This is a genomic window from Aeromonas cavernicola (assembly GCF_002795305.1).
Taxonomy (GTDB): Bacteria; Pseudomonadota; Gammaproteobacteria; order Enterobacterales; family Aeromonadaceae; genus Aeromonas; species Aeromonas cavernicola.
This window is the reverse complement of sequence record NZ_PGGC01000015.1, coordinates 1-53,309: the sequence shown is the minus strand read 5'-3', so window position 1 is coordinate 53,309 and position 53,309 is coordinate 1. Positions and strand designations below refer to the sequence as shown.

General features: G+C 53.2%; 48 protein-coding genes and 1 pseudogene. 28 read left to right on the top strand and 21 right to left on the bottom strand.

Translation table 11 applies throughout. The features are described 5' to 3' along the window. Positions 1-74: 74 nt before the first annotated feature. Positions 75-794 (top strand): annotated as a pseudogene (locus tag CUC53_RS02450) (fumarylacetoacetate hydrolase family protein); the annotation flags it as partial. A 75-nt stretch (positions 795-869) separates the two neighbouring features. Next, positions 870-1,505 (top strand): maleylacetoacetate isomerase, encoded by a 636-nt coding sequence (gene maiA / locus CUC53_RS02445; RefSeq protein WP_100292697.1) that lies wholly within the window; start codon positions 870-872, stop codon positions 1,503-1,505. A gap of 74 nt (positions 1,506-1,579) precedes the next feature. Here the strand turns inward: maiA and CUC53_RS02440 are convergent, their stop codons facing one another. Further along, positions 1,580-2,671: a M14 family metallopeptidase gene (locus tag CUC53_RS02440; protein WP_201796702.1), complete on the bottom strand. Its 1,092-nt coding sequence runs from the start codon at positions 2,669-2,671 to the stop codon at positions 1,580-1,582. A 400-nt stretch (positions 2,672-3,071) separates the two neighbouring features. On the opposite strand from CUC53_RS02440, the gene CUC53_RS02435 reads away from it, so the two are divergent. Further along, on the top strand, positions 3,072-4,667 hold the full coding sequence (locus CUC53_RS02435) for a BCCT family transporter (RefSeq protein ID WP_100292695.1): 1,596 nt from the start codon (positions 3,072-3,074) through the stop codon (positions 4,665-4,667). Between the two features lie 14 nt (positions 4,668-4,681). Then, entirely contained in the window at positions 4,682-5,704 is a 1,023-nt protein-coding gene (locus tag CUC53_RS02430) for an aldo/keto reductase (protein WP_100292694.1), read from the top strand. Positions 5,705-5,795: 91 nt separating this feature from the next. Here the strand turns inward: CUC53_RS02430 and CUC53_RS02425 are convergent, their stop codons facing one another. Next, a complete protein-coding gene (locus CUC53_RS02425) occupies positions 5,796-6,689 on the bottom strand; it encodes a LysR family transcriptional regulator (protein WP_100292693.1) in 894 nt (297 codons plus the stop codon). 300 nt (positions 6,690-6,989) lie between these two features. Continuing rightward, positions 6,990-7,730, bottom strand: coding sequence for a penicillin-insensitive murein endopeptidase (mepA, locus tag CUC53_RS02420; protein WP_167386663.1), 741 nt, complete (start codon positions 7,728-7,730; stop codon positions 6,990-6,992). A gap of 225 nt (positions 7,731-7,955) precedes the next feature. Here mepA and CUC53_RS02415 point away from each other — a divergent pair, with 225 nt between their 5' ends. Both CUC53_RS02415 and CUC53_RS02410 read left to right on the top strand, forming a co-directional pair. Then, positions 7,956-8,498 (top strand): hypothetical protein, encoded by a 543-nt coding sequence (locus CUC53_RS02415; protein ID WP_100292691.1) that lies wholly within the window; start codon positions 7,956-7,958, stop codon positions 8,496-8,498. A 215-nt stretch (positions 8,499-8,713) separates the two neighbouring features. After that, a complete protein-coding gene (locus tag CUC53_RS02410) occupies positions 8,714-8,995 on the top strand; it encodes an RNA recognition motif domain-containing protein (RefSeq protein ID WP_167386662.1) in 282 nt (93 codons plus the stop codon). 70 nt (positions 8,996-9,065) lie between these two features. On the opposite strand, the gene CUC53_RS02405 is transcribed toward CUC53_RS02410, so the two are convergent. Next, positions 9,066-9,965, bottom strand: a complete 900-nt coding sequence (locus tag CUC53_RS02405; protein ID WP_100292689.1) for an aldo/keto reductase — start codon at positions 9,963-9,965, stop codon at positions 9,066-9,068. Positions 9,966-10,224: 259 nt separating this feature from the next. On the opposite strand from CUC53_RS02405, the gene ltaE reads away from it, so the two are divergent. Next, positions 10,225-11,256 (top strand): low-specificity L-threonine aldolase, encoded by a 1,032-nt coding sequence (gene ltaE, locus CUC53_RS02400; RefSeq protein WP_100292688.1) that lies wholly within the window; start codon positions 10,225-10,227, stop codon positions 11,254-11,256. Positions 11,257-11,553: 297 nt separating this feature from the next. On the opposite strand, the gene CUC53_RS02395 is transcribed toward ltaE, so the two are convergent. Then, complete coding sequence (locus tag CUC53_RS02395) at positions 11,554-12,453, bottom strand: LysR family transcriptional regulator (protein ID WP_100292687.1); 900 nt, start codon at positions 12,451-12,453, stop codon at positions 11,554-11,556. Positions 12,454-13,108: 655 nt separating this feature from the next. Here CUC53_RS02395 and CUC53_RS02390 point away from each other — a divergent pair. From CUC53_RS02390 to CUC53_RS02370, 5 genes are all read left to right on the top strand, one after another. Next, positions 13,109-15,061 (top strand): putative bifunctional diguanylate cyclase/phosphodiesterase, encoded by a 1,953-nt coding sequence (locus tag CUC53_RS02390; RefSeq protein WP_100292700.1) that lies wholly within the window; start codon positions 13,109-13,111, stop codon positions 15,059-15,061. Positions 15,062-15,199: 138 nt separating this feature from the next. Continuing rightward, a complete protein-coding gene (locus CUC53_RS02385; protein ID WP_100292686.1) occupies positions 15,200-16,765 on the top strand; it encodes an AbgT family transporter in 1,566 nt (521 codons plus the stop codon). Positions 16,766-16,834: 69 nt separating this feature from the next. Next, the gene (gene nfsA, locus CUC53_RS02380) at positions 16,835-17,560 is read left to right on the top strand and encodes an oxygen-insensitive NADPH nitroreductase (RefSeq protein ID WP_100292685.1); all 726 of its coding nucleotides are present in this window, start codon (positions 16,835-16,837) and stop codon (positions 17,558-17,560) included. A gap of 181 nt (positions 17,561-17,741) precedes the next feature. Next, positions 17,742-18,506 (top strand): DNA repair protein, encoded by a 765-nt coding sequence (locus CUC53_RS02375; protein WP_100292684.1) that lies wholly within the window; start codon positions 17,742-17,744, stop codon positions 18,504-18,506. Further along, positions 18,500-19,075 (top strand): VOC family protein, encoded by a 576-nt coding sequence (locus CUC53_RS02370; protein ID WP_167386661.1) that lies wholly within the window; start codon positions 18,500-18,502, stop codon positions 19,073-19,075. Before CUC53_RS02375 ends, CUC53_RS02370 begins: the two co-directional genes overlap by 7 nt. Before the next feature lie 10 nt (positions 19,076-19,085). Here the strand turns inward: CUC53_RS02370 and CUC53_RS02365 are convergent, their stop codons facing one another. Together CUC53_RS02365 and CUC53_RS02360 are read right to left on the bottom strand one after the other, a co-directional pair. Beyond that, complete coding sequence (locus CUC53_RS02365) at positions 19,086-20,282, bottom strand: MFS transporter (protein WP_100292682.1); 1,197 nt, start codon at positions 20,280-20,282, stop codon at positions 19,086-19,088. Between the two features lie 166 nt (positions 20,283-20,448). Beyond that, complete coding sequence (locus CUC53_RS02360; protein WP_157798176.1) at positions 20,449-20,814, bottom strand: cell division inhibitor; 366 nt, start codon at positions 20,812-20,814, stop codon at positions 20,449-20,451. Between the two features lie 210 nt (positions 20,815-21,024). Between CUC53_RS02360 and CUC53_RS19430 the strand changes: the two genes are divergently transcribed. Further along, a complete protein-coding gene (locus CUC53_RS19430) occupies positions 21,025-21,147 on the top strand; it encodes a hypothetical protein (RefSeq protein ID WP_272896744.1) in 123 nt (40 codons plus the stop codon). A gap of 154 nt (positions 21,148-21,301) precedes the next feature. Here CUC53_RS19430 and CUC53_RS02355 read toward each other — a convergent pair whose 3' ends face one another. Beyond that, entirely contained in the window at positions 21,302-21,880 is a 579-nt protein-coding gene (locus CUC53_RS02355) for a PhnA domain-containing protein (protein ID WP_100292680.1), read from the bottom strand. 195 nt (positions 21,881-22,075) lie between these two features. Here CUC53_RS02355 and CUC53_RS02350 point away from each other — a divergent pair, with 195 nt between their 5' ends. Next, the gene (locus CUC53_RS02350) at positions 22,076-23,263 is read left to right on the top strand and encodes a methyltransferase (protein ID WP_100292679.1); all 1,188 of its coding nucleotides are present in this window, start codon (positions 22,076-22,078) and stop codon (positions 23,261-23,263) included. Positions 23,264-23,553: 290 nt separating this feature from the next. After that, positions 23,554-25,008 (top strand): chitinase, encoded by a 1,455-nt coding sequence (locus CUC53_RS02345; protein ID WP_100292678.1) that lies wholly within the window; start codon positions 23,554-23,556, stop codon positions 25,006-25,008. Between the two features lie 137 nt (positions 25,009-25,145). Here the strand turns inward: CUC53_RS02345 and smrB are convergent, their stop codons facing one another. Beyond that, entirely contained in the window at positions 25,146-25,670 is a 525-nt protein-coding gene (gene smrB / locus CUC53_RS02340) for an endonuclease SmrB (protein WP_100292677.1), read from the bottom strand. 81 nt (positions 25,671-25,751) lie between these two features. Here smrB and prmB point away from each other — a divergent pair, with 81 nt between their 5' ends. Beyond that, complete coding sequence (prmB, locus tag CUC53_RS02335; RefSeq protein WP_100292676.1) at positions 25,752-26,687, top strand: 50S ribosomal protein L3 N(5)-glutamine methyltransferase; 936 nt, start codon at positions 25,752-25,754, stop codon at positions 26,685-26,687. 9 nt (positions 26,688-26,696) lie between these two features. After that, positions 26,697-27,785 (top strand): chorismate synthase, encoded by a 1,089-nt coding sequence (aroC, locus tag CUC53_RS02330; protein ID WP_100292675.1) that lies wholly within the window; start codon positions 26,697-26,699, stop codon positions 27,783-27,785. A 241-nt stretch (positions 27,786-28,026) separates the two neighbouring features. On the opposite strand, the gene CUC53_RS02325 is transcribed toward aroC, so the two are convergent. After that, entirely contained in the window at positions 28,027-29,712 is a 1,686-nt protein-coding gene (locus tag CUC53_RS02325; RefSeq protein WP_100292674.1) for an aspartate:alanine antiporter, read from the bottom strand. A 1,000-nt stretch (positions 29,713-30,712) separates the two neighbouring features. On the opposite strand from CUC53_RS02325, the gene uvrB reads away from it, so the two are divergent. The 3 genes from uvrB to CUC53_RS02310 all read left to right on the top strand — a co-directional run bounded on the left by uvrB (position 30,713) and on the right by CUC53_RS02310 (position 33,807). Continuing rightward, positions 30,713-32,725, top strand: coding sequence for an excinuclease ABC subunit UvrB (uvrB, locus tag CUC53_RS02320; RefSeq protein ID WP_100292673.1), 2,013 nt, complete (start codon positions 30,713-30,715; stop codon positions 32,723-32,725). Beyond that, positions 32,722-32,970: a YkvA family protein gene (locus tag CUC53_RS02315; RefSeq protein WP_100292672.1), complete on the top strand. Its 249-nt coding sequence runs from the start codon at positions 32,722-32,724 to the stop codon at positions 32,968-32,970. The genes uvrB and CUC53_RS02315 overlap by 4 nt, the downstream gene beginning before the upstream one ends. Positions 32,971-33,156: 186 nt before the next feature. Next, positions 33,157-33,807: a DedA family protein gene (locus tag CUC53_RS02310; RefSeq protein ID WP_100292671.1), complete on the top strand. Its 651-nt coding sequence runs from the start codon at positions 33,157-33,159 to the stop codon at positions 33,805-33,807. A gap of 85 nt (positions 33,808-33,892) precedes the next feature. Here the strand turns inward: CUC53_RS02310 and dsbB are convergent, their stop codons facing one another. Further along, positions 33,893-34,414, bottom strand: coding sequence for a disulfide bond formation protein DsbB (gene dsbB, locus CUC53_RS02305; RefSeq protein ID WP_100292670.1), 522 nt, complete (start codon positions 34,412-34,414; stop codon positions 33,893-33,895). Positions 34,415-34,498: 84 nt separating this feature from the next. Next, complete coding sequence (gene nhaB / locus CUC53_RS02300) at positions 34,499-36,079, bottom strand: Na(+)/H(+) antiporter NhaB (RefSeq protein ID WP_100292669.1); 1,581 nt, start codon at positions 36,077-36,079, stop codon at positions 34,499-34,501. Positions 36,080-37,180: 1,101 nt separating this feature from the next. Here nhaB and fadR point away from each other — a divergent pair. Together fadR and CUC53_RS02290 are read left to right on the top strand one after the other, a co-directional pair. After that, positions 37,181-37,894 carry a fatty acid metabolism transcriptional regulator FadR gene (gene fadR, locus CUC53_RS02295; protein WP_100292668.1) on the top strand — a complete coding sequence of 238 codons (714 nt, stop codon included), beginning with the start codon at positions 37,181-37,183 and terminating at the stop codon, positions 37,892-37,894. Between the two features lie 259 nt (positions 37,895-38,153). After that, positions 38,154-38,306 (top strand): TIGR02808 family protein, encoded by a 153-nt coding sequence (locus CUC53_RS02290; RefSeq protein ID WP_100292667.1) that lies wholly within the window; start codon positions 38,154-38,156, stop codon positions 38,304-38,306. Between the two features lie 146 nt (positions 38,307-38,452). On the opposite strand, the gene fabB is transcribed toward CUC53_RS02290, so the two are convergent. The 3 genes from fabB to CUC53_RS02275 all read right to left on the bottom strand — a co-directional run bounded on the left by fabB (position 38,453) and on the right by CUC53_RS02275 (position 40,989). Further along, complete coding sequence (gene fabB / locus CUC53_RS02285) at positions 38,453-39,664, bottom strand: beta-ketoacyl-ACP synthase I (protein WP_100292666.1); 1,212 nt, start codon at positions 39,662-39,664, stop codon at positions 38,453-38,455. Positions 39,665-39,935: 271 nt separating this feature from the next. After that, positions 39,936-40,328: a hypothetical protein gene (locus CUC53_RS02280; protein ID WP_100292665.1), complete on the bottom strand. Its 393-nt coding sequence runs from the start codon at positions 40,326-40,328 to the stop codon at positions 39,936-39,938. 1 nt (position 40,329) lies between these two features. Continuing rightward, complete coding sequence (locus tag CUC53_RS02275; RefSeq protein WP_100292664.1) at positions 40,330-40,989, bottom strand: winged helix-turn-helix domain-containing protein; 660 nt, start codon at positions 40,987-40,989, stop codon at positions 40,330-40,332. A 419-nt stretch (positions 40,990-41,408) separates the two neighbouring features. On the opposite strand from CUC53_RS02275, the gene recR reads away from it, so the two are divergent. Further along, positions 41,409-42,011, top strand: a complete 603-nt coding sequence (gene recR / locus CUC53_RS02270; RefSeq protein ID WP_100292663.1) for a recombination mediator RecR — start codon at positions 41,409-41,411, stop codon at positions 42,009-42,011. A gap of 203 nt (positions 42,012-42,214) precedes the next feature. After that, positions 42,215-44,128 (top strand): molecular chaperone HtpG, encoded by a 1,914-nt coding sequence (gene htpG / locus CUC53_RS02265; RefSeq protein ID WP_100292662.1) that lies wholly within the window; start codon positions 42,215-42,217, stop codon positions 44,126-44,128. 103 nt (positions 44,129-44,231) lie between these two features. Here the strand turns inward: htpG and CUC53_RS02260 are convergent, their stop codons facing one another. From CUC53_RS02260 to pspF, 6 genes are all read right to left on the bottom strand, one after another. Then, entirely contained in the window at positions 44,232-45,056 is an 825-nt protein-coding gene (locus CUC53_RS02260) for a peptide ABC transporter ATP-binding protein (protein ID WP_100292661.1), read from the bottom strand. Beyond that, positions 45,053-46,051, bottom strand: a complete 999-nt coding sequence (locus CUC53_RS02255; RefSeq protein ID WP_100292660.1) for a peptide ABC transporter ATP-binding protein — start codon at positions 46,049-46,051, stop codon at positions 45,053-45,055. The genes CUC53_RS02260 and CUC53_RS02255 overlap by 4 nt, the downstream gene beginning before the upstream one ends. 118 nt (positions 46,052-46,169) lie before the next feature. Next, on the bottom strand, positions 46,170-47,063 hold the full coding sequence (locus tag CUC53_RS02250; RefSeq protein WP_100292659.1) for an ABC transporter permease subunit: 894 nt from the start codon (positions 47,061-47,063) through the stop codon (positions 46,170-46,172). Between the two features lie 35 nt (positions 47,064-47,098). Next, positions 47,099-48,058 (bottom strand): ABC transporter permease, encoded by a 960-nt coding sequence (locus CUC53_RS02245; protein ID WP_100292658.1) that lies wholly within the window; start codon positions 48,056-48,058, stop codon positions 47,099-47,101. Positions 48,059-48,060: 2 nt separating this feature from the next. Beyond that, positions 48,061-49,662, bottom strand: a complete 1,602-nt coding sequence (locus CUC53_RS02240; protein WP_167386660.1) for an ABC transporter substrate-binding protein — start codon at positions 49,660-49,662, stop codon at positions 48,061-48,063. An 89-nt stretch (positions 49,663-49,751) separates the two neighbouring features. After that, the gene (gene pspF, locus CUC53_RS02235) at positions 49,752-50,798 is read right to left on the bottom strand and encodes a phage shock protein operon transcriptional activator (protein WP_420808037.1); all 1,047 of its coding nucleotides are present in this window, start codon (positions 50,796-50,798) and stop codon (positions 49,752-49,754) included. Positions 50,799-50,991: 193 nt separating this feature from the next. Here pspF and pspA point away from each other — a divergent pair, with 193 nt between their 5' ends. The 4 genes from pspA to CUC53_RS02215 form a co-directional block, all read left to right on the top strand. Then, complete coding sequence (gene pspA / locus CUC53_RS02230; RefSeq protein WP_100292657.1) at positions 50,992-51,666, top strand: phage shock protein PspA; 675 nt, start codon at positions 50,992-50,994, stop codon at positions 51,664-51,666. Between the two features lie 3 nt (positions 51,667-51,669). Further along, positions 51,670-51,906, top strand: coding sequence for an envelope stress response membrane protein PspB (gene pspB, locus CUC53_RS02225; protein ID WP_100292656.1), 237 nt, complete (start codon positions 51,670-51,672; stop codon positions 51,904-51,906). After that, positions 51,903-52,307, top strand: coding sequence for an envelope stress response membrane protein PspC (gene pspC, locus CUC53_RS02220; protein ID WP_100292655.1), 405 nt, complete (start codon positions 51,903-51,905; stop codon positions 52,305-52,307). Before pspB ends, pspC begins: the two co-directional genes overlap by 4 nt. A gap of 100 nt (positions 52,308-52,407) precedes the next feature. Beyond that, positions 52,408-53,309, top strand: a 902-nt coding sequence (locus CUC53_RS02215; RefSeq protein WP_167386659.1) for a YcjX family protein, incomplete at its 3' end; no start/stop codon positions are given.

The following is a 53,309-nucleotide window of genomic DNA, read 5'->3' as shown; positions in this document are numbered from 1 at the left end:
GCATCTCGGCGCCGCGCGCCTTGCGCACCAACTCCACATGGTTGACGTAGGCGCTGCCATCGGCCCACTGGTAGGCGCGCGGCGCCGAGATGCCGGAGAGCTTCTGGCACGATCCGCTGATGTATCAGGGGGGCTCCGACAGTTTTCTCGCCCCCCGAGCCCCCATCGTGATGGGCTCGGAGGAGTGGGGTATCGATTTTGAATCGGAAATCGCCATCATCACCGATGACGTGCCGATGGGGGTGAGCCCGCAGGGGGCCGTTAGCCACGTCAAGCTGCTGATGCTGGTCAACGACGTAAGCTTGCGCAACCTCATTCCGGGGGAGCTCGCCAAGGGCTTTGGCTTCTTTCAGTCCAAGCCGTCCAGCGCCTTCTCGCCGGTGGCCATCACCCCCGACGAGCTCGGCGATGACTGGCACGATGGCAAGGTGCATCTGCCTCTGCGTACCCATCTGAACGGCACCCTGTTTGGCGCACCGGACGCCGGGGTGGACATGACCTTCAACTTCTTCGAGCTGATTGCCCATGCCGCCAAGACCAGACCGCTCGGAGCAGGCTGCATCATCGGTTCGGGCACCGTCTCCAACTACGATCGCCGTGTTGGATCATCCTGCCTTGCCGAGCGGCGGATGCTGGAAATTATCGAGTCTGGTCAAGCTGCTACACCCTATCTTCACTTTGGTGATAGAGTGTCCATCGCGATGCAGGATCGTAACGGAATGAGTCTGTTTGGTACCATTGAGCAGCACGTTATGCCGGATACGGGGCAGCAGGTGCCAGCGGTTGTCGACTAGCCCGATCACAAGAGAGCTGGCGGCGCCCCCTGTGGTCGCGGACGCAAGATCACGCAAGATAAAGAGGGACACATTATGTTGCAGTTGTTTGGCTATTGGCGCTCATCTGCCAGCTTTCGAGTACGGATCGTGTTGCAGCTCAAAGGACTCGATTATGAGCAGCACCCCGTCGATTTACGGCAAGGGGAGCAGCGCGAAAAGGCCTATCGCCGCATTAATCCGCAAGGGCTGGTGCCGTTTTTGATCGATGGTGATGTGCACATTGGTCAGTCGGTTGCGATCATGGAGTACCTCGATGAGACCTATCCTGCTTACTCCTTGATGCCCTCGGCACCGGAAGGGCGAGCGCAGGTGCGCCAGATCGTCAACATGATTGGCTGCGACACCCATCCGCTTAATAATTTGCGGGTACTGCATTATCTGGAAGAACACTTCAGGGCCAGTCACGATCAGCAGGTGAGCTGGTATCGTCACTGGATTGACGAGACCTTTACGGCGCTTGAGCAGCTGTTAATGACTACCGCCGGTGTCTACTGTGTGGGCAACGAGGTGACCTTGGCTGACTGTATGCTGGTGCCTCAGGTCTACAACGCGCGTCGCTATGAGATGTCATTAGAAGATTACCCAACGATCAACCGTATCGTGGCTAACTGCGAGCAGCTGCAAGCTTTCATCAGTGCAGCCCCAGCCCTGCAGCCCGGCGCGGCGTGATCGTCGCGGCGTAATCAGGCATAACGCGGTGTAGCGTTAAGGCGGCCCGAGTGGCCGCCTTGTGCTATCAGCAATCAGCAGCCGTTTTGACAACTTTGCGCAGGATTTTGGCCCAAGATCCGCACGAGCATGGCGCGGTGCTCACGGATCACATCCGTGCTCACGGCCAGCACCTTGCCATCGCGGTCAGCGGTGTATGTGGCTATCACATCGCCAAACGCATTGCGCTGCAGCGCAACCTGTTGACCCTGTTTTACCTCATCGCCAATCTTGACCAAGATCTCTGCAAAGCCGCCAGTGGTGGCTCTGACCGAGCTCATTTCGTTGCCGATATAGGTCTGTTCGGTCTTGGCGTTGGCCCCTATTTTTCCGTCGATAACTTGGTAATGGGTGAGCACATTCAAGGCACCTTGCAGACCTCGGTCGATCATGTCTTGCTGATAAATACGTGGCGCGCCCACTTCGACCGTGATGGCAGGGATGCCGTGCTCGACGAAAGTGGTTTCCATCGAGCCTGGCTCGCCGGGATCTTTCTTGATTTGGTCAGCCGGGAATAGCTCGGCAAGGGTTTTAACCTCGTCGTTACGGTAGTCCGCATAGATAAAGAGGGGGTAGGCGGTGCCACTGGTCTGGGTATGGTAATCGAGTGCCAACTCGACGTTCCCCTTGTACACCTTATTCCACATCAGCCAAGCCTGGCGCTCTGGGGGGTTGCCCTGCTCTTTCCCCGGATGAACGCGGTTATAGTCGACCAGCTCGGTGCCATCGTTGGCGATGGCCCAAGTGCGGGCGATCCGTTCTATACCGGAACGATTGGGGCCAATCACCGCCACCACACTGCCTTTCATCTTGGCCGGTTCAAGCTGTGCCATGGCTTGTTGGACGATCCGCACGCCATTCATCTCATCCCCATGAACGCCGGCTTGTAGCAGCACTTTTTTACCTGGTTTTGCCCCTTTTGCCACCATCAGCGGCACATACCAGTGTTGTCCTGTTGCAGTCTCAACGCCTTCAAACATAAAGCGGTGTTGGCCGGTGGGAAGATCAGCCACATCCAGCGCGGAAATCACTGGCATGCCTTGCACTTTATCCCCAGTGTACTCAGTGGCAGCCTGAGCCGTGGTGCCAAACATCGCCAATCCAACTGCAAACGCAATATAACGCATTATTATCTCCATTAATTCAATACTGCTAAGGGTCACTCATTAAATAGGGAGTTAAACCGCTAGACATCATACCGTTATTGCTTATGAAGACACGGCAGAAAATAAACGGATCATCCTGTTTAAATGAAAAAAAATGAGATCTGGGTCTCACTGTGATCTATTTTGTGCGCGATCATTATTATTTTTATTATCATCAAACAGTTTTAATGTCGAACTGTGATAAAGATCTCGGTTGCGTGGTCTCATGTATTATTTAGCTAGTTTCAATTGGGTTTTATATAAGGGTGTGGAGACTCGTTATCCTATTTCTCATTCCTTCATGAGAAATAATCATTCGCCTTGACGAGCAAATGTTGCAAAAGTGTCAACATTGTTAACCGTTGGTCAAGGATAGATGTTGATGAACAAACTCAGGTTGCTTACCTTTTACCCGGCATTTATCTGTATGCTGGTCACTGTTTATTTTACGGTACTCGATAAGACCTTTTTTATTGAAACAACGTCCGCTATCAATGACGTTATTATCAATGATATGTCTTGGTTATTTTCACTGACCGCAGTGCTCGCAGTATTGCTAGTCGGCTATGCGTTTTTCTCTCCTATTAGCCGAGTCAAAATTGGTGGTAACGACGCCGAACGTATTTATACGCCATTCAAGTGGTTCGCGGTGTCATTAACGACCGTGATTGCGATGGGTATTTTGTTCTGGTCAGTCGCAGAGCCAATTGTGCACTACTATAACCCACCAGAATATCTTGGGATCACGCCGCACTCCGCAGAAGCAGTCCGTTTTTCCATGTCGACCATTTTTGTGCACTGGACGATCACGCCTTACTGCATCTATACCGTCTCAAGCTTGGTGTTTGCCTTGGCATTACATAACTTGAAGATGAAGTTCTCGATTGGTTCAATGCTACGTCCCTTTGTTGGCCGTTTTATTGATGGCCCAATAGGAGACTTAGTCGATGGCTTGGCACTCTTTGCGGTCGTAATGGGCATGTCTGCTACCCTCACCTCAGGTCTATTAGTGATCAGTGAAGGATTAAAAAGTCACCTTGGTTTACCAGTCTCTCCGCTGTCGTATGCGTTGATTGCGGTGGTGATCATGGGCACGGCCTTATTATCTGCATCGACAGGCCTGCATCGCGGAATTCAGATTTTGTCGCGGATTAATACCTGGTTCTATGTCGCAGCGATTTTATTTATTTTTACCTTAGGCCCCAGCAGCTACATTCTGTCACTCGGTGTAGAAACATTTGGGATATATCTGTCTGAATTTTTCCAGCGTAATATGGTGACGGGGGCCTCAGGTCATTCTCAGTGGCCGGGCTGGTGGACCATTGCGTTTTTTGCCAGCTGGTTTGCCTGGGCACCGTTAACGTCACTGTTCTTAGGTAAAATTGCCCGTGGTTATACAGTGCGACAGTTTATTATCGTTAACGTTATGTTGCCTTGTTTATTTGGCTTCATTTGGTTTAGCACATTTAGCGGTACATCCATTTATTTAGATGACCTGTTAGATGGCGCCCTTTATCGTGCTTATCAAGAGACCGGTTTTGCCTCTGTTATTTATGTACTGTTTGACCAATTTCCGTTGTCATCCTTGATTAGTGTGCTGTTTATTTTAGTTTGCGTGATCAGTTTTATTACTGCCGCCGATTCAAATACTGATGCTATTGGTAATTTATGTACCGAAACTGAACAAGGTAAGGCGATTAGTAGCTCGCCGTTATGGATTAAGGCTTTTTGGGGTAGTGCCATTGCATTCATTGCCTGGATTAGCGCCAGCTATATTGGGATCGATGCCGTTAAAATGTTATTTAACTTGGCCGGATTACCGGGCATGTTGATTGTCATTGGTGCCGGTATTTCATTAATTAAATTCTTCGGCATGGTAAAAATAGTCGATAACCAAGCGGTGTTAGAGCCTGATTACCAAGAAGAGCATCCGCCCCATCCTATTGTCGAAGACAGTCTATCAATCGTTTCAAAATAAGTGAGGATATCGCAATGGAATATGTACAACTTGGTCAATCTGGTCTGCGTGTCTCACGCTTGTGTCTGGGCACCATGAATATGGGCTCGAAAGCGTGGAAACCGTGGATTTTCGATGAAAAAGAGAGCGAGCCTATTATCGCTCATGCGTTGGATAATGGCGTTAACTTCATCGATTTGGCTGATTTTTATTCCACCGGGGCCGGTGAAGAGGTGGTGTGTAATGTATTAAACCGCATTGCGCAGCGCGATCGTTTAATCATTACCACCAAAGTCGGCTATGCCATGAATGATGATGTCAATGGTTATGGCCACTCACGCAAGCATATTATGGATTCCATCAATGCATCGCTAAAACGCATGAAGAGCGACTATGTCGATATCTATATGTTGCACTATTTCGATACCGCCACGCCGGTGGAAGAGACGATGCAAGCGCTCAACGATATCGTGCGATCAGGTAAAGCCCGCTATATCGGGGTGTCGACCATGAATACCTGGCAGTTGGCGAAAATATTGCAGGTGTGTGATCGCAATGGTTGGGTGAAGCCGATTAATATGCAGCTGCAATTAAATTGTGCGTACCGAGAGGAAGAGCGTGAAATGATCCCATTTTGTGTCGATCAAGGGATCGGAGTATCGGTATTTAGCCCGCTTGCCCGCGGTATTTTAACCAGCGATCTGCAATCGACCAGAAATAAGACCGACTTTTTTACCGCCCAAATGTATAACGATCAGGCCTCTTTCGAGATTGCTCAATCGGTCGCTAAAGTGGCACAAGTGCGCGGTTGTTTACCGGCGCAAATTGCCCAAGCATGGGTACTGGGGAAATCAGAAATCTCCTCGATGCTGGTGGGTGCAGATACCAAACAGCAGTTTGATAGTGCATTAGCCGCGCTTGAGACGAAATTAACCGCGGAAGAGGTGTATGAGCTGGAGCGTAATTATACTCCGTGTGATCTGATTAATGATTACACGGCGGGTAAGCGGATACCGCGGGAACCCAGACCTGCTCAAGGTATTTATTTAGAGCTGTAATTAGCCAAATAGTCGCGGCGTCAGCCCTCGTGATGATGAGGGCTGACGCTTGCTAATACTAAGAGTGAGAGAATAAAGTCGCGTTGCCAGTTCAGGCATGGGGGCTGGCGTGCAGTTGCAGCCATGCACAGAAATCTTCCACTTTGCTGGTGCCTAATTTTAACGGCGCAATTTTGAGTAAATAACCAAAGCGGCTAGGGACCGACGTTGGATCAAATTGTTGTAACTCCCCGTTTTTCAGCAGCAGATCAACCATATTGCGATCCACCACCGCGTATCCCCCTCCCGCTACTGCGGCATTAATCACCTGCTCTTGAGTGCTCATGGTTAAACTTTTATGCAGCCCCATGGGTAAGGGAATATTGGCCGCGTGCAGCCACTCATCCCAGCTGGGAAGTTGGCTCCCTTTGTGACGAATATGCAGCATTCGATGGCTGTTATTGGCAAGCGAGCCCTGGATCAAGCTGGCCGCATCCTTTAGCAGGGCCTGACTACAGACCGCAATATACTCCTCCATCAGGATCACGCCTTCGTGTTGGCCAGCTTGGGAGACTTCATCAAAGCAAATTTCGATATCGACACTGACCCCTTCTTCTCGTTCGGTGTAAATCTGCAGATCATATTGGCCATATTGCTGAGTAAAAAGATGAATGCGCGGACAAAGCCAGCGTGAGCAAAAAGTAGGGGGAGCCAAAATAGCTAGCCGCTGTCGCAGGTTGGGCATCCTGATCTGGCCTATTTCTCGTTCAATCTCAGAAAATGAGTGCTGAATCACAGCAAGCAATGCTTGACCTTGTGCCGTTAATGCCAGTTTGCCTTTAGCGCGGCTAAACAGGGTGATCCCCAGATAATCCTCGAGTTGACTGATCTGGCGGCTCACCGCTCCTTGGGTCACGTTCAAGACCTTTGCTGCGAGGGTAAAATTCAAACACTCGCCAGCCGCTTCAAATACTTTCAATGAGTTAAGGGACGGAAGTACTCTCATGGTGACACTCTTATTCGTTTGAGGTTGCAGCGCAGTGACATCGATGTTTGCGCCTGCCGAAGCCAAGCGACCTGATGCAGGCAGTAGGATTGACGCTGCGCATCGCTTATGGGGGAGTGGGGCCTGCGCTGTCTCTTTGAACTGCTGTACGGGGCTCAGTCTATTGCCCTGCTGCGGCCAGCCTGCCCGTCGGGTAGGCAGAGTAGACGAAAACGGGACGAGGTGACGTCAGAAATTTCTGTTTTTCACCCTGGCGGACACATTTTGATCACTTACCCGCTCAGATCGATGATCACGCCATCATGGCTGCTGGCAACGAGCGGGTAGGGTGGGCACTTTATTGATCCCCGATACGTTGGGCAGTTGGGGTTTGTCTTTGAGCCAAGCATCGAGCTCTTCACCACAGCCGTTGCCAGCAGGGATCTCGGCTTGTGGCTCACACTGTGGGCTACCGATTGGACAATGCAGACGCACATGAAAGTGGCTGAAATGGCCGACCCAAGGCCGTAATTTGGCCACCCAAGGCTCGGTGCTGGCTTGTTTGCACACCTGTGCTTTAAGAACGGGGTTGATAAAGATGCGGGCTACCTCGGGTTTGCTGGCCGCCAGGCGTAACAGCGTCAATTGCTGGGGGCCGAAACGGCCGGGGTGGACCTGATAGCGGCGCTCGTTGATCAATGGCCACTCGGCGGGGCTATCTTGCTCCCCTTTACCGATTGGGCGATTGGCCATGCGAAACCAGATGTCGGCATCAAGGCCGGTCTGGTGGCTACGATGGCCGGTAGTAAAAGGGCCGCCACGTGCCATGGCAAGGTCGGCAATATAGAGATCCGGCAGGCCCGCCATCCGTGTTTGGTTCGCCAATGTTTGCAGATAGCTGATCAATGTCGGATGGCCATAATAGCGCAGCCGTTTGGTGCGGATCACCTGATAGCCTGGGCCCGTCAGTGGCAGTGCCACCCCATTTTGGAGACAGCCTGCGGCATAGCCGCCTATCGCTTCGGCATTGAGCAACGTGGCCAGTAACAGGTTAGTGAGCATCATCAAGATCCTTATCTGGGGTGACTAACACGGTGACATAGTGACGTCGGCTTCGCCAAAACGAAACGGCGGGCAACGCTTTTGCCATAGTTTACCCCGTCGTGGTAGCGCCTCCCAGCGGGGATCCTATTGATGTTGAAGGGGAATAACAAAATGAAACGCCCTTGCCAGCTACCATAGGCCTGTTCACAATGCCCAAGTTGCTATCTCGACTGGGAATGATAAATGCAGATCACCACACTATTAACGACACCAAGGGTGCGGCTGTTAATGCCGCCCGCACGCCTTTATCGCACCACCATCGCCTTACTCTGGTTGGTGAGCTGGGGCGTCGTGCTGAGCGGGTTATGGTATGGCCGAGAGGCGATGGGGTTACTTCATTGGGTTGGGGTGCTATTTGGCGGCGTTGTCGGGATCATGGTGTCACTTCCCCGTAGCTGGCAGCCTTGGCGACTGGCAGAAATCGGCTGGGACCATGAGCACATTTATCTGCTTAATGGACATAAGGGATTGGCCTTCGCGCTACCTCGTACTCAGTTGATAGTGCTCGAGCTGGTGCGGCGAGTAGGCCATGATGGGCAATGGCTTGATTTCAGTCTGGATCTGCAATTGAGCGAAAGTGCATTGGCCGAGGTCGTGCAGCTGCTGGACCTCAAGCAGGAGGCGGTGCATCAGGTTGGCCCCTCCATCTATCGCTTCGGGTTTAAGCGGGCGTGGCATAGCCGCCAGACATTGGCCAGTGAGTTGTCAGATCTGCAATCAGTCTGAGTTGACTATTTTCTCGACAACCATGACTAAAGCTCAGATACTGCCATTGATTCGAATTGATCTTATCTGCACGGTTTATCCAAGTGATCAATGACTTGGGACTGGGCAGGAAGGGCCACGGCATGATGCCATGGCAGCTCTGGCATAGGGGTTGTGCCCTTACCGTTATGCTGGAAATTGCATAGAGAAGGCACCTTGAATCGAGAGTGGATGGCATGAAGATTTACGTAGGTAATCTGTCGTACCGGATGACGGCCGACGAACTGAAGACCCTGTTTAGTCAGTTTGGCCAGGTTGACAAGGCTGATATCATCATCGATCGTGATAGCGGTCAGTCAAAGGGGTTTGGCTTTATTGAAATGTCGGTCGGTGCGGAGGCTGAAAAGGCCATCGCAGGACTGCATGGCACTGAGGTGGGTGGGCGAGCCCTCACCGTCAATCAGGCTAAACCGAAGACAGATGCGCCGCGTGGTCGACCTCAGCAGCGCCATCGCTAAGGTGCTTGGCAATGAAAAACGGCATGGGTTTCCCCCATGCCGTTTTTGTTGCTGGAGGTTTTCGCGGTTATTAGGGAACGTCGTAACCGAGCGCGGCTTTACGAATGCGAAACCACTGCTGACGATTGAGGGTAATGGACTGTGCCGCAACGGTTGCCGCGATCCGCTCCCGCTTGCCGGACCCAATCAGTGGTAATGGCTGGCTTGGCAGCATCATCACCCAGGCATACACCACCTGCTCAATGGTCTGGGCTCCCACCTCATGGCGGATCTGTTCTAACTCGGCGCGCAGTGGCTCATAGGTGTCATCGCTGAACAGTCGGCCGCCGCCGAGGCAGGACCACGCCATCGGTTTGATACCGAGCTGTTGGCATTGATCCAAGGTGCCATCGAGCGTCCCCGCTTGATGCAGCGGCGAAATCTCCAACTGGTTGGTGACCAGCGGGAAGGGGAGGCGCGATTGCAGCAGCTCGAACTGGCGGGCGGTGAAGTTGGATACCCCCGCGTGCTTGATCTTGCCAGCCTGTTTTAGGCTGATAAACGCGTCAGCTACCTCGTCGGCATTCATCAATGGGTCGGGGCGGTGGATCAGTAGCAGGTCGAGATAGTCGGTGGACAAGTGTTGCAGCGACTGCTCGGCACTGGCGATGATGTGCGCCTTGCTGGTGTTGTAGTGATTAAGGGCATGTTCGGGTTTTGCGGTCAGGGCGATGCCGCATTTGCTGACGATCTCCAGTCGGTGACGTAAGGCGGGTTCAAGGCGCAGCGCTTGGCCGAACGCGGCTTCACACTGATAGCCACCATAAATGTCGGCATGATCGATGGTGGTGATCCCCAGATCCAGATGATATTTCGTCAGATCGAGCAGGGCCGCTGGGGCAAGCTGCCACTCCATCAGGCGCCAGTAACCCATGATGAGGCGGGAAAAATGGGGGCCTTGGGGATGTAAGGCGATACGAGCTACAGACATAGATAACTCCTGAGCTAATGAGCAAATATGATGAAAAGGGATGACGACGCATCTTCGCCTCATGCGGGCGCTAACGCAATCATCACTGTGGATGTGATGAGTCGCGTGTGTGGTAGGAGAGGTCTACCTGAGCGGCGGGCCGCCCCCCAAATTTGGTCGTCTTGGTGCATGGGTTATCTTGTTCTCCGTCTGATAGATTAACTCCTTGCCAAGCTTGTGCGGCGCCGCTAACGTCATCCTCCTGTTTTAGGAGGGATTTATGCGTTACATCGATTTACGAAGTGATACGGTGACCCAGCCTACGGATGCCATGCGTCAAGCCATGCTCCATGCCGAGGTGGGGGATGATGTGTATGGTGAAGATCCTAGCATCAACGCCTTAGAAGCATATGGCGCTCAGCTACTCGACAAAGAGGCGGGGCTGTTTGTGCCCTCGGGCACTATGGCTAATTTGCTCGCCATGATGAGTCATTGCCAGCGTGGTGACGGGGCCATATTGGGGGCCGCTGCCCATATCTATCGCTATGAGGCGCAGGGCAGTGCGGTGCTTGGATCGGTGGCGTTGCAGCCACTGGCCATGCAGCCTGATGGCACCTTGGCGTGGTCGGATATCGAGGCGGCATTGGCACCCAATGATGCGCATTTTGTGCAGACGCGGTTGATTTGTCTTGAAAATACCCACAATGGCAAGGTGCTGCCGCTCTCTTATTTGCAGCAGATGGGGCAGTTTGCGGCGGAGCGGGGGTTAGCGTTACACCTCGATGGGGCTCGCCTGTTCAATGCGGCGGTGGCGAGCCAAACCACGGCGGCTGTCATTGCCGCGCCTTTTAATACGGTATCTGTCTGTCTCTCCAAAGGATTGGGGGCCCCAGTCGGCTCGTTGTTGGTCGGGGATGTAGCGGTGATTGCGCGAGCGCGGCGGCTACGCAAAATGTTGGGTGGTGGGATGCGGCAAGCGGGGAGTTTGGCCCAAGCGGGGCTGTTTGCACTGCAGCAGCATGTGACCCGTTTAGCCGATGATCATCGCCGGGCCAAGCGTCTGGCGGAAGGGCTAGCCGTCCTGCCCGGTATCTCCCTCGATCTGGCACAGGTCCAGAGCAATATGGTGTTTTTACGTCTAAGCCAAGCAGAGCCTGCCCCATTACTTGCCTTTATGAAGGCGCGAGGCATTCTCTTTTCCGGTTATGGAGAGATGCGCTTGGTGACCCATCTTCAGATCAATGATGACGATATTGCAGAGGTGATAGAGGCGTTCACCGAGTACCTAGGGGCATCCTCGCGCAGTAGTTAAACGGCTGGCTAGCGCAAGCAAGGTGGGCGCGATGGCGCCACCTTGCTGGGTGGCGTTCACTAAGCGAGTGCCCGACCCACTGGTGGTATGCGTTATTCCCCCCTACCTACTCCACCATGCACCATTCAAGCTGATTACTCTACTGGCTGACTCAGTGCCTATCCCTGCGGGCGTCTTGGCGCTGCCAGGGTGGATTTGCATCGCGTACAGAAACGGCAACGTACGTGTAACACATGAGGATGGCGAGCACGCAGCGGGACCAACATGGTTAGCTAACTGGCCCAATGGGATAGGTTTTTACTCTCCCCACGGCTGCTGGCGGTAGTGCGCAGCGTATTGTTCGACAAACTCGGCAAACACCTTCACTCGCAGCGGTGCAAACTGAGGTTGACACCGCAGCATGTAAAAAGGACGGCAGGCGCTTTGCCACTGGGGCAACACGGGGTGTAACTGGCCATCTTGCAAAAAGGGGTGCACGTAATGGCGCGGTGCATTAATGATCCCCAGATGCCGTTTGGCTGCCCTGACGGCAGCATGAGTTTGACTCACCACGAGCCGGGCATGATGGGGGAGTAGGATCTGTTCATCGTCACAGTTCAGTTGCCACTGCTGATGGGGCCAGCAGTAAATCAGGTCATGTTGGGCCAGCTGAGCAGGGTGTTGGGGGATACCCCGCTTTTCCAGATAGAGCTCTGAGGCAAACAGCCCGTATTCGATATGACCCAAGCAGGTGGCGTTGGGGGTACGTTGGGGGAGTTCACCATTGAAGAACACCAAGTCACGATCGTTATCAAACAGATGTTGATGGTCGTTGGTTTGGCTGACGTCAAACTGAATCTGTGGATGCAGTAAGCCAAAATCAGCCACCATATCCATCAAGAGGGTATTGGAGAGGGTGATCGGCGCAGCTAGCCTGATGAGGCCGCTCAGATCCGCCTTTGCACCTTGCATGTCGCCCGTTGCCAGCTCCATGTCTGCCAGCGGTGGGGCGAGCCGCTCATAGTACCTAAGCCCCTCATCAGTGAGGCTCACTTTGCGCGTGGAGCGATGCAGTAACGGGCTACCTAAGTGCTCTTCTAACTGGGTGATACGGCGACTGATCGTGGCGGTGGGGATACCCAGCACGGCAGCGGCGTGAGAGAACCCCCCCTCTTGCACCACTTTGACAAACAGATAGAACTCTTCGATGTGTTTCATAGGCGTGTGCTGAGGAATAGGACGGATTACCTTAAAAAGAGGATTTGCAATTGGCAAGTCTCATCAAGGATTTAATTGATCTGGATTAATAGGGTGAGCAAGTTTGCACCGTATGGTGGTGATTTCGCCACATTATATCTCATTAGGTATATGCCGATTTCATCACTTGGCATGAAGACATTCATTTGCATATTTACGCATCACGTTTCAGGGGGGAGACCTGCCTATTTGTTATTGCGCGTCACCATGGGATTAGTATGGAAACAAATATTATTTGACGCTCTAAGCGTCATTTTTTTGTTACAACGAAATATACCAATTTGATATGCCTTAATATCTAAGTGATCTAAAAGTTTGATCTTAGTGCTTGTTTTATTTAGGGAAAAAATATAAACATTGGAAGGAAAGAAGGACGTTGCTTATATGGTTTTTGGCTGAGTCCTTTTGGTCGGTAACGGGGTATATCGGTCGTTGTCTAATTACCTCGATGTGTGTTTTGTCACTCACGATTTATTTCAACAGGGGGCAGGGAAGTTGTTTACACCTTGGATACTGTTTATCGCTTTTTGCTTAACTATTTTCCGGTACGCCACTGCTCACCCAAAAAGAATGACGACATTAAATGAATATTATTGACGAACAACTATTAAATGCCATGAATGTTTTACATACACCTATTTGGGTATATGACATTCACTGCCATCATATTTTCTGGGCTAATCATGCAGCGGTATCATTATGGGAAGCCAATTCTCTGCACGAATTACAAGCCAGAGATTTCTCTGCCGACATGGCGGCGGCCATCGATCTATTACTCCAGCGTTACCTCGGTGATTTCCAGCAAGGTCGTAGCTACAACGAATGGTGGACCTTATCGCCTAAAGGCATCAAAAAGCAGCTCTACCTGCGGCTCTCTGGGGTGTACCTCTCTGGGCAAATGATGATGATGGCGGAGGCGGTGATTGATGCTGACACCCTCTACCAGGAGTCCTCACTGGCAACGGGCGATACGTTAGCTTGCCTGTTTGATCGCACAGGCATATTCGAAAGCGGTAATTATCATTTCACTGCCTGTTTTGGTGATGAAATCAGCCAGCTTTCCCAAGTGTTTTCGAAAAATGACGCGGTATTTTATCAAAAGCTGGCCCATCTGGATGAAGTGGTGACCGAAGGTGAGTGCCGTACGAATAAGGGAATGCGCTGGTTTCAATATCAGTTTCGCCATATCCAGCAAGGGGCTCGGATTTTACTCACCATGCGTGATATCACCGACCGCAAACTCGAAGAGCTGGAACATCGCCATCTGGCTTGGCATGACTCCCTGACAGGGCTGCTTAATCGCTATGGTTTGATGAAATCCCTTGAGCTTCATTGCGGCTTTGGCGAACGCTTTGCGCTGGTGTTCATGGATCTGGATAACTTCAAGCTGGTCAATGATAACTATGGTCATAAGGCCGGCGATCGTCTGTTAGAGCGGGTAGCAAGCAGGTTGAAAAATATCTGTCCCAAGGACGTAGAGTTGGCTCGTCTTGGGGGGGATGAATTTACCGCGCTGGTTCCGCTAGGCCAACAAGGAGAGCGGGCGCAGGAGATCGCCGAACAGATCTTAGCGCAAATGACGCACCCGCTCAGGCTCAATGGCCTACCAGAGGTAACGATCGGTGGCAGTATCGGCATTGCGATTTATCCCGATGATGCAGAGGATGGCGATAATCTGATCACCCGTGCCGATATGGCAATGTATCAGGCCAAGCAGATGGCACGGCCACGTTGGCAGCGTTTTACCCCCAGTATGCAGCAGACGCTCCACCGCAAGCTCACTCTCAAGCAACATCTGACGAAAGCCATCAGCCGCCAAGAGCTCAGTCTGCGTTATCAACCTCAGATCGATGTGAGCAAAGGGTGCTTGATCGGCTATGAGGTGCTATTGCGTTGGCATAATCCCGAACTGGGTCATGTTTCCCCTGCGGAGTTTATTCCGCTGGCTGAAGAGATGGGATTAATCCGAGAAATAGGCAATTGGGTGCTGGCCACAGCGCTATCGCAGATAGCGCTGTGGCAGGAGCAGTGGCATCAGCGAGTGCCGATATCGGTGAACTTGTCAGGGTTTCAATTAACTCCATGTTTACCTGAGGAGGTTGAGGTTCAACTGACCAAGTATGGTGTCGATGCTGCGCTGTTGACATTAGAGCTCACCGAAACGGTGCTGATGCTTGATATGCAGGGATCTATCGACATCCTTGATGCGTTAAGTGAACGGCAGATCAAAATTGCAATTGATGATTTTGGTACCGGTTACTCGTCGCTGGCTTATCTTAATCGGCTGCCGATTAACACCATCAAACTGGATCGCTCGTTTGTCGTCGGCCTCAATTTATCGGTTATCCGAGCCACGGCAGCGATGGCAACAAATCTGGGCCTCGACATCATGGCGGAAGGAGTAGAAGAGCCTCATGAACTGGCGGCCTTGCTGGCTCAAGGTTGCCACCGCTTCCAAGGCTATCTCTTTAGTACGCCATTGACCGCAGAGGAGGTGACCTTAAGCGGTTTTAAAGTGGTCAGTCCTGTGGGGTGTTTTGGTTTGCCATTAGTGATTAATGACAGATAAGCCTGATATTGATACTTTATACGGAGTAAAATACGGTTTTTTGCTACTAAGTATGATGTTTTTGCTTTGTATCATGTGGGCTGTTATTAGTGGCTGTTAGCATACGACCTCATTTTTTGGTAATGGAGTATCGCCATCATGAGGCATGCAACAGTGAGCGTCCGCTCGGACAGCCCGCCGACAGGCTGGATAAACCGCTTTCTTAATGGGGTCGAGAAAGCGGGTAATAAATTGCCTGATCCGGCTATGTTATTCCTCTATGCCCTGCTGATCGTCTGGGTTGGCTCTTGGGTGCTGTCACACTATCAGTTTGACTTAATCAATCCCCGAACCGGCGATGCAGTGGCGGTAAACAACTTGTTAACCGGTACTGGCCTTGCTGCATTTTTGGCGGGCATGGTAACGACCTTCACTGGGTTTGCTCCCCTTGGCATTGTGCTGGTTGCGATGCTGGGGGTCGGGGTGGCAGAGCAATCTGGGTTTATCAATACCGGACTTAAAAAGCTGCTCAATGTGACCCCTGCCCGTTTTTTGACCCCTATGTTGATCCTCGTGGCTATCGTCAGTCATACCGCTGCCGACGCGGGGTATGTGCTCGTGATCCCAATTGGCGGGATCATCTTTCATGCGGCAGGACGTCACCCTTTAGCGGGAATTGCCGCCGCCTTTGCGGGGGTATCTGGCGGGTTTGCCGCCAATTTTTTGCCATCAGGCGGCGATGCGCTGTTGCAGGGCTTTACCCAGTCTGCCGCCCAGCTGTTTGATCCCGATTATATGGTCAACACCCTATGTAACATTATGTTTACGGGGGCGTCATCCTTACTGATCATCTGTGTGGGCTGGTTTGTTACCGAACAGATCGTGGAACCTCGCTTGAAGCATGTTGCCCTCAATGAGGCGCTGGAAAGTGTCGACGAGATGGGGCGTTATACCCGACAAGAGAGCCGTGCGTTTCACTGGGCGGTGGCCGCCATGGGGGCCGCTATCATATTGCTGGGGCTTGCGTTGTCGCCAGTAGACTCTCCTCTACGTGCCGCAGATGGGTCAATGACTAGCTTTGCCGCACCCGTGATGCAATCGATCGTACCACTGATTTTTCTACTGTTTATTTTGCCCGGGATTGTCTACGGCTTTATCGCTGGTCGTTTCAAATCGGGTACAGATGTGATTGATGCCATGTCTGCCACCATGAATAAGATGGGCTCTTATATGGTCATGGCCTTCTTCTGTGCGCTTTTTATCAAGGCGTTTGGTGATTCCAACTTGGGGACGCTTTTTGCACTGGCTGGCGCAGAAATATTGCATACACTGGCTCTGCCGGGGGAGGTGACCATCGTTGGTATCATCTTGTTGACGGCGGTGGTGAACCTGGTAGTGGGGTCGGCCTCGGCCAAATGGGCTCTGATCAGCCCGATCTTGGTGCCAATGTTGATGGCGGTGGGGATCTCTCCTGAATTAACCCAAGCGGCTTATCGGGTCGGGGATTCAGCTTCTAACATCGTAACGCCGTTAATGGTGTTTTTCCCGTTAGTCGTGGTTTATTGCCAGCGCTATGTGAAAAGCACAGGGATCGGCACATTAGTTGCGATGATGCTGCCCTATTCGCTGGCTTTTTTGGTGAGCTGGACCCTGTTTCTCTTGCTCTATTGGACGCTAGGCTTCCCGCTGGGATTGCAAGCCCCTTATAGTTACCCTGCCCCTTAAGAGGGAGGAAGGAAACCTTGGGCTCCTCCATTTTTTTCGCTATGGTGGAGCCCTTATCTCGGAGGGGCTATGAATCCAGCAATTGACCTTATTCTTTCTCACCGTTCTATTCGGCAGTTTACCGCAGAACCGATTGAACCAACCCAGTTGGACGCGATTCTTGCCGCAGCGCAAGCCGCACCTAGCTCTAGTTTCTTACAGGCCACTAGCATCATCCGAGTCATGGCACCAGAGGCCCGTGAACAGTTAGCCGTGTTGTCTGGTCATCAGCCTTATGTTGCTCAAGCGGCTGAATTTCTTGTATTTTGTGCAGATTATCATCGTCATCGTCAGATCGTCCCTGATGCCAAGACGGGCTATGCCGAGCAGTTGCTCATCGGTGCTATTGATGGTGCCTTGATGGCACAGAATGCGTTGTTGGCCGCGCAATCCTTGGCGTTAGGTGGTGTTTATATCGGTGGTATTCGCAATAATCCTGCCGAGGTCAGTGATCTGTTGGGATTACCGCTGCACGTCATCCCGCTGTTTGGCCTCTGTTTAGGCCACCCCGCACAGGCACCGGAGCAGAAGCCTCGGTTGCCAAGAACGTTGGTCGTGCACCAAGAGTGTTACCAACATCAACTGGATCACGATCTGCTCGCGCAATATGATCAGCAGATGGAATCCTATTATCACACCCGTAGTGGTTATAATAAGCAGCAGAATTGGAGTGGTCAGGTCAGGGCTATTTTGGGCAAAGAGTCGCGTCCTTTTATGCTCGGCTTCTTACAGGCAAGAGGCTTTAACCTCAAGTAATGGGTGATGTGGGCGATATTATGGTGGAACTAGATAGGTTGCCTCATGCTGATTCTATTGGTTGATATAGCGCCTTTGGTGTCTTGTCGGGAGACCGGGTGAGACTGCATAAAGTTACTATCACTGTTCTTAAGTTATTGTAATAAAATGAAATTATACCTTTACAGGGGTGTCGGCACTTATGATTTTAACCTTGGTATTGCTGGCGATAGGCGCTCTCTTGTTTGTAGTGATCGCCTACAACGTAGTGCAGCAATATAAGCAGAAGGCCGAAGCTGACAAACGTCGGGCCGTGGCGCAGTACAAAGCGGTGGTTGATGAGACTGAAGAGGTACTGCTGCATGTTAACCTCGTCCCTTTTTCTAAGAATATGGTACTGATACTGCAAAATCGGGTGCTGGATGCCTACCGTGCTATCGCATCGGTATTGCCGAGTAATCAACTCAAGCAACGTATCGCCGACATTCAAACTCAGATTAAAAATGTTCAGGATAACTACAGCGCCCAAGACGAGGGCCACTTTAAAACACCGGAGTCTGATCGCCATGCTCTCCAGATGCTGCAACTGGTGAAGAGAATGCGTGCCGTGTTACGTGTTGAGCAGAATAAAGGTAAGATCGACCCGCAAGGTTTTGCGAAAGAAGATCGCCGCCTCGAGTTGATGCAGCTGAAAATCAATGTCGCTAATTTGCTAAAAAAGGCAGGTGAGGCGCAAGTTGATGGGCAGTTAGGTACTTGTCGGCAACTGTTAACTAAGGGATTGACAACCTTGTCCAGCCTTGCTGATAAGGATCCATACCTTCTTTCTAGGGAAGAAGAGTTCAGGTCTGGGCTTGCGTCACTCGATGCGCTGCAACAGCAAAATAATGCGCAAGATATACAAACTATGAAAGACAAAGAAGCCAATGATCTTGACCTCTTATTTCAACCGAAAAAGAAATGGTAGATATGAATCATCCACTCGATTCCACCTTGGGGCCACTGGCCCCATTTGTTTCTAATCTACTCACTGAATTAGCCGCATCAGGGGTTAACATGTCCCCTCCTCATATTGACCATCTTTGCTATCGAGCGGCCACATTGGGCGAGTATCGGCGCTTACGTCAGGTATTGGCTGCTCATGGTGAGTTACTCGTAGAGGGGATGATCGGCGGTCGCCCTATTGCCACGTATCAGCTGACTGAGCCAGTGACCTTTGACGGCTGTAGCGTGCCTTGTATCGAATTGGCCGCGCCCAAACCTGGTCGCCAGCATCGAGTGGGGTTGGAGCATATCGAATGGGTGGTTTGTTCATTAGCTGATCTCGTCGCGGATTATCCTGATGTGCCTTTCAAAACAGAAAATATGATGAAAGCCCGGAACCCAGATGTGGTCTTGGCGCTCCCATCTGGGCAAATCAAGTTTCACTTAACCTCGCTTGCTGCTGTGATTGCCGATGAGGTGTTACGTGGTGAGGTGGTGGTTGTGCCTGCTGATTATTACGCCATTCATGCTGAAGATGGTGAGGGCGTGTGACTTTCCTAAGCTAGCCAACTGGGTGGCGGCTGAGTTTCAAACGTGCTAGACCAATGCTCAACATTGCGGTTATACCGAGCACCAGCTCGATACCCAGTACCAGCCCCGTTACCCCACCTTGCTGCCAAAATGGGTGCAGATACATGCCCCCTAGGCTGGCACCGAGATAATACGCGACCAGATACAGTGATGAGGCGAGCGCCCGATGCTGAGCGACATGTTGTCCGACCCATCCACTGGCGCAAGCATGGGCAAGAAAGAAACCGAAGCTGGCGATCAGCAGAGCAATGAAAATGGCCAACAGTGAGCCATGTAGCAGCAGGAGTGTGCCGAGCGCCATCAAGATGATCCCACTTAGCAACATCCGCTCAGACCCAAAGCGATGGGTTGCACGTCCGCTTAAGCAGGAGGCGAGGGTACCGGCTAAGTAGGTGAGAAATAACATGCCAAGCCACTGGATCGGGAGCGAAAAGGGGGGGCTTGCCAGCAAAAAAGTCAGGTAGCTAAATTGATTGAGAAACACCATAAAGTTAAGCCCACCGATCAAGTAGGCGGCTACCAAGAGTGGATTTGTGAGGTGTTGGAACAAGGCTTGGGTAAATTGCCCGCGTTGGGATGAGACCGCGACGAAGTGGGTCTGACGAGGTAGCAGTCTGAAGACGATAGGGAGCAATAACAGGCTAAACAAGCCAATGCCAATAAATGCGTGTTGCCAGTCGCCGAACCAACCTGCGAGTAGGCCACTCAACACTCGGCCCGCAATGCCCCCCAGCGAGTTAGCGGCAATATATATCCCCACCGCTGAGATAAGGCCCCGTTGATCGAACTCTTCCCCCATGTACGCGATGGCGGTTGCGGGCAGCCCAGCAAGGAGCGCACCTTGCAAAAAACGCAGCAGCAACAGTAGATAAAACTCCCCCACCAGCGAAATCAATAAAGAGAGCAGAATAGCCAGCGTGAGGGTGACGAGCATGATTTGGCGTCGACCGTAGCGATCTGCCAACTTTGCGCAAAGCAACAACGCACTTGCGAGCCCTGCGGTACAGCCAGCTAGCGTCCAGCTAGCGGAGAGTGAGCTGACCGAGAATACCTGGGCGATGAGAGGTAGCAGAGGGTGCGTTTGGTAGAGGTTCAAAAACACCAAAAAAGAGCCCAAGCTCAAGGCAAGGGTGGCACGCACCCATTCACGACTACCCGCTTCAATCATATGGAGATCCAGAAAGTGTTTAGTAAAGAAAACACGATTAAGCTGGTTAACATCATATGTCGGTAAGGGGAATGGCCAAACTAGATTTCACACCGGCTAACTTGTTGGTGACCACATGGTGCCATCTTGCACAGAAGTTAGCCATTTGGTGACGTGAGTTATGGCGTCAATGGTTAAGATAGATATCTTGTTCGCCATATGACAGGTGTGGTGTGAGCGTGGCGACTTCACCCATGGGCACAGTGCCGAAAAAATAGGTGGGTACGCCTGCCTGATGACTGATCTGCTGTAATTTTGCTTTATCCAAGGCGATCTGATCTGGTAGCCAAGTGAAAACGGCTGCACAGTGGCCACTGCTTACACTTCTCTCAAGGGTTTGCTGCCAATTTTTAATTTTTCGGCTATGCACGATCAATACCCGTTTTGGATCAATACCTTGCTGTTGAAAAAGCGCCACAGCAGGGATGGTAGGTGGGGCGATCAACACTAACCAGCCGTTGCCTAATTGACTTGCATCGGTCAATGCCGTCATCAGATCGAACTCGTTACTATGCCGCTGGCGCACAGGCTCAGCGCTGTGGCCGCAATGTCTTATTGGCCAAGGCTTGCTCATGGCTAAGTGCTGCAGAGGCGTATCTAGAGGCTGGCGTTGGTTCATCTAATCACCTGTATAAATAATCAACCTGTATATATATACAGTAATCTTATCTTGTCGCAGTGACAAGACGTTTGAGTGTAAAGCGTGATCTTGGCCGTAAACGGCGCGCGCGAACATGGTGTGATCATGATGCAGTGGTGCATGGCCGCCTTTGTCCAGATCGCCGACAGCGCTTGGCAAGATGACGTGAGCGCTGATCTTCGCTAGGGTAGGCCGACAGCGCGCACAGGTGACTCGCGCATCATGAGGATCTGGCATGGTGAGAGAGGGAGGGTAAGGATGAGCAATGAGGGTGGCAAGTGGTGCCACCCAGATAGGGGCAGTGAGAGGAGAGGCCAGGGAGGAGTGACGTGGCCCTGACTTATGCCTTTTTCAAATAGGCTGCCACCAGCACAATTTGCATGCCATTGACCTTGCCCTCAATGTGGAGCGGGTTGTTGGTCAAGCGGATACCTTTGACCAAGGTTCCCCGCTTGGCCGTAAAGCCAGCCCCTTTGACGTCGAGGTCTTTGATCAGTGTCACGGCATCACCCTCTTGTAGCACCGCGCCATTCGAGTCGACGGTGACAACGCGATCATCCTCATCAGAGGCTAAACCGGCCTCGGCCCATGTTTTCACCTCTTCGTCCATGTACATCATATCAAGCAGGTCCTGAGCCCACACTTCACCGGCGCCAGCCAGTGCCTTGAGCTGGCGCCACGCCATCACTTGCACTGCAGGTACTTGGCTCCACATGCTGTCACTCAAACAACGCCAGTGGTTAACAACTAAGGTGTCAGGTTGTACTAGCTGGCCGTGGCAGGTGTCACACAGGGCGACGCTATGATCATCGTCACTGGCGGAGGAGTGGGGCACCACAAAAGCGGTCAGCGCCTGTTCGGCACCGCACAGTTCACACTTAGCGCCTGCCCGCGCCTGCAAAATCCCATTGATGCTCATATTCTCAGTCTCATTGAGTTAATTAAGAGGGATGACCCAGGCAGCATAGGCCTGCCTGCGGTAGCAAGAGGGGGCGCAGGTTAGCATACCCCCTTGGGATTGTCAGGTAGCGGTCGCATAGGGTGCGCTATTTGCGAGGTGCATTTATGGCGGCGATCGCTAGAATGAGCCTCTTTTTCATGACAGGGTGTTGCCGTGTTAGTCCAACGTTTTCAGCAACTTGATCGCTTGCTTACCCGCTATCGAACATGGTGGCAATATCAACCTTATCATCATCTTACCTTGGCGTTTGCCGAGACGGCGCCAGAGCTAGCGAGCCGTTTAGGTGCGCTCTCTCTTGAACAAATAGCCGCCCTTGATGGTGATACGACGGCACTGAGTCAATGGCTTACCCCGTGGATTGAGGAGGCGACAACCTTGCTGGCGCTCAGCGAGCTTGAGCCCTTTCAGCTTGAGCCGATCCATTGCACTAACGCCATGGCGTTACACATGCCCGGCCGTAAACAAGCACAGATAACGGCCTTTGCGGCCAGTTTACCCACTCGGCAAGGACCTTATTTAGAATGGTGTGCGGGTAAGGGGCACTTGGGGCGGCTGGTTTCGCTACATCATCACGCCCCTGTGGTGAGTTTGGAGCTGCAAGCGCCGCTGTGTGATGAGGGACGACAATTAGCGGCGCGGGATGGGGCAAACATGACCTTTCACTGTGGTGATGCGTTTAGCGCTGAGGCGTCGGCCTTGCTGGCCCCTCATCATCACGCCATGGCGCTGCATGCTTGTGGCGATCTGCATACTCATCTATTGCAGCTGGTGGCGCAGCAGCAGGCCCGTGGCGTGACGCTGTCCCCATGCTGCTATCACTTGATCCGCAGTGCAGAGTACCAGCCCTTGTCGCAGGTAGCGCAGGGGAGTGCCTTGCGCCTTGCTAAAGTGGATTTGAAATTGCCCTTGCAAGAGACCGTAACGGGGGGCGCGCGCATCAGCCGGTTACGGGAGCAAGAGGTGCTCTGGCGGTTAGCGTTTGACTGTTTGCAGCGCGAAGTACGCGGTGTGAATGAGTATCTGCCGGTGCCCAATGTGCAAAAGAGCCTGCTAACCGGTTCGTTTAAGGCATTTTGTGACTGGGCGGCTGAGCGGAAAGGACTTTGCCTGCCCAGCGGCCTTGATTATGACGGGTTTGTTGCGCAAGGTGAGCAGCGCGTTGGTGATGTGGCACGTATGGAGCTAGTTCGCCATCTGTTTCGTCGTCCGCTAGAGGTGTGGTTAGTGCTCGATCGAGCGCTTTTTTTACACGAGCAAGGGTATCAGGTGGAGGTGGGTACCTTCTGTGCCAAGCCCATGACACCACGTAATATCGTGATCCGTGCGGTGCGTCGATCCTAACAAACCGAGCAGACACGCTGCGGTGCGCTGGCTACAAGCCTTAAGCCTTAAGCCTCAGGGCTTAGGCGAATATCGCCCCCCTTGTTGCCACCAGCGCCTTTCCCTCGCCTCGTTGCTGAGCACGTGGTCGGGATTTTTTGCCCATGCCGAGGGAGTCGTCTAGCTTGATGGGTGCAAAGTGAGTCCGCTCACACTTTCTGACTAATTCTTAATTTTCGCTGTGAATTTAGTGGGGTAAGCCCCTATGCTCGGAGGGCCATTTTTTCAGGAACAAAATAAGGAGTGTTGTCATGCCAAGATGGACATATTGTGCCTGGTTAGTCGCCAGCGTTTGCGCCGTACCTGCTCACGCAGCCATGAATATTCAGCCTGATCCGCAAACCCCCGGTGGCTATGTGATTGCAAGAGCCGATGTGAAGGCGGTTGAGCAGCAAAAAACGGCAAGCCCTATGTATGGGATTTGGTCTAAGGCATTGGAAACTCGGCCTAATAAGGTGGTTGATGCCATTGAGCCTGGTTTAGCCACTAACCCTGTTAACGTGAAGCGGGTTGAGCGGGTCTTCCCCCAAGCAGAGTGGAATTTTCTGACCCAGATGGCGGCGCCTGAATATACCTATGTGCGTTTTTTACGGGCCATTGGTAAGTTTCCCGCTTTTTGTGGTGACTACAGTGATGGCCGCAATGCCGACGAGATCTGTAAAAAATCCATTGTGACCGCCTTTGCTCACTTCGCCCAAGAGACCGGTGGCCATATCGCCAAAGACAATATTTCTGATAATCCCCAAGGGTTGGAAGAGTGGCAGCAGGCGCTGGTGCATGTGCGGGAGATGGGATGGTCAGAAGGGCAGTTGGGTTACACCACCGGCTGCGGCCAAAATGATTGGCAGAACAAAAAGTGGCCCTGTGCCACGGGGCAGGGCTATTTCGGTCGTGGGGCGAAACAGCTCTCTTATCACTTTAACTACGGTGCATTTTCGGAGGCGATGTTTGACGGCGATGCCACCGTGCTGCTCAACAATCCCGGTTTAGTGGCTGACTCTTGGCTCAATCTTGCCTCTGCCATCTGGTTTTTCCTTACCCCCCAAGCGCCCAAGCCGGCCATGCTCCACGTCATAGATCGCACCTGGGTGCCATCAACGCGGGAGATCAACGCAGGGATTGGTTATGGCTTTGGCACCACGATCAATGTTATTAATGGGGGGATCGAGTGCGGCGAGCAAAACAAGGACAAGGGCCAGCCAGTCAACCGGATCCGCTACTGGGAGGGACTCTCTGAGCATTACCAGATCCCGCGCAAGAGCGATGAGAAAAATACCTGCTGGCAGCAGACGCCTTATGGCAGCCTCAACCTCAATGGCGCCACCGATGTGCTCTACACCAACTGGGATGGTAACTGGAAATACTACGCTGATCGCCCAGGCGGCTACTCCTTTGAGTGTGAATTAGTCGGGTTCCAGACGGCCTACTCTGCACTGGTGCCGGGGGATTATGAGAAGTGTGTCACCAACCGTTATGGCTCTCATGCCAGTTGGCCCAAGGTCCGCATTGTGGAGACATTGCCACCACCGGTTAATCCCAGTGAACCGCCGGTTGGCGGGGTGGCCGCGTGGGAGGCCAGTAAAGTGTATACAGCGGGGAATAAGGTGAGCCACAAAGGTGCACTCTATCAGGCCAAGTGGTGGACCCAAGGGGACGATCCCAGCAAGGGTGGGCCATGGGGCTTGGTGAGTAGCACGAAATCCTAACGGAATGACATGATTGCCGTGCAGATGAGGGGACCATAATGGTCCCCTCTTTATTGCTAGGCGATTGATAGGTGTCTGGACTTGCCCGATGACAGGTGCAAGCTACCCGTTAGGGCGTTAGGGCCGAATGTTCGGTGCTATTCGTCCACATCGAGCAACACCAAAATGGCGCTGTCTCCCCCCCATTCCCGAGGTGCCTGATGGAATGCTTGCACATGGGGGTGCTGAGCCAGCCAGCTCGGAATACGCTGCTTGAGTATGTGTTTGCCGATGCCGTGCATCACCGACGCAACGTGCAGATTTTCACGGCGGCACAGGCTGAGCAGGGCGGCTAGTTCCAGCTTGGCCTGTTGCTGATTCATGCCGTGAAGGTCCAGATAAATCTCAGGTGAATAACTCCCCCGCTTGAGCTTTTTTAACTCGAATGGCGAGATGTCTGCACGCACATAACGGGTGGGGCCATCTTGGTCGAGATAGGGCTGATACTCATCGCTGAAAAAGTGGTCAACCCCAAGCGTTTCGCGGCTTTCACGCAATAGGTGTTTCTGCTTGACCGGGCGTAACTCGGCCCTTATGGTATCTTGCTTTATTTTCCGGGTACCTTTTATCGCATCGCGAAACAGCTGGCTTTCCTCGACCGTCGGTGAAGGCGATTTTTTCATCAAAGACTCGTCTGTTAGGTATACATTTGCCCGCTATACAGTGGGTGCTTGGGCCGGATATTACTCGACTTGGAGGTGGATTTGGACAAGATATTTATCGATGAGGTGGTGGCTGAGATGCATACCATCCAGGACATGCTGCGCTGGGCCATGAGTCGTTTCAACGACGCCGGGATTTTTTACGGCCATGGTACTGACAATGCCTGGGATGAGGCTGTGCAACTGGTACTGCCCGCGTTACATCTGCCACCGGACGTGGACCCTGGAATGCGCCACTCCCGTCTGACCACCAGTGAACGTCACCGGGTCGCCGAACTGATTATTCGCCGGGTTCAAGAGCGGGTCCCAGCGCCTTACCTCACCAACAAGGCGTGGTATGCGGGGTGGGAATTTTATGTGGATGAACGGGTGCTGATCCCCCGCTCTCCCATCGCTGAGATGGTGGCCAATCGTTTTGCTCCTTTCCTTAATAACGAGCCAACTCGGATCATGGATTTATGCACGGGATCCGGTTGCATTGCCATCATCATGGCCCACGAGTTCCCCGGCGCGGAAGTGGATGCTATCGACATCAGCATCGATGCGCTGAACGTGGCCGAGCGCAATATCAACGATCATGGGTTGGAGCAGCAGGTTATCCCAATCCGATCCGATCTGTTCCGTGATCTACCAGCAGGTGATCAGTACGATCTCATCGTCTCCAATCCGCCATACGTTGATTCAGAAGATATGTCCGACCTGCCGGATGAGTTTCGTCACGAGCCGGAGCTGGCACTGGCATCAGGCTCCGATGGCCTAAAACTTACCAAGCGTTTACTCGCTCACGCCGCTGATTTTCTCAATGATGACGGCGTGTTGGTGGTCGAAGTGGGTAACAGCATGATCCACCTAGAGGCTCAGTTCCCCGAGATCCCCTTTACCTGGGTGGAGTTCGAGCATGGCGGTCACGGGGTCTTTGTGATGACCAAGGCTGAGCTGGTCGCCTATCAAGATCATTTCGCCATTTATAAGAACTAAGAGGTAACCATGGCAGGAAACAGTTTTGGCCAGCTTTTTCGGGTCACCACCTTCGGTGAGAGTCACGGCGTGGCGTTGGGTGCCATCGTTGATGGTTGCCCGCCGGGGCTTGAGATAAACGAGGCGGATTTACAGTGGGATTTGGATCGGCGCAAGCCCGGCACGTCCCGTTACACCACTCCGCGCCGCGAACCAGATGAGGTGAAGATCCTCTCTGGGGTGTTTGAAGGCAAGACCACCGGCACCTCCATTGGGCTGCTGATCGAGAATACGGATCAGCGCTCCAAAGATTACTCCGACATCAAGGACCTATTCCGGCCGGGCCATGCGGACTACACCTATCACCAGAAATATGGCCAGCGTGACTATCGCGGTGGTGGTCGTTCATCGGCGCGCGAGACCGCGATGCGGGTGGCAGCAGGGGCCATTGCCAAGAAGTACCTCAAACAGGTGCACGGCATCGAGATTATTGGCTTCCTCTCCCAGCTTGGCCCGATCAAGGCCGAGGCGTTCGACGCAGCGCAGATTGAGCAAAATCCCTTCTTCTTCCCCGATGCAGACAAGTTGGACGCGCTCGATCAATACATGCGCGATCTGAAAAAAGAGGGCAACAGCATCGGCGCCAAGGTCCAAGTCATTGCCCGCAATGTGCCGGTGGGTCTCGGCGAGCCGGTATTTGACCGGCTCGACGCTGACATTGCCCACGCCATGATGGGCATCAATGCGGTCAAAGGGGTGGAGATTGGCGATGGGTTTGCGGTAGTGGAGCAAAAAGGCTCCGAACACCGTGACCAGATGACGCCAACTGGCTTTACTAGCAATCATGCTGGCGGCATTTTGGGGGGGATCTCTTCTGGCCAAGAGATTGTGGTGAGCATGGCGCTGAAACCGACCTCCAGCATCACGGTGCCGGGCAAGACCATCAACACCGAAGGCGAGGCGATTGAGATGATCACTAAGGGACGTCACGATCCCTGTGTTGGTATTCGCGCCGTGCCCATCGCCGAAGCGATGCTTGCCCTGGTGCTCATGGATCACCTGTTGCGCCACCGAGCACAAAATCAGGGGGTCTCGACCCAGACCCCGCAGCTTCGTTAAGGGGCTGGTTAATCGTATGTTCGGCCGCCTGATGGCGGCCGTTTTTATGTGGGCCTCGGGCAAGACGTAGCGGATGACGTAACGTCCCTGCCATAAGGGCTAGGTCACTTGCCACGTAGGTCTTGCCCTCCCTACCATATCTATGCTGCAGTTCCTACCCGTCCTACCCGTCCTACCCGTCCTACCCGCGACCCTATTGATGGCGACAGGACTGGCCCTAAGAGGAAACGATCAGCGGCGCCTAGAACCAGAAGCCGATGATAAACGAGCCAGCGAGGGTCAGCATGACATTGGCTACCGCATAGGTGCCCGCATAACCCAGCGCAGGAATAGAGCTGTTAGCGGCTTCGTTGACCACATCCATGGCTGGCGCGCAGGTTCTGGCGCCAGTGATTGCCCCCAGCAGCAGGGCTGGGTTCATCTTCAGCACCCAGACCCCAAACAGATAACCCACCAGCACAGGCAGGGTGGTGACCAGCATGCCGGAGAACAGCACGATGGCACCGACTTCGCTCAGGTGATCAAGAATACCGCCGCCGGCTTTTAGACCGGTGCTGACCATAAAGACGGCTAGCCCTAAGTCTTTCGCCAGCCGCAGCGCCCCAGGCGGCACATAGCCGACCGTCGGGTGGTTGGCTCGCAGATAACCCATCAAAATACCCGCCAGCAGTAGGCCGACCGCATTGCCAAGACCAAACTCAATTTGACCAAATACCAGCGACACTGAGCCGATCAGCAGTCCCAGTACGAAGAAGGTGGTAAAGGCGACGAGGTCGGTGGTCTGGCTGTGGACACTGATAAAGCCGATCTTATTGGCCAAGAGTTTGACCCGCTGCTTTTCACCGCTGATCTGCAGTACATCGCCCTTTTGCAGCATGATGTTGCGATCAAAGGGCATCTCTATTTGTGAACGCACCACTCGATTGAGGAAGCAGCCTTTCTCAGTGAGATTGAGCTCCACCAGATGACGGCCAACCACCCCGTCATTTTTCACCACGATCTCTTCGGTGACGATTTGTAGATCCAGCAGATTGCGATCAAACACCTCTTTGCCGTTACGGTAGTTGACGTCGAGCTTTTCGTGGCTCTCGGGATAACCGACCAGGGCAATTTCGTCCCCTTCTTGAATGACGGCATCGCCATCGGGGCTGGCCAAAATACCGTTGCGGCGGATCCGCTCCACATAGCAGCCGGTATGGGGATAGATGCCGGTCTCACGTAAGGTGCGGCCACCGATCCAGGCCGCGAGTTCAGGGCCAACGCGATAGGCGCGGATGATCGGCAGATAGGTCTTGCGGCTCTCACTGTCTGAGAGTCCCCGCTCGCGGGCAATCTTCTGCGCCTCGGTATTGAGGTCGAGCCGTGCCAGCGAGGGGAGATAGCGTACCACCAGCATCAGGCCCACTAGACCCACCAGATAGGTCAGGGCATAGCCGATCCCCATATTATCGAGCACCGCTTGCATATCGGTTTGGTGAGGTAAATTAAGCAGGCCGCTGCGCAGGGCATCTTGCGAGCCCACTAACGCGGGGGTCGAAGTCAAGGAACCCGCCAAAATACCTGCCGCCATCCCCGGCCCAAGGTCAAAGAACTTGGCCAAGCCGACGGTCAGCAGTAGCGCCGTCAATAAAATCACCAGCGTTAAGGTGATGTAATGGATACCGTCACGTAAAAATACGCTAAAGAAGTGCGGACCTGCCTCAATGCCAACGCAGAAAATGAACAGCATAAAGCCGATATTTTCGGTGGTGACGGTAAATTCGAAGCCAATCTGCCCAAACAGCAGCGCTGTAAATAGCACGCCAATGGTATTACCAATTTGGAAGCTACCGAGCCGAACTTTGCCCAGCAGCAGGCCAAAGGCCAATACCACAAACAGCAGGAGCGAATCACTTTGATGAAGCAGTGTCACAAAATCGATGGTCATACCCGGAAAAACCGAGGAAAAAGTGGGGGCACTATTGTGCCGGAACTCGGCATCAGAGAGAAGTATGCGACATCGATTAATCGTGAGAGAGCGGCCACCTAAGTCATGGGTTCGGCAGCTGGAGGGACTGCTGCGACATTTTCAGCCGTAAAACAGGCTGTCAATTAGTGAAAGATACTATCAGCAAGGAAGTTGCCGCTCAGCCGTCACAGGCTTTATAAACTGCTGTTTAGGTGACGAAATATCACGAGTTTCAGCAGATTCAACCAGAGCGGACGGCAGGCTAGAAACAGCAAAAGCAAGGAGAGGGTAACCTTCTTATTGGGATTGTGCGCTCCATAAGGGATACAAAAGATGTCTTTAAAACGCCTCAAACATCACCCCAGTCTGGGGGAAATTGGGAGGAGGGCTAAAACAGCATAAAATCAGGTCAATGGTCAGTCACTCTGTTCAAATAGGGTAACGAGCGGCTATCCCTCATCCTGACTGGCTTGGCGCTAGTTACCCACAGAAATTGTGGATAACCCTGTTGATGAATCTTGAAAACCGGCTGGAAAGGCACGCCAGCTCTGGTGTGCAAGGGGTGTTTAAAAATTATCTCAAAAAATAACTTTTGATAAAAATCAAATAGTTATATTCGGTAGTCGAAAACACTGTCATGGGAAATCGGTGACTAATGGGGATCAGAGAGTGCGGCAGGGGAGGTTGTGCATTAAAACTGTAAGCGACAAGTAATAAAGTGGATAACTTGCACCGAAATGGTGAAAATTAAGTGTATCCAATATGAGGTGAGGCGCAAAATTAGGCTAGCTATCTGCTGCTTTACGCGACAGCGTGATGTACACCGTGCCGACTGAATGGTTAAAGCACGCTAGGCAGGGAGGGGGATAATACAGAAGCAACAAAAGGGGGTCAAGCCTTCCTGGTTATCCTTGGTGGTATCTCATCAGAAGGCACTCGGTTACACTGCACTTCTTGCTGTTTTGTGTCGGGAGTGTCCATGAGCAAACCGTTTAAACTTGCCAGTCAGTTCCAACCTGCTGGTGATCAACCTGCTGCGATCGCTCAGCTGCTCGATGGCATTGAGTCGGGGCTCGCTCATCAAACCCTGCTGGGCGTCACAGGGTCGGGCAAAACCTTCACCATGGCCAATGTTATTGCGACCCTCAATCGTCCGACCATGATCATGGCTCCTAACAAGACCCTTGCAGCCCAGCTCTATGGCGAGATGAAGGAGTTTTTCCCCGACAACGCGGTGGAGTATTTCGTCTCCTATTACGACTATTACCAGCCCGAAGCCTATGTGCCGACCACCGACACCTTTATCGAGAAGGATGCGTCCATCAACGATCACATCGAGCAGATGCGATTGTCGGCCACCAAGGCGCTGCTGGAGCGGCGCGATGTGGTGATCGTGGCTTCGGTGTCGGCCATCTATGGTCTGGGAGATCCGCAAGCCTACCTCAGCATGATGCTGCACCTGAAAGTGGGGGATGTGATTAACCAGCGGGATATCCTGCGCCGCCTCGCCGAACTGCAGTACACCCGCAACGACATGGCGTTCCAGCGCGGCACCTTCCGAGTGCGTGGTGAAGTGATCGACATCTACCCTGCCGAATCGGACAAGCTGGCGCTACGAGTCGAGCTGTTTGACGAGGAGGTGGAGCGGCTCTCCCAGTTTGATCCCCTGACCGGTGCCATCGAGCAGACGGTGGTGCGTTATACCATTTATCCCAAGACCCACTACGCCACCCCCCGCGAGACTATCCTCGGTGCCATCGAGCATATCAAGGCGGAGCTCAAAGGGCGGCGTGAGCAGCTGATGTCGCTGAACAAGCTGGTGGAGGAGCAGCGCATCAGCCAGCGCACTCAGTTCGACATCGAAATGATGCAGGAGCTGGGCTACTGCTCGGGCATCGAGAACTACAGTCGTTACCTCTCTGGCCGTGCGCCGGGGGAGCCGCCGCCCACCCTGTTTGACTACCTGCCGGGGGACGGCCTGCTCATCATCGATGAGTCCCACGTCACGGTGCCGCAGATCGGCGCCATGTTCAAAGGGGACCGCTCCCGCAAGGAGACCCTGGTGGAGTACGGCTTCCGGCTCCCCTCGGCGCTGGACAACCGCCCCCTCAAGTTTGACGAGTTCGAAGCGCTGATGCCGCAGACGGTGTTTGTCTCAGCGACCCCCGCCCCTTATGAGTTGGAGAAATCCGGTGGCGATGTGGTGCAGCAGGTGGTGCGCCCCACTGGTCTGCTCGATCCGGAGATCGAGGTGCGTCCGGTGACCACTCAGGTGGACGATCTGCTCTCCGAGATCCGGCTACGGGTCGCGGTGCAGGAGCGGGTGCTGGTCACCACCCTGACCAAGCGGATGGCGGAAGACTTGACCGAATATCTGGCGGAGCACGACGTCAAGGTGCGCTACCTTCACTCCGATATTGATACGGTCGAGCGGGTGGAGATCATCCGCGATCTGCGCCTCGGTAAGTTTGACGTGCTGGTGGGTATCAACCTGCTGCGGGAAGGGCTCGATATGCCGGAAGTGTCGCTGGTGGCCATTCTGGATGCGGATAAAGAGGGATTCCTGCGCTCCACCCGCTCGCTGATCCAGACTATCGGTCGGGCGGCCCGTAACCTCAACGGCAAGGTCATCCTCTACGGTGATACCATCACCAACTCGATGAAGGTGGCGATTGAGGAGACCGAGCGGCGCCGCAGCTTGCAGCATACTCATAACCTCGAACATGGCATTACCCCCCAAGGGCTCAACAAATCCATTGGTGATGTGATGGACATCGGGGGCAGCCGCAGCGCCGGTAAACTAGGTAAGGGGAGCCGTAAGGCCGCCGAGCCGCAAGGAGAGTACCATGCCCGCTCGGCCAGCGAGATTGCCAAAGAGATCAAACGCATGGAAGAGCAGATGTTCCAGCATGCCCGGGATCTGGAGTTCGAACAGGCAGCGGCATTGCGAGATCAGATCCAGCGGCTACGCGGTGAGTTGATCGAGTCATGAGCCGTAAACGCTGGCTGATCTGGCAACGACTGCGCCGTCTCTATCAGGGCTTTCGCCATCCAGCGACCCCTTGGTGGGCGAGGGGGCTGGTGATCCTTATCCTGCTTTATGGCATCAGTCCGGTGGATTTTATCCCCGACGTGATGCCCTTGCTGGGCTGGCTCGATGACGTGACCTTGCTGCTGGTGTTGCTGTGGGGCTGGGAGCGTTGCTTGCCCCCCGCAGTGCGCCGTGCTCTAGAGTAGGTCCTTCCCTGGGTTTGCCGTATTTATCTGGCTCCGGAGATAGCACAGTGAGCCCCTTGAGGGGGGGCGGAAAGTGATGGCGTTTGAGGTTGCTGCTGGTGGGGTAAAAAAGAGGTGAGTTCGATGATTGTGGCCCAGATGGCATTGGCGTAGACTCCACGCCGTTCACTTTATGGGTATGGAAAAATGGATCTGATCCTCTTTGTAATCGACTTTATTCTGCATGTTGACGTTCATCTTAGAGAGCTGTTTGAAAATTACGGCGTCTGGGTTTACGCGATTTTATTTCTCATCATCTTCTGTGAGACCGGACTGGTGGTGACCCCTTTCCTGCCGGGTGACTCCCTGCTGTTTGCGGCGGGTGCGCTGACAGTGGGCAGTGTACTGGATGTGCACACCTTGGTCGGACTTTTGATCATCGCTGCGGTGCTCGGTAATGTGGTCAATTACACCATCGGTCACTTTTTCGGTGAGCGACTGTTTCGCAATCCTGACTCCAAAATATTCCGTCGCGACTATTTGGACAAGACCCATGGGTTTTATGCCAAGCATGGCGGCAAGACCATCATCATCACTCGATTTCTGCCCATTGTGCGTACCTTTGCTCCCTTTGTGGCTGGCATGGGAGCAATGACCTATCCGCGCTTCTTGGCGTTTAATTTGGTTGGCGCCGTGCTGTGGGTTGTCTCATTTGTTTATGCGGGCCATTTCTTTGGCAACTTACCGGTGTTTCGCCAAAACTTCACGTTGCTCATCTTCGGCATCATCGGCATCTCGGTATTGCCGATGCTGATTGGTGTTGCCAAAGCGAAAATGAGCAGTCGCAGCTCCGACTAATCAATGTGCTATCTGTTCGGTAAAGAGAAAGAGGGAGCCACTTTGTGGCTCCCTCTTTCTCTATGACCTGATCTAGCTGTCTTTATCAGTTGCAGCAGCGTCTTTTTATCAGATCCACGATGGCGATGACGATAAAAACCAGCAGATATGCCGCAAAGAAAGCGACTAACCATTGGGGCATGGAAAAACTTAAGAATTGCCAAGTGATCTCTCCGCAATCCCCGCTGGGGAGAAAAAGCCAAGGCAGCCACTGATCCAGCGGTAACCAGCTAGGGAAATCGGCATAAGGACTGCAAACATTGAACGGTGAGGGGTTCATCTGATAGTCGACATGTTTGAGTGCTAGCTGAAGCCCTTTGAGTGAGCTGTAACCCCACAATAACATCGCTCCCCAGCGTATATACCACTTCTGCGGTGCAGCCATCCCAAGCAATCCTGCGCACAGCACGCCTAACACAGCCAAACGTTCATAGATACACATTACACAAGGCTGCAGGCCTAGCACATGCTGGAAAAAAAGTGCGCACAGTTCTAGGAAAAGGGCGGAGGCCGCTAATAATCCCCATGCTAGTCGGGTGGTGACTAGATGGCGCAAAAATTCGATCATCTTATTGATCTCGCAGTAAAAAGAGTGACCGAATTAGAGCAGAGCGAGCACCAAAAAGAAAGGGCCCTGATGGGCCCTTGGCGGTTAGTGTATGGCAGGTGGGCTGATTGGTAGTGTGGTGTGGGGGATCAACCATCCCGACTGGTAGAACCATTCTGTTAATGGGGCAAGCAGTAACTCTACCGAGAAAAAGCCGACTAAACCCAGTACTAAGGTATAGGGTAGGGCCATCCAGACCATGCGACCATAGGAGAGGCGAAGCAGCGGCGCCAATGCCGAGGTGAGCATAAACAGGAAGGCAGCTTGGCCATTAGGGGTTGCCACTGAGGGTAAGTTGGTGCCGGTGTTAATGGCCACGGCCAGCAGATCGAACTGCGCACGATCTATCGCACCGTTAAGTAGTGCAGTTTTTACTTCATTGATATAGACAGTGCCGACGAAGACGTTATCGCTGACCATCGAGAGTAAGCCATTGGCGACATAAAAGAGTGCTAGTTGCTGCTCTTTCTCTGCAGATAGAACCCATTCGATCACCGGCTTAAATAGCTGCTGGTCAATGATCACGGCCACTACGCTGAAAAAAACGGCTAACAGAGCGGTAAAAGGAAGTGCCTCTTCAAAGGCTTTGCCTAGGGCGTGCTCTTCTGTAATACCAGTAAATGAGGTAGCTAAAACAATCACGGAGAGGCCGATGAGGCCTACAGCCGCTAGATGAAGTGCCAGGCCAACGATCAGCCAAACAGCGATTAATCCCTGTACAATCAACTTAGCTTTATCCTGTGGAGTACGTTTAGCATTCTCATGCTGGTTGTACTCTTCCATGATCCGGCGTACTGAGTCTGGCAGCGTGGTGCCGTAACCGAACCATTTCATCTTCTCGACCAACACACAGGTTAATAGACCGCAGATAAAGACAGGCAGTGAAACGGGGGCCATTCGAATGGCAAATTCACTAAACTGCCATCCGGCCTGCTCTCCGATAATAAGATTTTGTGGTTCGCCTACCAGAGTACACACGCCACCCAATGCTGTACCGATAGCGGCATGCATCATCAGGCTGCGTAAAAAGGCGCGAAACTGCTCAAGAGCCTGACGGTGATTTTCTTCTACCTCTTGATCATGGGTATGGTCATGTACGTGAGTAAACCCCTTCCCTGACGATACCTTGTGATAGATAGCGTAGAAGCCTGTAGCAACGCTGATGACGACGGCAATCACGGTCAGAGCATCTAGGAATGCCGAGAGGAAAGCGGAAACGAGACAGAATGAGAGAGAAAGTAACGTTTTAGAGCGAACGCCAATCAATAATTTAGTAAATACGTAAAGCAATAACTGCTTCATGAAGTAGATACCTGCGACCATAAAGACCAGCAGTAATAGCACTTCAATATTGGCAACCAACTCATGCTTTACCTGATCTGCGGAGGTCATGCCAATCAGCACCGCCTCAATCGCTAATAGGCCACCTGGTTGTAAGGGGTAGCACTTAAGAGCCATTGCCAATGTGAAGATAAATTCGGCAACGAGTAACCAACCCGCCGCAAAAGGGTCAAGATAAAAAGCAATGGGATTAACCAACAAAAAAATAAAAATAGCACTCTTGTACCATTGTGGTGCATGGCCCAAGAAGTTCTTGGCAAATGCGTTCCCTAGACTCATTGACATAATGATGATCTCAGTGTGGTTGTTGGAAATGACAGTGATTCAATCTTGGTGTTTGGATATAAGCCCCTTATCAGTCAGATAGCATCGAGATATTAGGTAAAAGAATGATCGATTTGTCTCCAAGCTTATGTCGGTTTTACTGCAACTGACAGGGGGAACCGATACCGTGCGTTATATTAGCGCTGAAAATAGGTGCTATTTCATCGAGCCTCTTGTTGACATCATCCATATTATGGTCAAGACCCTGCTTTTCATCACCTACGACTCTCGATGTCATTGATGGTCGATTTATCATTGCTTTCACATCTTCCGCGCTATTAATAAAATGAACTATGAGTGTTGCTCCCCTCCAGTTGATTGTGCTTTATCTCACAGCAAGACCGACGGGGTGCTGTCGGCAGTGATATACATGTTCACTCCTCTGAATATGGATTAAGTAACAAGCGAATCCTTTCGATCAAAGGGCTGCTAGTCAACCACCGTACATCAACAGGAATACTGCACTGGATATCGGCTTGAACGTGCTGAACTGAAGCTGTATGGAGACGCTGTCGAGAGAAAAATAGTGTTTTGTCCCAACGAGATAGCACGGAACAATACTCAATAAGGCGCAGGCATGGAATGCTCGATCCTCCCGGCAATGGCACGGAGGCAGCAAGTGACTACCACTGTGGATGAGAGAGGCGACTTTGCCGCAAGCTGCGGCTGTCAGTATCAATCTGGCAAGATGTTCCGCCAGCGATAGGTGAAGTGAAGTCGGGTGATCGCCTCCTTTTTAGCCATCTTTTTCCACTCTTCACCGGGGTGGAGGTGGCGGCAGTAGCCACTCCAAGATTCTGGGTTAACGTCCAATGACGATGCGCTTCTGTGGCTGGAATTCATATAACGCCAATCAACATCTTCTCGGCTTTATAGTCCTCATCTAGTGAGTGTCATGTTTGTGCAACACAAGAGGCTATGACCTTATAGCGGCTAGGAGGCCGCATCACGAACCTCGCAAAGGTGGAGATGTGTGAGCAGAGGACTGACCTTATGCTTGCCAGCATTCGCTGCTTTGATATGATTCGTCAGCCTTTTTTCGTTCTACAACAGAGTTAATTCATGGTCATAAAAGCGCAGAGCCCTGCGGGGTTTGCCGAGGAATACATTATCGAGTCCATCTGGAACAATCGCTTTCCTCCAGGATCAATACTCCCTGCTGAGCGCGAATTGTCCGAGTTAATCGGTGTAACACGAACGACTCTACGGGAGGTATTGCAGCGCTTAGCACGTGATGGCTGGTTAACCATCCAGCATGGCAAACCAACAAAAGTCAATAATTTCTGGGAAACATCAGGCCTGAACATCCTAGAGACCTTAGCTCGGCTAGATCAGGATAAAGTGCCTGATTTGGTTGCTCAGCTGCTGTCAGCTCGAACCAATATTTGTACTATTTTTATCCGCGGTGCTATTCGCAATAATCCTGAACTTGCGGCCGAACTTCTGCGGGGCGCGAGTGACGTAGAAAAAAGTGCTGAGGCTTACGCCGAATTTGATTATCGTCTTCATCATCAGCTCTCCTTCGCTTCTGGTAATCCGATTTACGCATTGATCCTCAATGGTTTCAAAGGCCTATATAGCCGTGTTGGCAGTTATTATTTTTCTGACAAGCAGGCTCGTGAAACCGCCGACGCCTATTACAAAACCTTGCTGACGCTCGCCGAGAATAAGGATCATGAAGCCGTGTTCATGACGGTACGTCAGTACGGTATTGAGTCTGGCAAGATATGGACACGTCTAAGATGTGACATGCCGAGTGACCTCTGTGATAACTGAGTTTACCCTGCCATGTTGTGACGCGCCTTCGGGCGCGTTTTTGTTATTGGCGAACGGGCTGGTATCTGTTGAGGGCGCGTCATTGCCTGATAAACATGAAAATAATTAAGGATAAAATTGATCTGGCGCAAATAACCCTTCTGTTTATTACTTTAGTGGCATATGACAGGGTTCTTTATTAGGGCCAAATAGCTTTATAACGGTGGCATCTCACTGTTCCACCGTTGGTCTATCTCACTCTATTAGATGAGGGAATGTTATGAGTCTTCTTGAGCACACGATATGGACAGTATTAGGGTATGGGGTTATGCCCTTTATTTTTCTCAGTGGTTTTGTCGCGGTCGCGGTAACCTGCTGCGTATTACTCAATCTATTTGGTATCGAGCCCCAGCATAACAGCTCAAATTCCTAACAATCATACAGGCCATGTCCCACATGTGATTGAATAGACGTCATGGTCATCCGAAAACACGTAAAAAAGACCCCGTTCTGTTGAGAACGGGGTCTGTCGTGATGAGGCGTGAAAAGAGAATGGGGATGAGCTGACTCAGCCGGCGATCACGCTTTAAATTTGCTAAACACTAACGATGCGTTCGTACCGCCAAAGCCGAAGCTATTAGACATCACGGTATTGAGGTCTGCTGTTTGATATTCACGTACGATTGGCAGTCCTTCGGCTTTTTCATCCAAGGTTTCAATATTGATACTTGGGGCGATAAAACCGTGCTCCATCATGAGCAACGAGTAAACAGCTTCATGTACGCCAGCTGCGCCTAAAGAGTGCCCTGTCATTGCTTTTGTAGCGGATATTTTAGGGGCGTTGCTGCCAAACAATGTGTGAATAGCTTCTAACTCTTTCACGTCACCGACTGGGGTCGACGTACCATGAGTATTGATGTAATCCACCTTGCCTACTGTTTGCATCGCCATCTTCATACAACGCACGGCACCTTCGCCACTCGGAGCGACCATGTCATAGCCGTCTGAGGTAGCACCATAGCCGGTGATTTCAGCATAAATATGAGCACCACGAGCCAGTGCATGTTCCAGCTCTTCGACCACCAAAATGCCACCACCACCAGAGATCACGAAACCATCGCGGTTGGCGTCGTAAGTACGGGAGGCTTGTTCGGGTGTGTCATTGTACTTTGTGGAGAGAGCCCCCATGGCATCAAACTGAGTCGTCATAGACCAATCCAACTCTTCACCGCCACCTGCGAAGACCACATCTTGTTTACCTAACTGGATCAGCTCCATCGCATGGCCAATGCAGTGAGCGGATGTCGCACAGGCAGAACTAATGGTGTAGTTAACCCCTTTGATCTTGAAGGGGGTTGCCAAGCAAGCCGAGGTGGTTGAGGACATGGTGCGAGGAACCATGTACGGGCCCACCCGCTTAACGCCTTTTTCACGGGCAATATCACATGACTCAAGCTGGTTCTTAGCTGATGCGCCACCTGAGCCGACAACGAGCCCCGTGCGTTCGTGCGAGACTTGTTCTTCCGACAACCCAGCATCTTCGATGGCTTGCTGCATAGACAAATAGGCATAAGCAGCCGCGTTGCCCATAAAACGCATGACTTTACGGTCGATCAGTTCAGACGGTTCGAGTTTGATGTCACCCCAGACACGGCTACGCAGATTGTACTGCTCAAATTGCGTCGAATAAGTGATGCCAGATTTACCTGCTTTGAGGGAGGACAGCACTTCTTCTTGGTTGTTGCCGATACTGGAGATGATGCCGATACCGGTGATCACTGCTCTTCTCATTAATTCATCTCGTCTGGAAAAATTGGCGCCAATTCTACCTGTTTTTAGCAGGCCAACTGGTCTGCTTTCACTGTGTTGGCGAAAATGGAGCCACTATAAGTGGGAGGCCGATTCTAGCATGGTGTTTACTTGCTGTCACAAGTGACGGGTCATCCTGATATGGGGCGAGTGACGGTATAGTTTAAGCAAGAAGACCGACCCAATAAATATCTCGGTCAATATTGTGTCAGTTGTTAACGTGGGTGAGGATTTCCCCTACTGCAATCTTAATTTACCAAAATGACTGTCTGCCCCGAGTTTTGATTTTTTGAATCCGATGATAGGGATAGGTCATCACAATCCATGCCTTCTTATCACGATTGACTATCTTGGTAATATAAATAAAGTCGCGATTCATGGTGGAATAAACATCTTGATGAATATCGGGATGAGCTGAGCTGCGTGTTATTTCATTGGCAATGAAAATCATGGTATCTCCATGTCGTCCCATTATGCCTTGATGCGTTAAAAATTCACCGCGTGCTTTATTGTGAATAATGTTTTTGGCATAACCAAACTTGCAGCTTGAATAAAAAGAGAGATTGCCACGTTCGTATTGCTGTTGGTAATCGCAGCCAAGCCCGTTAATAAAAGGAGAGGCGGAGTAAATGAGTAACAACCCCAAACTAATCCATTTTAAGGATTTGTAAGTTATCAATGTCTTTATCATACCCATAGAGATATACCCCTTCATCATTACTGCTTGTTTCTTCTAAGTGGTCCAGTTCATGACGATCAAGTTCGCTATAACCACAAAAAATAGCTTGATTTATTTCTTGACAAAATAGTGGGGTGTCCAGCGTAAAGAGAAACAGCGACCAAAGTGATAACAAAATGATAACGCTATAAAAAAACAGCTCAATTAAGACAACCGACGCTCTTTTAATAAGGGAGGACGGGACGCCATCCGCATCAGGAGTATCGTTTACGGTCAGTGGGAGAATACCGTTAGCGGCTGTTGGATAAGAGGTCAGTGCCAGTGAGCCCTCGGGAGTATCAAGCGGCTGTATGGCGTGAAAGATATAGCCTTTTCTGTGACGCGTTTCAATAAAGTCATCCGTGGCTACCGCCAGCAGAATTTTTCTGATGTTTTTGATCGCCACCGTGAGTGAATTGGGGAGCACCACTTTACCTGGCCAGCCAATCTCAAGTAATGCTTCCTTGGTGATCAGTTCACCAGGATGATCAATCAGGCACTGTAATACCAAGCTTTCACTGGCATTCAGTTGTCCAACAATTGTACCTTGGTAAGTCACATCACCTGTTTCAGGATTTAGCGAAAACATATTTTCCGATTATCCAACATGACCAATAAACCTACAGGTAATAGTGATTTCATTAACCAAACGGCGATTGTACATGATTGGGTAGCCGAGTAGCAAACGATATAGAGAGATGGCAGTACATGCATTAATTCACGGCTTGTCTATCGGCTATAACAATATTGAACAAGGTCTGATTACCCTACTGCATATAACTCGGATGACGGCTTATTAGGCTATTTAGAGTAACGTTTAACGAGCGATTATTTAATAACAGGTAAATGTATATTCCATTGCGATATATCGTATGGCAGCTATTTACGCTAACCAGACGGTGATAGATAGCAGGCGCGGGCGAGCTCAGGTATAGTCCTGCGCCATTCGTATGAGCCATGGGTGGCATGGCGTAATGCGGGCATTCCCCGCGATGAGTGAGGCGCATTATGAAGTTCAGTCCCCTGCTTGATGAGATGATGAAGGCTTTGCAGGTGTTGCCTGGGGTAGGGCCCAAATCGGCTCAGCGCATGGCGTTTACGTTGCTTGAGCGTGAGCGAAGCGGCGGCTTGCGGTTGGCTCAGCTACTGTCGCGGGCACTGACGGAGATTGGTCATTGCAGCCATTGCCGTACTTTTACCGAGAATAATGTATGTGAGATCTGTGCTAATCCCAAGCGGGAAGAGAATGGGCTGCTGTGCGTGGTAGAGAGTCCGGCGGATGTCGCGGCGATTGAGCAAACGGGCCAATTTTCGGGACGTTACTTTGTCTTGATGGGGCATCTCTCCCCCCTTGATGGCATCGGCCCAGCAGAGCTAGGCCTAGATATACTGGAGCGGCGTTTAGGGGAAGAGGCGATCAGTGAGCTGATTTTGGCGACCAATCCGACGATCGAAGGCGATGCCACCGCTTGGTATATTGCTGACATGGCCCGCGCAGTCGGTGTGAAGGTGAGCCGGATTGCCCATGGTGTTCCTGTTGGCGGTGAGTTGGAGCTGGTGGATGGCACGACCCTATCTCACTCGATCATGGGGCGTCAGCCCCTCAATTAAGCCAACGCCAGCCCCTAGCTTGGGCGTGTATCTGACATTTCCACCCCACTACCTCGGGTTGGGAATGTCAGGGGCAGCGGGTGTTGGCGGGAGGTAAACCTCACCCTTCACACTCATTGACCACATGCCCCTTGAAATGCCGTACACAGGCCCCATCTTGGATAGTGAATCTGTTCAACCCGAATTGTCTGAGGATAATGTCGATGACCCAAAGTGTTCACACCGAAACCCACGGCTTTCAAACTGAAGTCAAACAACTGCTGAGCCTGATGGCCCACAGCCTCTACTCCAACAAAGAAGTGTTCCTGCGTGAGCTTATCTCCAACGCCTCCGATGCGGCGGACAAGCTGCGTTTCAAGGCGCTTTCCGATGACTCTTTGTTCGAAAACGACGGCCAGTTGCGCGTGCGTCTGGTAGTCGACAAAGAGCAACATACCCTGACCATTTCCGATAACGGGATTGGGATGACCCGTGATCAAGTGATTGAGCATCTGGGTACCATCGCTAAATCTGGTACGGCCGAATTTTTCAAAAACCTCTCTGGTGATCAAGGGCGTGACTCCCAGTTGATCGGTCAGTTTGGGGTCGGTTTCTACTCCGCTTTCATCGTGGCCGACAAGGTGACGGTCATCTCTCGTGCGGCTGGCAGTGAGCCTGAGCAGGGGGTGCAGTGGGAATCGCAAGGGGAAGGCTCCTTTACCGTGGCGCAAGTGACCAAAGCCGGTCGCGGTACTGACGTGATTTTGCACCTGCGTGCTGAAGAAGAGGAATTTCTCGACGACTGGCGGCTGCGCTCGGTGGTCAGCAAATATTCTGATCACATCAGTGTACCGGTCGAAATGTTCAAAGAGGGCACCCCGGATCGGGAAGAGGACGGTGAAACCATCGTCGGTACGCCGGGTGAATGGGAGCAGGTCAACCGTGCCACGGCACTGTGGACCCGCAACCCGAAAGACATCAAGGACGAGGAGTATCAAGAGTTCTACAAGCACGTCGCCCATGACTTTGAAGATCCGCTGCTCTGGGGTCACAACCGAGTGGAAGGGGCGCAGGAGTACACCAGCCTGCTCTATGTGCCGGCCCGTGCCCCGTTTGACCTCTACAACCGCGAGCAGAAGCACGGTCTGAAGCTCTACGTGCAGCGCGTCTTCATCATGGATGATGCCGAGCAGTTTATGCCGACCTACCTGCGTTTTGTGAAAGGGGTGCTGGACTCGAACGATCTGCCGCTCAACGTCAGCCGCGAAATTCTGCAAGACAACAAAGTCACCGCCTCCTTGCGCAAAGCCTGTTCCAAGCGGGTGCTGACCATGCTTAACAAGCTAGCCAAGGATGACAGTGAGAAGTACACCAAGTTTTGGGCTGAGTTCGGCAATGTGTTGAAAGAAGGCCCCGCCGAGGATTACGCCAACCGCGAAGAGATTGCCAAACTGTTGCGTTTTGCCAGCACTACAGGGGAAGGTGAAGCCCAGACCGTCTCTTTGGAGGATTACGTTGGCCGGATGAAGGAAGGCCAGCAGAAGATCTACTACATCACCGCGGACAGCTTTGCCGCCGCCAAAAACAGCCCTCATCTGGAGATCTTCCGTAAGAAGGGCGTCGAAGTGCTGCTGATGTGGGAGCGGGTCGACGAGTGGTTGATGAGCCACCTGACCGAGTTCGATGGCAAACAGCTGATCTCCGTCACCCGTGGCGAGCTGGATCTTGGCGAGCTGGAAGACGATGCGTCCAAGCAGGCGCAGGAGGAAGCCGAGAAGGCCAACGCCGGTCTGGTGGAGCGGGTTAAACAGAGTCTGGGTGAGGCGGTGAAAGAGGTGCGTGTTACCCACCGTCTGACTGATTCACCATCGTGCATCGTCACCGATTCTTACGGCATGAGCACCCAGATGATCAAGCTGATGCGTGCGGCTGGCCAAGCGGTACCAGAGCAGAAGTATATTCTGGAGCTTAACCCCGATCACGCCTTGGTGAAGAAGCTTGATACCATCGAGGATGACGCACTGTTTGGTGAGTGGGTGGCCCTGCTGCACGAGCAGGCCCAGCTGGCTGAGCAGGGTGGCTTGAACGATCCGGCCAGTTTTGTCTCGCGGGTTAACCGCCTGCTGCTGCAAGCCTAAGCCGCCACCGCGCGCAAAAAGCCCACTGCATGCAGTGGGCTTTTTTGATCCCGCCGTGTGAGAGCTGCGGGGAACAACGGCAAGGGAGGCGGCCAGCGCCTCTCTATTTGCGGTATTCGTTGTTGTAGTTCTGGATCAAGCGGCGGGTCACCTCATGCTGGGGATCGGCAAACACCTTGAGGGTCTTACCGCGCTCTACCACTCGTCCCTCGTGCATCACCAGCACTTCATCGCTGATATGGCTAACAATGCCAAGGTCATTGGCCACGATCACGTAACTGAGGCCCATGGTCTCTTGCAGCTCCAGCAGTAAATTAATGATTTGAGAGCGCACCGAGATATCGAGGGTTGAGAGGGCTTCATCGGCTACCACGATCTTGGGATTGAGGATCAATGCCCGGGCTAGCGCCACCCGTTGCTGTTGCCCCGAGGAGAGCATCTGCGGGTAGAAACGAGCGTGATCCGGCAACATGCCTACCATGCGCAGGGTCTGTACCACCTTGTCGCGGCGCTCTTCTTCACTCATCTCGGTATTAAGGCGCAGCGGTGTTTCTAAGATCTGACCGACCCGGATCTTACGGTTTAGGGACGTATTGGGGTCTTGAAAGATCATCCGCAGCAGCTTGCAGCGGGTCTGATAATCGCCATGCATCATTAAGCGACCCTGAATGGCGATATCGCCACTGGTCGGCTCGATCATGCCAGCCAAAATACGGGCGAGGGTACTTTTGCCTGAACCAGCCTCCCCAACCAGCGCTAAGGTTTGGCCGACCTCCAGATCAAACGACAGCGGTTTGATGGCCTCCACCGCTTGGCGACGAAACAGCCCAGTGCGGTTTTGATAGGTTTTGCTCAGGCTCCTGACCTGCAACAAGGTGGGCTCGCTGACCGGCACGGCGCTGGTCGGGGGAGGGGGTATGGTGATCATTTTTTCGGCTCCTCCATGTTCAGCGGAAAGTGGCAGCTAAATTGATGGCCCTTAATTTTGTTCATCAGCGGCGTTTGTACACACTGTTTCTGGGCATAGGGGCAGCGGGGCCCGAGCCGACAACCGATGGGCAAATGCTGCAGCGGCGGGATGACACCGGGCAGGGTGTCCAGGCGCGATTTGTGGCGCACCAGCTTATCAAGGTCTGGGATCGATTTGAGCAGCGCATCGGTATAGGGATGGTGGGGGGTCTCTAAAATCTGCTCGCGGGTGCCCACCTCCACCATCTGACCGCAGTACATCACATTAATGGTGTCAGTCAGATTAGCGATGGCGGCGATGTCGTTACTGATGATCAGGATGGTGGTGTTGCCCAGCTTGTTCATCTTGTCCAGCAGCCGCAGGATCTGGGAGTGGGTGGTGGACTCCATGGCGCTGGTGGGTTCATCCGCTACTAAGAGGCGCGGTTCGTTGGCAATCGCCATGGCGATCATCACTTTTTGGCACATGCCATCTGATAGCTCGTGGGGGTAAGCGCGCATCACTTTACGGTGATCCTTGACCCCGACTCGGTGCAGCAGGGCAATGGCTTTTTTCTTACGCCATTGGAAACGCTGCCAGAATGAGCCCTCGAATGCGTCGGTGGGCACCGCTTGCTCCAGCTGGGTGCCGATCTCTTCGGAAGGATCGAGGCAACTGATGGGGTCTTGGAAGATCATGGCGATCTCGCGGCCCATGATCCGGCGGCGCTCCTTGGGGGGCATGGTCAATAGATCCATGTCGTTAAAGCGCATTCGGTCAGCACGCACCGTCCAGTTATCTTTTTGGATACCGACGATAACTTTGGCCATCAGGCTCTTACCTGAACCCGACTCGCCGACCAAGCCACGGATCTCCCCCTCGGTCAGGGTCAGGCTCACTTTATCGACCGCTTTGACTTTGCCTTGCGGGGTATCGATCTCGATGGTGAGGTTGCGAATATCAAGCAGTGGCATCAGTCATTCTCCGCAGCAAGGCTGCCTTCACCACCCAGCAAAGAGCCGATGGGGGTGCAATATAACGGTGTACCGACGCCGATGGCGACATGACGAATATCTAACAGGGCCATCAGCATCAGTCATTCCCCTCTTTGAGTGCTTCACGAATCCCCTCTCCGACCACATTGGTGACCAGTACGCTCAGCAAGATAGCAACCCCCGGCAAGGTGACGGTCCACGGGGCGAGATAGATAAGATCGCTTGAGTCGGCCAGCATGGTGCCCCACTCGGGCTGCGGCGATTGGGCGCCAAGGCCAAGAAAACCGACCGCCGAGATGTCGAGGATCGCCGCGGACAGGGTTCGGGTGGTTTGCGCCACTAGGGTTTCGACGATATTGGGCAAAATAGCCAGCCGCATGATCCGCAAGGGGGGCGAACCATCCAGGCGGCTAGCAATGATGTACTCCTTCTGCATTTCGGTATGGACCGCGTTATAGGTCGCGCGAATGAAGGGGGGGATCAAGGCCAAGGTGATCGCAATCAGGGTATTGCCCAAGCCGGGCCCCAGCATGGCCACCATGATGATCGCCAGCAACAGTGATGGGATTGAGAGCAGGGTATCGAGCAGATGGTGCAGCACGCTCGATTTAAGCCCCTTGCTCATACCACCAAGGATGCCAATCGCCGAGCCGACAACCAGTGCAATCACCACCACGATGAGGGCGCAACCAAAGGTCAGGCGCGCGCCGACCACCAGCCGAGAGAGCATGTCTCGCCCCAGATCATCGGTGCCAAAAAAGTAGTCAATGTTACCGGTTGCCGCCCATGAAGGGGCAAGCAGCAGTCGGTCGGTGTGCTGTTCATCCACTCCATAGGGGACCAAGAAGGGCCCCACTAGGGTGATCAGCAGCAGCAGCATGAAACACCATAAACCGGCCATCGCTAGCGGATTACGTTGATAAGCCGCCCAGGTCTGCACCAGTGGGGAGAGGATTTTGAGCTCGGGATAAGGGTTTGATTTATCTTGCATAAGATACCTGACTCCGGGTTACGCCACGGATGGGTTCAATCTTGTTTGGCATAGAGCTCTTTGCGCCGCGCCGGATAGATAAGGGCGGTCAGCAATTCGGTGCTGACACTGACCACAATGACAAAGCTGGCCACCACTAAGGTGGCGCCGCGAATGGCGGCGTAATCTTGCAGGGCAATGCTGCTGATGAGCCAGCGGCCAATGCCATGCCACTCGAAAATGACTTCGGTGATCATCGCCGACGTCAGCACACTGCCCATCTGCAGGCCCAGCAGCGGTAATACGGGGGGCAGCGCATTTTTCAGGCCATGGCGCCAGATGATCTGGGCCTTGGAGAGCCCGCGACTGGCGGCGGCTTTGATGTAGTTTTGCTTCATGACGTCAATCAGCGAGCTGCGCACATGGCGGATCACCTCGGTGGTAGGCACCACCGCCAGCACCAGCGAAGGAAGAATAAGGTGGCGCAGTGCATCGTGCAGGGCGGCGTCTCGCCAAGGTTCGTTGCTGAGCAAGACATCCACCAAGGCGATGCCGGTCACTGGCGTGATGTCATAAAGCAAGCTCAGCTGGCCGGAAGCCGGCAACCAACCAAGTTCTAGCGAGAAGAACATCACGGCTAACAGCGCCAGCCAAAAGACCGGCACGGCATAGCCGATGAGGCCTGCACTCATGATCGACAAATCCAGCGGCTTGCCTTGATACACGGCGGCGAGAGTGCCAAGCGGGATCCCGATCAGCAATGACACCACAAACGCCGTGATGCACAGGCTCAAGGTGGCGGGGAAGTAGTGCCTGATTTCTACCAGCACGGGCAAGCCAGAGACGCTCGATATGCCCAAGTCCCCCGCTAGGGTTCGGCGCAGAAAGTCAGGATAGCCACGCCAGAGGCTCAGGTCATCGCCGATCAGGCGAAACTCCAGCAGGTAGGCCACCACGGTGAGCACCAGCAAGGTGATAAGCAGCAGATTAATGCGGCGCAAAATATAAGAGAACATGCTTACTCCCGATAGGCCTTGTTAAAGACGGTGCCACCAAAAGGCATCAGCATCAGCCCCTTGACGTCGCTGCGGCTGACCTGGGTGCGCAGCGCGTGGGCGAGCGGGATCACCGGCAATTGCTCATTGAGTAAGGTCTGGGCGTAGTAGTAGTTACGTAGCCTAAATGGCAGCTGGGTGGTGGTCACTGCATCATCGAGTAACTGATCGAAGGCGGGGCTACACCAGCGGCTGTAGTTATTGCCGCGTTCGACCGCCGAGCAACTGAGCAGTTGGCGAAAGAAGTTATCAGGATCGGCACTGTCGGCAATCCAGCCTGAGAGCAGGCTGTCATAGCGGCTACTCGCCATGCTCTGTTGGATCACCGACCACTCTTGGGTAATGATTTTCAGCCGGATGCCCACTTTGGCGAGATCACTGCGGATCAGCTGGGCCGTCTTGATGGCATCTGGGTTGTAGGGTCTGGCGTCCGGTTGCACCAGCACCGTCATGTCGAATCCCTTGTTTAGGCCTGCCTCAGCCAGTAACTGCCGAGCGCGGTGGAGATCTTGGTGCCGAGCTGGCAGGCTTGGGTTGTATCCCCACGACAAGGGGGGCAGCAACCCATTGGCGGGTTGGCCAGTTTCAAAATAGACAGCCTGAAGCAGGTGATCGATGTTGATGGCCGCGGCAATGGCTTGGCGCACCTGGACCTTATCAAAGGGGGCTTTTTGGGTATTGAGGGCCAAGAAGGCGACATTCATCCCAGATTGAACCGATAAATCCAACCCCTGATCTTGTTTGATCACCGCCAGCTGGCTGGCAACCGGGGTACTCATCACATCACACTCACCCGTTAACAGCTTGGCCAGTCGTTTGGCAGACTTGGGCGTAATGTCGTACACCAGCTGCTCGATGTTGGCTGGCCCACCCCAGTAGTCGGGGTGGCGCAGATAACGGATAAATTCGTTATGGCGATACTCTTTGAAATAGAAGGGCCCAGTGCCGATCGGCTGGGTATCTAACTGGCCAGGGGTGCCCGCCCGTTGCATCTGATCGGCGTATTCGGCAGAGAGGATCACCGCATAATCACTGGCTAACGCGGCCAGAAAGGAGGCATTGGGTTGATTGAGCTCAAAGACCACCTGTTGCGGCCCCTGTGCATAGACCCGTTTGATCAGCTGATCTTGCCCCTGACTATAGAAGTAGGGGTAATCCCCACCCGAAACCTGATGGTAGGGGTGAGTGGGGTCCAGCATCCGCTGGTAGGTAAAGACCACATCATCGGCATTGAGCGGGCGTGAGGGGGTAAACCAAGGGGTGTGGTGAAACTTGACCCCCTGACGTAGCGTCAAGGTATAAGTGCGGCCATCGCCACTCATCTGCCAGGTCGTCGCCAGCGACCCCTCTAAGGCTTGGGTCACAGGGTTGAGCTCAAGCAGGCGATCGTAGAGCGGACGCGCGCTGGCATCGCGAGTGACACCGGAGTTCGACACGTGAGGATTGAACGAGAGGGGAGCCCCTTCCGCACAGTAGATGAGCCCATGTTTAGCGGCCTCGGATTGCTCCTGACAGCCGGTGGTCAGCACCAGTAGCCCCAGTAGCAAAGGGGTGAGCTTTCTCATTGTTGAACCATGTTGTTGTGCATCGTCATCATCTAAACAGGCCAGTACGGTGGGCTGACATGTTACGGCTATCGGCTGTCATCATGCACCTATTGGGCATCGGTTTCGCCATCTAATAACTGGTATTTGCGTAGCATGCCACGAAACTGGTGATAGCTTAACGCCAGTAATTGGGCTGCTTTGCGCTGATTATACTGGGATTGCTGCATTGCTTGCTTGAGTAAATTAATCTCCCAGTGGGCCACCGTCTGTTTTAAATCCAGTGGCAGCGAGTGTGGGGTGTCCCCCCCGAGGGGAAGCTGGGGGGGAGTGAGGGTAGCCAAAGCCGTGGGGGCTGCTGTTGCCCCTCCCGCTGAGCGGGGCCGCCACGGGGAGTCAAAAGGGTTAAACACCAGCTGCGATAGGGGGAGCTGGGGATCGGCGTGCCGATAGAGGCTGCGTTCCACCACGTTTTTTAGCTCGCGCACATTGCCCGGCCACGGGTAATCGAGCAGTTGTTGGCTGGCATGGGCTGAAAAACCGGCGAACAAGGGATAGCCCAGCTCGCGGGCCATGGTGTGGGCAAAGTGGGCGGCCAGCACCAAAATATCGTCTCGCCGTGCCCGCAGCGGGGGGAGGGTGATCACATCAAACGCCAGTCGGTCGAGCAGATCGTGGCGAAACCGCCCCTGCTCGGCCAGGGTAGGTAAATCTTCGTTCGTCGCACAGACCAACCGCACATCCACCCGCAGGGGCGTAGCGCCGCCCACCCGTTCAAACTCGCCATACTCGATGACCCGCAGTAACTTCTCTTGCACCCGCGTGCTGGTGGTCGCCAGTTCGTCGAGAAACAGGGTGCCGCCGTCGGCCCGCTCGAAACGGCCCTGATGGCGTTTGGTCGCCCCGGTAAATGCCCCAGCCTCGTGGCCAAACAGCTCAGTTTCCAGCAGGCTCTCACTCAAGGTGGCGCAGTTGACGCTAATGAAATCGCGATCCCAGCGGGTGGAGAGATAGTGCAGACGATGGGCGATCAGCTCCTTGCCGGTGCCACGCTCGCCGATGATCAGCACCGGTTTACCCAGCGGGGCCAGCCGTGAGGCTTGTTCGATCACGTCGAGGAACGCATTGGATTCCCCCAGCAGGCTTGGTGTACTCATCGGGATGGTATCCATGAATGATGTTGGTTAATTTTACCAAAAAGTAGTGGTAATAATCGCTAACTTTTCGAGTGCGCTGGCCATCGTCTTTTGATAATTGATACAAATCAATGGGTTATGTTGTGTGCCAGATTGGCACATAAGTTGCGATTGTCAATGGGACATTATCCATCCCCCATACAGGAGAGCCATCATGAGTATTTTTTCTCGCTTAGCCGACATCATCAATTCCAACCTGACCGCGTTGCTGGACAAAGCGGAAGATCCACAGAAAATGGTGCGTCTGATCATCCAAGAGATGGAAGATGAGTTGGTAAAAGAGCGCTCTAACTTAGCCCGTTTTCTGGCCAACCAAAAAGAGATCGACCGCCAAGTGGCCCGCCATCAGGAGCGAGTGGATGAGTGGCAAGCCAAAGCCGAGCTAGCCCTGAGCAAGGGCCGCGAAGATCTGGCCCGCGCGGCGCTGCTGGAGAAGAAAAAACAGGGCGAGCTGGGTGACGCGTTGCTGCGCGAGCAACAGGCGGTCAACAGTGGCAACGCCAAGCTGAGCGAAGAGATCAACCAGCTCGAAGCCAAGCTCGACGATGCCCGCGCTCGCCAGCAGGCCATGGCCATTCGCAGCGAAGCGGCCAGCAGTCGTCTCAATGTGCAACATCAGGTTGCGCGCGGTGATAGCCAGACGGTGGTCAACAAGTTTGACCGGATCGAGCGGCGCATTGACGAGATGGAAGCGCGTGCTGATCTGGGTCAGTCAGGCCAAGCGCTGGCACAGCAGTTTGCCGAGCTGGAGGTCGATGATCAGATTAGCCGTGAGCTGGAGGCCATGCGCCAGAAGTTGGGTCAACCCAGCAGCAAGCAGGAGGGGTAATTGATGAGCAGTTTGTTAGGGGTACTGATGGTCCCCATGGTGGTGTTTATGGTGGTCGTGGCCCCCATCTGGCTGATACTGCACTACCGAGCCAAGGGGCGGATGGGGGCTGGCCTGGCTGATAGCGAGCGAGTTCAGTTACAAGGTCTGTTAGCCCGAGCAGAAAAGATGCAGGAGCGCGTCGGCGCCCTAGAGTCGATTCTGGATGCGGAAGTCCCCGGCTGGAGGAACAAAATATGAGTCATCGCTATCGGGAGGGACGTAACCTCTATCGCGATCCCCAGCACGCTAAAATCGCAGGGGTGTGTGCGGGCCTTGCCGATTTCTTCGGGGTCGAGACCTGGATCGTGCGGCTGTTGGTGATAAGCGGCCTTATTTTTACCAGCGTCATCACCCTGACCGCCTACCTTGCAGCCTGGCTGCTGCTGGACAAAAAGCCGGTCACCCTTGGCTCGCCAGCAGAGGGGGAGATGGGCGAGGTGCGGATGAAGTCGCGCAGTTGGCAAGCAGGGGTGACCCCTTTGCAAGCGCTCGGGCGGATTGCCCAAGAGCTCGATGCGCTGGAGCCCAGAGTGCAGCGGATTGAGAAGCTGGTGACCTCTAAAACGTTTGCATTGCAGCGAGAATTTAACAAACTGTGAGCTCGATTCGGTTTGATGACCGCCAGCCATCCCCGATGGGCTGGTGTCATCAAACCCCCTATGATGTTCATCACCTAACAGGGGCACAGGAACCGCGTCAATGCGTAACAAACTCGAACAGAAGATCGCCCGCTTGCAGCGCAAGGCGAACGACGTCGTCAACCGAGTGCGAGATCGCCACATCCGCTTGGCGGTAACCGGGCTCTCCCGCAGTGGCAAGACCGCGTTCATCACCGCACTCGTCAACCAATTAGAGCACGCGGCCATTGATGGCCGTTTACCGCTGTGGGATGCCCAGCGCCAAGGGCGCTTGCTTGGCGCCCGCCGCGTGCCGCAGCAACATGCCCACATCCCCACCTTTGCCTACGAACGTGGCCTCGATTCCCTGTTTGGCGATCCCCCCGCGTGGCCAGATCCTACCCGGGGGGTGGCCGAGGTGCGTCTTGAAATTCGCTATCGCACTCGCCACACCCTGCGTAAACATCTGGGTGAGATCGCCACCCTCTACGTGGATCTGGTGGATTATCCCGGCGAGTGGTTGCTCGATTTGCCACTGCTTGAGATGAGCTACGAGCAGTGGAGCGAACAGGTGCGTGAGCAGCTGCGCCGCCCCGAGCTGCAAGCCCTTGCCGCCAGCTGGTTAACGCCCACCTGGCAGGCTGCACAACCTTTTGCCGAACGACCGGTGGCCCAGTTGGCCGAGCGTTATACCGCTTATCTGCACGCCTGCAAACAGGAGCTGGGCCTACACCTGATCCAACCCGGCCGTTTTGTCTTGCCGGGGGAGTATGTGGGGGCGCCCATGTTGCAGTTTGTCCCTTGGGTGTGGGACCCGCCCGTTGGCGAACTGGCCGAAGAGAGCCTCTATGCCACCTTCAAGCAGCGTTTCGAGCAGTACAAACAGCATCTGGTGCAGGGTTTTTATGAGCAGCACTTTGCTGGCTTTGATCGCCAAATCGTGCTGGTGGACTGCCTGCAACCCCTCAACGCCGGGGCCGCCAG

Bases quoted from the DNA above. Each gene is read 5' to 3' on its own strand.
- maiA (WP_100292697.1), top strand. From the start codon at position 870: ATGTTGCAGTTGTTTGGCTATTGGCGCTCATCTGCCAGCTTTCGAGTA.
- CUC53_RS02440 (WP_201796702.1), bottom strand. From the start codon at position 2,671: ATGCGTTATATTGCGTTTGCAGTTGGATTGGCGATGTTTGGCACCACG.
- CUC53_RS02435 (WP_100292695.1), top strand. From the start codon at position 3,072: ATGAACAAACTCAGGTTGCTTACCTTTTACCCGGCATTTATCTGTATG.
- CUC53_RS02430 (WP_100292694.1), top strand. From the start codon at position 4,682: ATGGAATATGTACAACTTGGTCAATCTGGTCTGCGTGTCTCACGCTTG.
- CUC53_RS02425 (WP_100292693.1), bottom strand. From the start codon at position 6,689: ATGAGAGTACTTCCGTCCCTTAACTCATTGAAAGTATTTGAAGCGGCT.
- mepA (WP_167386663.1), bottom strand. From the start codon at position 7,730: ATGCTCACTAACCTGTTACTGGCCACGTTGCTCAATGCCGAAGCGATA.
- CUC53_RS02415 (WP_100292691.1), top strand. From the start codon at position 7,956: ATGCAGATCACCACACTATTAACGACACCAAGGGTGCGGCTGTTAATG.
- CUC53_RS02410 (WP_167386662.1), top strand. From the start codon at position 8,714: ATGAAGATTTACGTAGGTAATCTGTCGTACCGGATGACGGCCGACGAA.
- CUC53_RS02405 (WP_100292689.1), bottom strand. From the start codon at position 9,965: ATGTCTGTAGCTCGTATCGCCTTACATCCCCAAGGCCCCCATTTTTCC.
- ltaE (WP_100292688.1), top strand. From the start codon at position 10,225: ATGCGTTACATCGATTTACGAAGTGATACGGTGACCCAGCCTACGGAT.
- CUC53_RS02395 (WP_100292687.1), bottom strand. From the start codon at position 12,453: ATGAAACACATCGAAGAGTTCTATCTGTTTGTCAAAGTGGTGCAAGAG.
- CUC53_RS02390 (WP_100292700.1), top strand. From the start codon at position 13,109: ATGAATGTTTTACATACACCTATTTGGGTATATGACATTCACTGCCAT.
- CUC53_RS02385 (WP_100292686.1), top strand. From the start codon at position 15,200: ATGAGGCATGCAACAGTGAGCGTCCGCTCGGACAGCCCGCCGACAGGC.
- nfsA (WP_100292685.1), top strand. From the start codon at position 16,835: ATGAATCCAGCAATTGACCTTATTCTTTCTCACCGTTCTATTCGGCAG.
- CUC53_RS02375 (WP_100292684.1), top strand. From the start codon at position 17,742: ATGATTTTAACCTTGGTATTGCTGGCGATAGGCGCTCTCTTGTTTGTA.
- CUC53_RS02370 (WP_167386661.1), top strand. From the start codon at position 18,500: ATGGTAGATATGAATCATCCACTCGATTCCACCTTGGGGCCACTGGCC.
- CUC53_RS02365 (WP_100292682.1), bottom strand. From the start codon at position 20,282: ATGATTGAAGCGGGTAGTCGTGAATGGGTGCGTGCCACCCTTGCCTTG.
- CUC53_RS02360 (WP_157798176.1), bottom strand. From the start codon at position 20,814: ATGACGGCATTGACCGATGCAAGTCAATTAGGCAACGGCTGGTTAGTG.
- CUC53_RS02355 (WP_100292680.1), bottom strand. From the start codon at position 21,880: ATGAGCATCAATGGGATTTTGCAGGCGCGGGCAGGCGCTAAGTGTGAA.
- CUC53_RS02345 (WP_100292678.1), top strand. From the start codon at position 23,554: ATGCCAAGATGGACATATTGTGCCTGGTTAGTCGCCAGCGTTTGCGCC.
- smrB (WP_100292677.1), bottom strand. From the start codon at position 25,670: ATGAAAAAATCGCCTTCACCGACGGTCGAGGAAAGCCAGCTGTTTCGC.
- aroC (WP_100292675.1), top strand. From the start codon at position 26,697: ATGGCAGGAAACAGTTTTGGCCAGCTTTTTCGGGTCACCACCTTCGGT.
- CUC53_RS02325 (WP_100292674.1), bottom strand. From the start codon at position 29,712: ATGACCATCGATTTTGTGACACTGCTTCATCAAAGTGATTCGCTCCTG.
- uvrB (WP_100292673.1), top strand. From the start codon at position 30,713: ATGAGCAAACCGTTTAAACTTGCCAGTCAGTTCCAACCTGCTGGTGAT.
- CUC53_RS02315 (WP_100292672.1), top strand. From the start codon at position 32,722: ATGAGCCGTAAACGCTGGCTGATCTGGCAACGACTGCGCCGTCTCTAT.
- CUC53_RS02310 (WP_100292671.1), top strand. From the start codon at position 33,157: ATGGATCTGATCCTCTTTGTAATCGACTTTATTCTGCATGTTGACGTT.
- dsbB (WP_100292670.1), bottom strand. From the start codon at position 34,414: ATGATCGAATTTTTGCGCCATCTAGTCACCACCCGACTAGCATGGGGA.
- nhaB (WP_100292669.1), bottom strand. From the start codon at position 36,079: ATGTCAATGAGTCTAGGGAACGCATTTGCCAAGAACTTCTTGGGCCAT.
- fadR (WP_100292668.1), top strand. From the start codon at position 37,181: ATGGTCATAAAAGCGCAGAGCCCTGCGGGGTTTGCCGAGGAATACATT.
- CUC53_RS02290 (WP_100292667.1), top strand. From the start codon at position 38,154: ATGAGTCTTCTTGAGCACACGATATGGACAGTATTAGGGTATGGGGTT.
- fabB (WP_100292666.1), bottom strand. From the start codon at position 39,664: ATGAGAAGAGCAGTGATCACCGGTATCGGCATCATCTCCAGTATCGGC.
- CUC53_RS02275 (WP_100292664.1), bottom strand. From the start codon at position 40,989: ATGTTTTCGCTAAATCCTGAAACAGGTGATGTGACTTACCAAGGTACA.
- recR (WP_100292663.1), top strand. From the start codon at position 41,409: ATGAAGTTCAGTCCCCTGCTTGATGAGATGATGAAGGCTTTGCAGGTG.
- htpG (WP_100292662.1), top strand. From the start codon at position 42,215: ATGACCCAAAGTGTTCACACCGAAACCCACGGCTTTCAAACTGAAGTC.
- CUC53_RS02260 (WP_100292661.1), bottom strand. From the start codon at position 45,056: ATGATCACCATACCCCCTCCCCCGACCAGCGCCGTGCCGGTCAGCGAG.
- CUC53_RS02255 (WP_100292660.1), bottom strand. From the start codon at position 46,051: ATGCCACTGCTTGATATTCGCAACCTCACCATCGAGATCGATACCCCG.
- CUC53_RS02250 (WP_100292659.1), bottom strand. From the start codon at position 47,063: ATGCAAGATAAATCAAACCCTTATCCCGAGCTCAAAATCCTCTCCCCA.
- CUC53_RS02245 (WP_100292658.1), bottom strand. From the start codon at position 48,058: ATGTTCTCTTATATTTTGCGCCGCATTAATCTGCTGCTTATCACCTTG.
- CUC53_RS02240 (WP_167386660.1), bottom strand. From the start codon at position 49,662: ATGAGAAAGCTCACCCCTTTGCTACTGGGGCTACTGGTGCTGACCACC.
- pspF (WP_420808037.1), bottom strand. From the start codon at position 50,798: ATGAGTACACCAAGCCTGCTGGGGGAATCCAATGCGTTCCTCGACGTG.
- pspA (WP_100292657.1), top strand. From the start codon at position 50,992: ATGAGTATTTTTTCTCGCTTAGCCGACATCATCAATTCCAACCTGACC.
- pspB (WP_100292656.1), top strand. From the start codon at position 51,670: ATGAGCAGTTTGTTAGGGGTACTGATGGTCCCCATGGTGGTGTTTATG.
- pspC (WP_100292655.1), top strand. From the start codon at position 51,903: ATGAGTCATCGCTATCGGGAGGGACGTAACCTCTATCGCGATCCCCAG.